The organism is Pseudomonas sp. RIT-To-2, assembly GCF_029623465.1.
Taxonomy (GTDB): Bacteria; Pseudomonadota; Gammaproteobacteria; order Pseudomonadales; family Pseudomonadaceae; genus Aquipseudomonas; species Aquipseudomonas silvicola.
This window is the reverse complement of the sequence record NZ_JAPYKM010000039.1, coordinates 1-55184: the sequence shown is the minus strand read 5'-3', so window position 1 is coordinate 55184 and position 55184 is coordinate 1. Positions and strand designations below refer to the sequence as shown.

At 66.0% G+C, this 55184-nt stretch carries 56 protein-coding genes and 1 pseudogene (1 of these 57 running past the window's edge); 10 read left to right on the top strand and 47 right to left on the bottom strand.

The genetic code is table 11. From position 1 onward, the window contains the following. Together QBK88_RS26030 and QBK88_RS26025 are read left to right on the top strand one after the other, a co-directional pair. Positions 1-244 carry the 3' portion of a carboxymuconolactone decarboxylase family protein gene (locus QBK88_RS26030; RefSeq protein ID WP_277964294.1) on the top strand. Its footprint begins 197 nt before the window's first position, so only the last 244 of its 441 coding nucleotides appear in the window; the start codon falls outside the window, past its left edge; it ends in the stop codon at positions 242-244. Between the two features lie 210 nt (positions 245-454). Continuing rightward, positions 455-2011 carry a sensor domain-containing diguanylate cyclase gene (locus tag QBK88_RS26025; RefSeq protein ID WP_277964293.1) on the top strand — a complete coding sequence of 519 codons (1557 nt, stop codon included), beginning with the start codon at positions 455-457 and terminating at the stop codon, positions 2009-2011. A 6-nt stretch (positions 2012-2017) separates the two neighbouring features. On the opposite strand, the gene QBK88_RS26020 is transcribed toward QBK88_RS26025, so the two are convergent. From QBK88_RS26020 to QBK88_RS25980, 9 genes are all read right to left on the bottom strand, one after another. Continuing rightward, the gene (locus QBK88_RS26020; protein ID WP_277964292.1) at positions 2018-2725 is read right to left on the bottom strand and encodes a metallophosphoesterase; all 708 of its coding nucleotides are present in this window, start codon (positions 2723-2725) and stop codon (positions 2018-2020) included. Positions 2726-2804: 79 nt separating this feature from the next. Next, positions 2805-3020 (bottom strand): TOBE domain-containing protein, encoded by a 216-nt coding sequence (locus tag QBK88_RS26015; protein ID WP_008370939.1) that lies wholly within the window; start codon positions 3018-3020, stop codon positions 2805-2807. Continuing rightward, positions 3010-3234: a hypothetical protein gene (locus QBK88_RS26010; RefSeq protein WP_277964291.1), complete on the bottom strand. Its 225-nt coding sequence runs from the start codon at positions 3232-3234 to the stop codon at positions 3010-3012. The genes QBK88_RS26015 and QBK88_RS26010 overlap by 11 nt, the downstream gene beginning before the upstream one ends. Continuing rightward, positions 3231-5042: an ABC transporter ATP-binding protein gene (locus tag QBK88_RS26005; protein ID WP_277964290.1), complete on the bottom strand. Its 1812-nt coding sequence runs from the start codon at positions 5040-5042 to the stop codon at positions 3231-3233. Before QBK88_RS26005 ends, QBK88_RS26010 begins: the two co-directional genes overlap by 4 nt. Before the next feature lie 242 nt (positions 5043-5284). Beyond that, entirely contained in the window at positions 5285-6457 is a 1173-nt protein-coding gene (locus QBK88_RS26000; RefSeq protein WP_277964289.1) for an acyl-CoA dehydrogenase family protein, read from the bottom strand. A 17-nt stretch (positions 6458-6474) separates the two neighbouring features. Next, positions 6475-8184 (bottom strand): ABC transporter ATP-binding protein, encoded by a 1710-nt coding sequence (locus QBK88_RS25995; RefSeq protein WP_277964288.1) that lies wholly within the window; start codon positions 8182-8184, stop codon positions 6475-6477. Beyond that, positions 8181-9038, bottom strand: a complete 858-nt coding sequence (locus tag QBK88_RS25990) for an ABC transporter permease (RefSeq protein ID WP_277964287.1) — start codon at positions 9036-9038, stop codon at positions 8181-8183. Before QBK88_RS25990 ends, QBK88_RS25995 begins: the two co-directional genes overlap by 4 nt. Then, positions 9035-10018, bottom strand: a complete 984-nt coding sequence (locus QBK88_RS25985) for an ABC transporter permease (protein ID WP_277964286.1) — start codon at positions 10016-10018, stop codon at positions 9035-9037. The genes QBK88_RS25990 and QBK88_RS25985 overlap by 4 nt, the downstream gene beginning before the upstream one ends. Continuing rightward, the gene (locus QBK88_RS25980; RefSeq protein WP_277964285.1) at positions 10015-11649 is read right to left on the bottom strand and encodes an ABC transporter substrate-binding protein; all 1635 of its coding nucleotides are present in this window, start codon (positions 11647-11649) and stop codon (positions 10015-10017) included. Before QBK88_RS25980 ends, QBK88_RS25985 begins: the two co-directional genes overlap by 4 nt. A 337-nt stretch (positions 11650-11986) precedes the next feature. Here QBK88_RS25980 and QBK88_RS25975 point away from each other — a divergent pair, with 337 nt between their 5' ends. From QBK88_RS25975 to QBK88_RS25965, 3 genes are all read left to right on the top strand, one after another. Beyond that, positions 11987-13081: a lysozyme inhibitor LprI family protein gene (locus QBK88_RS25975; protein WP_277964284.1), complete on the top strand. Its 1095-nt coding sequence runs from the start codon at positions 11987-11989 to the stop codon at positions 13079-13081. A 60-nt stretch (positions 13082-13141) separates the two neighbouring features. Further along, the gene (locus QBK88_RS25970; RefSeq protein ID WP_268142300.1) at positions 13142-13894 is read left to right on the top strand and encodes a hypothetical protein; all 753 of its coding nucleotides are present in this window, start codon (positions 13142-13144) and stop codon (positions 13892-13894) included. A gap of 66 nt (positions 13895-13960) precedes the next feature. Next, entirely contained in the window at positions 13961-15196 is a 1236-nt protein-coding gene (locus tag QBK88_RS25965) for a VWA domain-containing protein (protein ID WP_277964283.1), read from the top strand. Positions 15197-15310: 114 nt separating this feature from the next. Here QBK88_RS25965 and QBK88_RS25960 read toward each other — a convergent pair whose 3' ends face one another. The 13 genes from QBK88_RS25960 to QBK88_RS25900 form a co-directional block, all read right to left on the bottom strand. Beyond that, a complete protein-coding gene (locus QBK88_RS25960) occupies positions 15311-15889 on the bottom strand; it encodes a TerD family protein (protein ID WP_268142303.1) in 579 nt (192 codons plus the stop codon). A gap of 27 nt (positions 15890-15916) precedes the next feature. Beyond that, entirely contained in the window at positions 15917-16492 is a 576-nt protein-coding gene (locus QBK88_RS25955; RefSeq protein WP_268142305.1) for a TerD family protein, read from the bottom strand. Positions 16493-16523: 31 nt separating this feature from the next. Then, positions 16524-17522 (bottom strand): TerC/Alx family metal homeostasis membrane protein, encoded by a 999-nt coding sequence (locus tag QBK88_RS25950; RefSeq protein WP_277964300.1) that lies wholly within the window; start codon positions 17520-17522, stop codon positions 16524-16526. Positions 17523-17566: 44 nt separating this feature from the next. Continuing rightward, a complete protein-coding gene (locus tag QBK88_RS25945; RefSeq protein ID WP_277964282.1) occupies positions 17567-18016 on the bottom strand; it encodes a tellurite resistance TerB family protein in 450 nt (149 codons plus the stop codon). A gap of 47 nt (positions 18017-18063) precedes the next feature. Further along, entirely contained in the window at positions 18064-19230 is a 1167-nt protein-coding gene (locus QBK88_RS25940) for a TerD family protein (protein WP_277964281.1), read from the bottom strand. Beyond that, positions 19227-19814: a TerD family protein gene (locus QBK88_RS25935; RefSeq protein WP_268142310.1), complete on the bottom strand. Its 588-nt coding sequence runs from the start codon at positions 19812-19814 to the stop codon at positions 19227-19229. The genes QBK88_RS25940 and QBK88_RS25935 overlap by 4 nt, the downstream gene beginning before the upstream one ends. Before the next feature lie 2 nt (positions 19815-19816). After that, a complete protein-coding gene (locus QBK88_RS25930) occupies positions 19817-20572 on the bottom strand; it encodes an HAD family hydrolase (protein WP_277964280.1) in 756 nt (251 codons plus the stop codon). Further along, entirely contained in the window at positions 20569-21516 is a 948-nt protein-coding gene (locus QBK88_RS25925) for an HpcH/HpaI aldolase/citrate lyase family protein (RefSeq protein WP_277964279.1), read from the bottom strand. The genes QBK88_RS25930 and QBK88_RS25925 overlap by 4 nt, the downstream gene beginning before the upstream one ends. After that, entirely contained in the window at positions 21516-22607 is a 1092-nt protein-coding gene (locus QBK88_RS25920; RefSeq protein WP_268142315.1) for a cysteine protease StiP family protein, read from the bottom strand. The genes QBK88_RS25925 and QBK88_RS25920 overlap by 1 nt, the downstream gene beginning before the upstream one ends. Then, a complete protein-coding gene (locus QBK88_RS25915; protein WP_277964278.1) occupies positions 22600-23358 on the bottom strand; it encodes a trehalose phosphatase in 759 nt (252 codons plus the stop codon). Before QBK88_RS25915 ends, QBK88_RS25920 begins: the two co-directional genes overlap by 8 nt. Continuing rightward, positions 23348-24484, bottom strand: coding sequence for a phosphoribosyltransferase domain-containing protein (locus QBK88_RS25910; protein ID WP_277964277.1), 1137 nt, complete (start codon positions 24482-24484; stop codon positions 23348-23350). Before QBK88_RS25910 ends, QBK88_RS25915 begins: the two co-directional genes overlap by 11 nt. A 67-nt stretch (positions 24485-24551) precedes the next feature. Beyond that, on the bottom strand, positions 24552-25679 hold the full coding sequence (locus QBK88_RS25905) for a trypsin-like peptidase domain-containing protein (protein ID WP_277964276.1): 1128 nt from the start codon (positions 25677-25679) through the stop codon (positions 24552-24554). Positions 25680-25762: 83 nt separating this feature from the next. Continuing rightward, entirely contained in the window at positions 25763-26761 is a 999-nt protein-coding gene (locus tag QBK88_RS25900) for an ATP-grasp domain-containing protein (RefSeq protein WP_277964275.1), read from the bottom strand. 340 nt (positions 26762-27101) lie between these two features. Between QBK88_RS25900 and QBK88_RS25895 the strand changes: the two genes are divergently transcribed. The 3 genes from QBK88_RS25895 (at position 27102) to QBK88_RS25885 (ending at position 29686) form a co-directional block, all read left to right on the top strand. Continuing rightward, complete coding sequence (locus QBK88_RS25895; RefSeq protein WP_268142321.1) at positions 27102-27593, top strand: acyl-CoA thioesterase; 492 nt, start codon at positions 27102-27104, stop codon at positions 27591-27593. 32 nt (positions 27594-27625) lie between these two features. After that, entirely contained in the window at positions 27626-29278 is a 1653-nt protein-coding gene (locus QBK88_RS25890; RefSeq protein ID WP_277964274.1) for an FMN-binding glutamate synthase family protein, read from the top strand. A 138-nt stretch (positions 29279-29416) separates the two neighbouring features. After that, positions 29417-29686 (top strand): hypothetical protein, encoded by a 270-nt coding sequence (locus tag QBK88_RS25885; protein ID WP_277964273.1) that lies wholly within the window; start codon positions 29417-29419, stop codon positions 29684-29686. On the opposite strand, the gene QBK88_RS25880 is transcribed toward QBK88_RS25885, so the two are convergent. Continuing rightward, the gene (locus tag QBK88_RS25880; protein ID WP_268142326.1) at positions 29667-30083 is read right to left on the bottom strand and encodes a hypothetical protein; all 417 of its coding nucleotides are present in this window, start codon (positions 30081-30083) and stop codon (positions 29667-29669) included. The two genes, QBK88_RS25885 and QBK88_RS25880, sit on opposite strands and share 20 nt — an antisense overlap. A gap of 117 nt (positions 30084-30200) precedes the next feature. Between QBK88_RS25880 and QBK88_RS25875 the strand changes: the two genes are divergently transcribed. Next, positions 30201-31460, top strand: coding sequence for a hypothetical protein (locus tag QBK88_RS25875; protein ID WP_277964272.1), 1260 nt, complete (start codon positions 30201-30203; stop codon positions 31458-31460). 47 nt (positions 31461-31507) lie between these two features. On the opposite strand, the gene QBK88_RS25870 is transcribed toward QBK88_RS25875, so the two are convergent. The 16 genes and pseudogenes from QBK88_RS25870 to gspE form a co-directional block, all read right to left on the bottom strand. After that, complete coding sequence (locus tag QBK88_RS25870) at positions 31508-32761, bottom strand: Gfo/Idh/MocA family protein (protein ID WP_277964271.1); 1254 nt, start codon at positions 32759-32761, stop codon at positions 31508-31510. Positions 32762-32796: 35 nt separating this feature from the next. Next, positions 32797-33438: a YoaK family protein gene (locus QBK88_RS25865; RefSeq protein ID WP_277964270.1), complete on the bottom strand. Its 642-nt coding sequence runs from the start codon at positions 33436-33438 to the stop codon at positions 32797-32799. Between the two features lie 260 nt (positions 33439-33698). Beyond that, entirely contained in the window at positions 33699-34490 is a 792-nt protein-coding gene (gene aroD / locus QBK88_RS25860) for a type I 3-dehydroquinate dehydratase (RefSeq protein WP_277964269.1), read from the bottom strand. 97 nt (positions 34491-34587) lie between these two features. Further along, positions 34588-34722 (bottom strand): annotated as a pseudogene (locus QBK88_RS25855) (LysR substrate-binding domain-containing protein); the annotation flags it as partial. A 120-nt stretch (positions 34723-34842) separates the two neighbouring features. Then, entirely contained in the window at positions 34843-35322 is a 480-nt protein-coding gene (locus tag QBK88_RS25850) for a VOC family protein (RefSeq protein ID WP_268142342.1), read from the bottom strand. An 11-nt stretch (positions 35323-35333) separates the two neighbouring features. Beyond that, positions 35334-37586, bottom strand: coding sequence for a type II secretion system secretin GspD (gene gspD, locus QBK88_RS25845; RefSeq protein WP_445765001.1), 2253 nt, complete (start codon positions 37584-37586; stop codon positions 35334-35336). 2 nt (positions 37587-37588) lie between these two features. Continuing rightward, the gene (locus QBK88_RS25840) at positions 37589-38146 is read right to left on the bottom strand and encodes a general secretion pathway protein GspN (RefSeq protein ID WP_277964268.1); all 558 of its coding nucleotides are present in this window, start codon (positions 38144-38146) and stop codon (positions 37589-37591) included. Continuing rightward, a complete protein-coding gene (gspM, locus tag QBK88_RS25835; RefSeq protein WP_277964267.1) occupies positions 38143-38736 on the bottom strand; it encodes a type II secretion system protein GspM in 594 nt (197 codons plus the stop codon). The genes QBK88_RS25840 and gspM (QBK88_RS25835) overlap by 4 nt, the downstream gene beginning before the upstream one ends. Further along, the gene (locus tag QBK88_RS25830; RefSeq protein ID WP_277964266.1) at positions 38711-39739 is read right to left on the bottom strand and encodes a PilN domain-containing protein; all 1029 of its coding nucleotides are present in this window, start codon (positions 39737-39739) and stop codon (positions 38711-38713) included. The genes gspM (QBK88_RS25835) and QBK88_RS25830 overlap by 26 nt, the downstream gene beginning before the upstream one ends. Before the next feature lie 10 nt (positions 39740-39749). Continuing rightward, positions 39750-40469, bottom strand: coding sequence for a type II secretion system protein GspK (locus tag QBK88_RS25825; RefSeq protein ID WP_277964265.1), 720 nt, complete (start codon positions 40467-40469; stop codon positions 39750-39752). Then, the gene (locus tag QBK88_RS25820) at positions 40466-41083 is read right to left on the bottom strand and encodes a type II secretion system protein GspJ (protein WP_277964264.1); all 618 of its coding nucleotides are present in this window, start codon (positions 41081-41083) and stop codon (positions 40466-40468) included. Before QBK88_RS25820 ends, QBK88_RS25825 begins: the two co-directional genes overlap by 4 nt. Next, positions 41080-41454, bottom strand: coding sequence for a type II secretion system protein (locus QBK88_RS25815; protein WP_277964263.1), 375 nt, complete (start codon positions 41452-41454; stop codon positions 41080-41082). The genes QBK88_RS25820 and QBK88_RS25815 overlap by 4 nt, the downstream gene beginning before the upstream one ends. After that, positions 41451-41936, bottom strand: a complete 486-nt coding sequence (locus tag QBK88_RS25810; protein ID WP_277964262.1) for a GspH/FimT family pseudopilin — start codon at positions 41934-41936, stop codon at positions 41451-41453. Before QBK88_RS25810 ends, QBK88_RS25815 begins: the two co-directional genes overlap by 4 nt. After that, positions 41933-42343, bottom strand: coding sequence for a type II secretion system major pseudopilin GspG (gspG, locus tag QBK88_RS25805; RefSeq protein ID WP_277964261.1), 411 nt, complete (start codon positions 42341-42343; stop codon positions 41933-41935). Before gspG ends, QBK88_RS25810 begins: the two co-directional genes overlap by 4 nt. Before the next feature lie 10 nt (positions 42344-42353). Further along, positions 42354-43559 carry a type II secretion system inner membrane protein GspF gene (gene gspF, locus QBK88_RS25800; protein ID WP_277964260.1) on the bottom strand — a complete coding sequence of 402 codons (1206 nt, stop codon included), beginning with the start codon at positions 43557-43559 and terminating at the stop codon, positions 42354-42356. A gap of 10 nt (positions 43560-43569) precedes the next feature. Then, the gene (gspE, locus tag QBK88_RS25795) at positions 43570-45315 is read right to left on the bottom strand and encodes a type II secretion system ATPase GspE (protein ID WP_277964259.1); all 1746 of its coding nucleotides are present in this window, start codon (positions 45313-45315) and stop codon (positions 43570-43572) included. A gap of 603 nt (positions 45316-45918) precedes the next feature. Between gspE and QBK88_RS25790 the strand changes: the two genes are divergently transcribed. Next, a complete protein-coding gene (locus tag QBK88_RS25790; RefSeq protein WP_277964258.1) occupies positions 45919-48675 on the top strand; it encodes a glycoside hydrolase family 3 C-terminal domain-containing protein in 2757 nt (918 codons plus the stop codon). Positions 48676-48768: 93 nt separating this feature from the next. Here the strand turns inward: QBK88_RS25790 and gspD (QBK88_RS25785) are convergent, their stop codons facing one another. The 8 genes from gspD (QBK88_RS25785) to QBK88_RS25750 are packed head-to-tail and all read right to left on the bottom strand — an operon-like array spanning position 48769 to position 55183. After that, the gene (gene gspD / locus QBK88_RS25785; protein WP_277964257.1) at positions 48769-51003 is read right to left on the bottom strand and encodes a type II secretion system secretin GspD; all 2235 of its coding nucleotides are present in this window, start codon (positions 51001-51003) and stop codon (positions 48769-48771) included. After that, complete coding sequence (locus QBK88_RS25780; protein WP_277964256.1) at positions 51000-51518, bottom strand: general secretion pathway protein GspN; 519 nt, start codon at positions 51516-51518, stop codon at positions 51000-51002. Before QBK88_RS25780 ends, gspD (QBK88_RS25785) begins: the two co-directional genes overlap by 4 nt. Continuing rightward, positions 51515-52123, bottom strand: coding sequence for a type II secretion system protein GspM (gene gspM / locus QBK88_RS25775; protein ID WP_277964255.1), 609 nt, complete (start codon positions 52121-52123; stop codon positions 51515-51517). Before gspM (QBK88_RS25775) ends, QBK88_RS25780 begins: the two co-directional genes overlap by 4 nt. Then, entirely contained in the window at positions 52098-53147 is a 1050-nt protein-coding gene (locus tag QBK88_RS25770; protein WP_277964254.1) for a type II secretion system protein GspL, read from the bottom strand. The genes gspM (QBK88_RS25775) and QBK88_RS25770 overlap by 26 nt, the downstream gene beginning before the upstream one ends. Next, a complete protein-coding gene (locus QBK88_RS25765; protein WP_277964253.1) occupies positions 53144-53863 on the bottom strand; it encodes a general secretion pathway protein GspK in 720 nt (239 codons plus the stop codon). Before QBK88_RS25765 ends, QBK88_RS25770 begins: the two co-directional genes overlap by 4 nt. After that, positions 53860-54459, bottom strand: coding sequence for a prepilin-type N-terminal cleavage/methylation domain-containing protein (locus QBK88_RS25760; RefSeq protein ID WP_277964252.1), 600 nt, complete (start codon positions 54457-54459; stop codon positions 53860-53862). The genes QBK88_RS25765 and QBK88_RS25760 overlap by 4 nt, the downstream gene beginning before the upstream one ends. Continuing rightward, entirely contained in the window at positions 54456-54818 is a 363-nt protein-coding gene (locus tag QBK88_RS25755; RefSeq protein WP_268142374.1) for a prepilin-type N-terminal cleavage/methylation domain-containing protein, read from the bottom strand. The genes QBK88_RS25760 and QBK88_RS25755 overlap by 4 nt, the downstream gene beginning before the upstream one ends. Beyond that, positions 54815-55183, bottom strand: coding sequence for a GspH/FimT family pseudopilin (locus QBK88_RS25750; protein ID WP_277964251.1), 369 nt, complete (start codon positions 55181-55183; stop codon positions 54815-54817). The genes QBK88_RS25755 and QBK88_RS25750 overlap by 4 nt, the downstream gene beginning before the upstream one ends. Position 55184 lies beyond the last annotated feature (1 nt).

Here is a 55184-nt window from a genome sequence, read left to right as displayed (position 1 = left end):
AGCCCGCCTGCAGACCCTCTCGGTATGGCAGGAAACCCCGTTCTTCACCCCACGCGAACGCGCCGCCCTGGCCTGGGTGGAAAGCCTGACGTTGCTGTCCATCCACCATGCCCCCCAGGACCAGTACCAGGCGCTGCTGGAGCACTTCAGCGAAGTGGAAGTGGTCAACCTGACCCTGGCCATCGCCACCATCAACGCCTGGAACCGCTTTGGCGTAGGCTTCGCCATGGTGCCCCAGGCCTGAAGCGCCCAAGCAGCGGACCTGGCCGCGTCACGCCCCCTGCGTACAGCCAGACACAACGCAGGCACCGCCGACGCGGCCAGGTCCGCTGCGACAAGATTGCGGTACATTGGCGGTGACCAAGGGGCGCAAGCGTCCGTTGCTCCACCTGCATAAAGTGTCCCGTAAAGCAGCTACACTCATGAACACGCCCACTGACATCCCCGGTCGCCGATGCTGGATAACCTGCAGCAGCGCATCATCACCAAAGCTCGCCCTTCGGCTCAACGTCTTGCCGTTGGCTTCATGGCCCTGGTGCTCCTGTCATTGCTGGGCCTGGACGCCTGGCAGATCTGGACGGCTCGCGACCACGTCCTGCGCGAAGCCCACACCGACACCAACAACCTGGCGCGCTCCCTGGCCCAGCACGCCGAGAGCACCGTGCAGGAAGCCGACACGGTGCTCAGCGACCTGGTCGAGCGGGTGCAGGTCGACGGCACCGGCCCTGTGCAACTGGCCCGCCTGCACCGGCTGATGCAAATCCGCACCCACGAACTCAACCAACTGCATGGCCTGTTCCTGTACGACAAGAACGGCAACTGGCTCGCGACCGCCAACGACGTCGACCCGCAGGGCGTCAACAATGCCGACCGTGAATATTTTCAGTTCCACCGTTTCAACCGAAGCACGGCCGTGCACATCGGCCCGGTGATCCGCAGCCGCACCAACAACCAATTGGTCATTCCGGTATCACGGCGCATCGATGCCGCCGACGGGACGTTTGCCGGGGTGGTGCTGGCGACCCTCGACCTGGAGTTCTTCAACCGCTTCTACCAGTCCTTCGACCTGGACCACCAGGGCGTGATCCTGCTGGCCCTGAGCAACGGCACGGTGCTGGCCCGGCGGCCTTTCGACGAACACGTGATCGGCACCAGCCTGGCCCGTGGCCGGGTGTTCAGCGAGCTGCTGCCCAACCAGCCCGCGGGCAGCAGCATGATGCCCTCGCTGATCGATGGCGTGGCCCGCCTGTTCAGCTACAAGGCCTTGGACAAATACCCCCTGGTGGTGGAAGCCGCCCAGTCCAAGGACGCGATTTATGCTACCTGGTACGCCAACCTGGTGCGTTCTATCCTGTTCTTGCTATTGGTGGGCGGAGCCTTGTCGGTGTTCGGGGTCATCCTGCTGCGCGAGATCCGTCGCGGCCTGATGACCGAGGCCAAGCTGCGCAACGCCCACGCCGCGCTGGAGATCCTGGCCATGCAGGACGCCTTGACCGGCCTGGCCAACCGCCGTCAACTGGACGCCGCCCTGCCCCATGAAATCGGCCGCGCCCGGCGCAGCGGCAAGCCGTTGGGGCTGATCATGATCGACGTTGACCATTTCAAGCGCTTCAACGACTTGTATGGCCACCCCGCAGGTGACCAGTGCCTGAGCGACGTGGGCCGCACGGTGCTTGATTGCGTGGGCCGCAGCACCGACCTAGTGGTGCGCTACGGCGGCGAGGAAATGCTGGTGCTGTTGCCCGAAAGCGATTGGGCCGGCACCTGGCTGGTGGCCGAAAAGATTCTGCACAGCGTGCGTGCTCTGGCGATTCACCATGCCGGCAACGATGGTGGGCTGGTCACGGTGAGCGCCGGTGTGCATGTATGGATGCCGGAGGGCAACGAGACGCACCCCAATGCACTCGTGCAAGCGGCGGACGAGGCCCTGTACAAGGCCAAGAGCCAGGGGCGCAACCGTATGTTCCCGCCCCACCAGGTGCGCCACGCCCAGAGCGAGGCGGCCTTGTGACGGGGCCTACCCCACCGGCCGCTCCGGCACGTTGACCGCTTCCAGCGCCGCCAGCTCCATCAGGGTGAAATAACCCTCGCTCCAGCCTGCCGTGTCGATGTGCCAGACATTGCCCAGGCGACGCGGGCGACGCAGGGGCGTGTGGCCGACGATCACTGCGCGTACATCGCGAATGCCGGAACCGTCCCCACGCTTGATCCGTGCCCGTGACCACTGGCAGCCCTCGTCGGTGTAGGTATCGTCCGGCCAGCGATGCTGCACGAATTCACGCAACTGCCGCCACGTCGGGTAAGGGCAATCGGCGTGCACCAGCCCTACCAGGCCTCTGGAAGTCTCGACCTCCATGGCCACGGGCAACTGCGCGAAACGCTGGGCGTACAGGCGTTGTTTTTCCGGGCTGGCATCCAGAAACCAGGCGCCGCCGCTGGCCCGGTACATGCGCTCGTCGACGCTGATATTGGCGTGGTGCTGGATGGCCAGGGCTTCATGGTTGCCCTGCACGGCGAAGAACCAGGGGCGGTCGAGCCACTCCAGGCAGTGTTCGCTTTGCGGGCCGCGGTCCACCAGGTCACCGACACTGAACAGACGGTCGATGGCCGGGTTGAAGCCAGCACTGTCGAGCGCCCCCTGAAGACGCTCGAAGTGCCCATGAATATCGCCCACGGCAAAATCGCGCCCCAGGAGGTTACGCGAATGATGGGCAAACTTGTTCATGGCATCTCTCCTTTGCCGGCTGCACCACGATCTTCTGCCCGTGGCGCCGCGCGGTCAATGGATAGCGTGCCTGGCAGGCTCAGAGCTTGGCGATGGACACTTCGGTGGACTTGACGAAAGCGATCACTTCGCTGCCCACTTTCAGCTCCAGTTCGTGGATGGAGCGGGTGGTGATCACCGAGGTGACAATGCCGGAAGCGGTCTGCACGTCGATTTCAGACACCACCGGGCCTTCGATGATTTCCTTGATCACGCCTTTGAACTGGTTGCGAACGTTGATGGCTTTAATGGTCATGGCACGGTTCCCTTGTGATGAAAGCTGCGGCCAGTGCCGCGATGGGTTTAATGTGCCTCAGGTCATTTAAAATCAAAAGGAATTGATTGTGCTTTTGATATTCCTGATCAGCATAAGCCAAGTGGCAGCGGACCTGGCCGCGTCGGCGGTACATGCGGTATGGCGGATACTGCGCGGCGTTCGTGACGCGGCCAGGTCCGCTGCGGGCGATCATGCCGGCTCTTCCACACCCTGCGCCTGGCGGCTCCACAACCGGTAATAGTGCCCCCGCCGCCGCAGGAGTTCGTCATGGCTGCCGTCCTCCACCAACCGCCCGTGGTCCATCACCAGGATACGGTCCAGGTGTGCCACGGTGGACAAGCGGTGGGCCACCACCAGCACGGTCTTGTCTTCCATGATCTCATCCAGCTTGTCCTGGATGAACCGCTCGGTGATCGAGTCGAGGCTGGAGGTGGCTTCGTCCATCACCAGGATCGGCGCGCCCTTGAGAATCACCCGGGCAATGGCAATGCGTTGGCGCTGGCCGCCCGACAGTTTCACCCCACGCTCACCCACCAGCGAGTCGTAGCCGTGCTCCATCTGGCCGATGAAACCCTCGGCACCGGCCCGGTGGATGGCGGCGTCCAGTTCTTCGTGGCTGGCGTCCAGGCGGCCGTAGTGGATGTTTTCACGAATGGTGCGGTGGAACAGCCCCGGTTCCTGAGGGATCAGGCCTATCTGGGCATGCAACGAGTGCTGGGTGACCTGGCGCACATCCTGGCCATCGATCAGTACCGTGCCGCCCTGCACGTCGTACAGGCGCAGCAGCAAGCTCAACAGTGTCGACTTGCCGGAGCCGGAGGAACCCACCAGCCCTACCCGCTGGCCAGCCGGGATGGTCAGGTCGAACCCTTGGAAGATGGGCTGCCCAACGCCGTAGCCAAACGTCACCTGACGAAATTCGATCTGCCCGCGCTTGACCTCCAACGGTTGTGCCTGGGCACGGTCCGTGACTTCGTGGGGGCGGGTCAGCGTACGTACCCCGTTGCTGATGTTGCCAGCCGCTTCGAAGAAGTCCAGCAGCCGGCGGGCCAGGTTGGCCACGTCGTTGACGATCAGCAATGACAGGCTGGTGGCCATCACGAACCCCGCCACGTCCACGCGCTGTGCTTGCCACAGGTACAGGGCCAGCAGCACCATCCCCAGTTTGAGCACCACGCTCAGGCCGGTGAGCAGCCAACGGATCTTCTCCATGTAGATGAAAGCGCGGTAGGCGGCCTTCATCTCACGGTTGAGGAAGCTGTTGAGGTAGTCGTATTCGAAGGCGTGACGGGCGAACAGGCGAATGTTGGTCAGGTTGCTGACCGCGTCCACCACTTTGCCGTTGCACAGGCTGCGCGCTGCCGAAAACTGCTGCGCCAGCGGCTGGCTGCGGCGTGCCAGCCAGTAGCTGACGGCGATGAACAGTATCGCCCAGGCCAGCATGAACTCGCCGAGCACCGGTGCGGCCAGGTACAACAGCACCACGGAGACGCTGAGGGTGACCAGCACCGGGATCAGGTCGAACAGCACGATGGCGATCGCCATGTTGACCCCCAGCGAGACCTCCGATACCCGATGCGCCAGGGCGCCGGCGAACTCGCTGCTGACGAAGCGATGGGAATGCTGTTGCAGGTAGGCGAACAGCGTCTGGGTGACGGCACGGCGCTGAATGGGCACCACATGGATATGGCAGCCGTTGCCGATACGCATCATCAGCATTTCGACCACCAGCAACGCACCGAACAGCAACAAAGGGGTGCGCAGCGCATCGAAAGCCTGGTCAATGGCTGGCAGGCGGCTGACCAGCCCGGTCAACTGGCCCAGCCCCCAGGGAACCAGGATAGTGCACACGGCCGCGCCAATCTGTAGCAACAGGATGGCCAGGTACCAGCCCTTGAAGCGCCGAAGGAACACCATGACGAAGGCCAGGGGGGTATCCGGCAGGTGTTCTATTTTCCAGTGCGGGCGAGGGTTTTCGGGCGTTGTGGTGCTCTGGGGCATGGTTTAGCACTTCCTTGGCGGGACATCCGGAGGATACGACGGCCTCCATGACAATCATGAAATGTGCCAGACTTGGTACATATGTACCTGAAGAACCTGGGCCCGCAGATAGCCTGACGTTACGCGGTGCCCTTTTCCCGAGCTTCGCCCGGTCCCACAGACAAGCCCCGCCGGCGCGACCAATGCTGTGGGACCGGGCGCCAGGCGCGGTGCTTCGGGGCCAGCGCGGCGCCATGAGGGGCTTAGAACAGCCCGGAGGTGGGCGGTGGCGTGCCTTTCAGTGCCCAGGCGCCCACCGCCGCGGCCTTCCAGTCGCGCGGGTTGTGATTGGTCACGGTGCGGGCGTTGCGCCAGTGGCGGTCGAGGTTGTGCTGGCGGCTGGTGGTGGACGCGCCACCCACGTCGAACAGCCGCTCGGCCGCTTTCAATGCGCTGTCTGCCGCCATGAACTGGGCCTGGGCCACTTCCACCGCCGCCTGCTCCACCAACGCGGGAGCCTGCCCCGCCGCCCAGGCGCGGTCGATGGTGTCGGCCGCGCGCAGTACCACCGCTTCGGCGGCATAGGCGCGGGCCGCGATCTCGCCAACGCTCAATTCCACGTATGGGTCGTCCACCGAGCGGCTGGCGCTGCTGTGCTTGATCGGCCGTGCGTGGTCGCGAGCGAAACGCACGGCGTCATTCAGGGCGTTGCGGGCGATCCCCGCCTGCACCGTGGCCAGGAACAACTGCAGGAATGGGGTGACGATGGTGCGGGTACCCTCCTGCACCGTGCGGGCGCGAATTTCGTCCGGGTAGACGATGACCTCGTCCAGGCGCGTTGTGCCGCTGGCGGTCAGCCGCTGGCCCATGGCGTCGAAGTCATCGAGCAGCACCAGGCCCTGGCGGTCGCGTGGCAGCACGAACGACCGGGGCTGGTCGTCTTCGTCCAGCGCCACCACGCTGATCCAGTCGGCGTACAGGGCGCCGGTGCTGTAATACTTGCTGCCAGTAACCCGGTAGTGATCCCCCTGGCGCACGATGCGCGCACTGATGGCGCCGTTGGCGCCACCCACTTCCCAGCCGGCGTTACCCAGCACGGCGCCGTCCAGGTAACGGGCAAACCAGCGGTCACGCTCACTGTCGGCATCGTCTTCGGCACCGGTCAGCAGGCCTTCCAGGAAGGCCAGGCCAGGACGCAATGCCTGGGCGGTGTTGGAGTCGACGCTCGCTACCGCCAGCAGCACTTCGATCACGTCACGCACTGAAGCCCCCGGGCCACCGGCAGCCTCAGGCACGCGCAGGGTGAACAGCCCGGCCTGGGCCAGCGCACGCACCGCCTCATGGGGCAACTGACGGTCGCGCTCGCGGGCAGCAGCACCCGCTTCGATGTGTGGGAGCAGCGCGTAAATGCGGTCTTTCAAGGCCTGTACAGACATGGTGACTCCTGGGCGATTCAAATGGCGATTTTCCATAGGCGCGACTCATCGAAGAGCCACAACGGGTTTTCCGCTTCCACCGGCGGTGCCTGCCAGGCCACCCCGGCACCGGGCAAGCGCGGCACAGCGGCCAGCAGGCGGCGGGTGTAGTCATGGCGCGGGTGATCAAACACCTGGTCGACGCTGCCGCTCTCCACCACCTGGCCGTGGCGCATCACCAATACCTGGTCGCTGACATGGCGGATCACCCCCAGGTCGTGGGAAATGAACAGGTAGGCCAGGCCCAGTTCGGTCTGCAGGTCGGCCAGCAAGTCCAGCACCTGGGCCTGCACCGACACATCCAGCGCCGATACCGGTTCGTCGCAGACGATCACCTTGGGGTTACTGGCGATGGCACGGGCAATGGCAACGCGTTGCCGCTGGCCGCCGGACAGTTGCAAAGGGCGACGGCTGGCCAGGGCAGCCGGCAGGCGCACCTGGTCGAGCAGGCGGGCGACCCGTGCCGCGTGCTCGTGCGCCGCCACGCCGGCAACGTCCAGGGCATCGACGAGGATCTGGCCGACATTCCAGCGTGGGTCGAACGAGCTCAGCGGGTCTTGGTAGATGACGCTGATGTCGCGCCGAAGCAAGCGTCGCCGCGCCTCGCTGACCGCCCCCTCGCCCGTGCCGTTCCACGGCTGGCCGGCGAAGGTCACGGTACCGGCATCCGGGGTCAGCAAGCCGAGGGCAATGCGCGCGGCCGTGGTCTTGCCTGAACCGGACTCACCGACTATCCCCAGGGTCTGCCCGGGATGCAGGGCGAAGCTGATGTCATTGACCACCTGGCGCACCTGACGGTCAGGGCCCTCATAGCGCTTGCCCAGGCCCTTGGCCTGCAACAACGGCTCGCCCACCGCCAGCGTCCGCACCCGTGGGGCCGGGCCGCCGCCGGGTGACAGTCGCGTGCCACGCTGGTGTTCGCCAGGCACGGCGTCCAGCAGTGCCTGGGCGTACGGGTGGCTGGGGGTGCGCAATACCTGATCGATGGGCCCCTGCTCCACCACCTCGCCATGGCGCAGCACCAGCACGTCATCGGCCAATTGCGCGACCACCGCCAAGTCGTGGCTGATGATGACCAGTGACGCACCCCGGGCCTTGATGCCCTGCAGCACTTCCAGTATCTGCGCTTGCACCGTGGCGTCCAGCGCAGTGGTGGGTTCGTCGGCAATCACCAGGCTGGGGTCCAGGGCCAGGGCGCTGGCAATCAGCGCGCGCTGGCGCAGGCCACCGGACAGTTGGTCGGGGCGCTGACGGGCGCGCAACTGCGGCTCTGGTACACCCACCCGCGTCAGCAGCTCCTGCACCCGCGCCTGGCGGCTGGCCGCGGTGCCCCACTGATGGGTGCTCAGGACTTCGAGGATCTCCTTGCCCACCGGGCGCAACGGGTCCAGGGACACCAGGGCGTCCTGCAGCACGAAGCCAATGTCGCGCCCACGCAGGCGTCGCCAGTGGCGTTCGCTCAAGGCCAGCAAGTCATGATCCCCGTAGCGCAGGGTGCGTGCGCTGATCTGCGCGCCGGCACCGGCCAGGCCGATCAGGCTGCGCGCGGTCACGCTCTTGCCCGAGCCGGACTCGCCCACCAGCGCCAGGGTCTTGCCCGGTGCCAGGGTGAAACTCACATCGCGCACCACGCTGTGGTCACCGAAACGGATGGACAGCCCCTCGACAGTCAATGTCTTCTGGCTCATGACAGGCGGCCCTCCAGGCGTTGTTGCAGGTAACGGCCCACCACGGTGGTGGACAAGGTGGTCAAGACGATGAACAGCCCGGGCACGAAGGTCAGCCAGGGGGCGTTGACCACGAAGTCGCGGCCCATGGACAGCATGGTCCCCCACTCGGGTGCGGGCGGCTTGGCACCCAGGCCCAGGAAACTCAGGGCCGAAGCCCAGACGATGGCTTGGCCCACGCCCATGGTCATGGTCACCACCAGCGGGCGCAGGGCGTTGGGCAGCAACTGGCGCAGGATGATCCGCGCTGGGCGGTGGCCCAAGGCGCGGGCCGCCTCGATATAACCGGCATTGCGCACACTCAGTACCTGGCCGCGGACCATGCGTGCGTAGCCCGGCGCGCCGCCGATGCCGGTAGCGATGATCAACGGCCCGATACCGCTGCCAAATACCGCCACGAACAGCAGGGCCAGTACCAGGCTGGGAAAGGCGAACAGCACTTCCAGCAGCCAGCCGATGGCGCGGTCGGTCGCGCCGCCCAACAGCCCGCCGAGCAGCCCCAGGCTGATGGCCACGGCCATGGCCAGCGCTGTGGCGGCAATGCCGATCAGCAGCGACTGGCGGGCACCGAAGACGATGCGTGCATAGATGTCGCGGCCCGATTGGTCAGTACCGAACCAGTGCGCCCAGCCAGGCGCCTGAAACGCGTCCCGCGGCACGATGGCCAGCGGATCGCTGTGGCTGAACAGGCCCGGGGCCAGTGCCGCGGCCACCAGCCAGGCCAGGAACAGGCCTGCCAGCAAGGTGCCCCAGCGCGGGGTGAAACGGGGCCGGGCCAGGTCCAGCGCGGGGGCTTCGAGAATCAGTTGGCTCATGGGCGTTGCTCCGCCAGGCGTGGGTCGATCCACTCATACAGCAGGTCGATGAGAATGTTGGCCAGCACATAGCCGGCCGCCACCACCAGGCTGATGCCGATGGTCAGGGGCAGGTCCTGGGCCTGCACCGCCTGGTACAGCTGGCGCCCCAGGCCCTTGCGGGAAAAGATCACTTCCACCACGACGGCGCCGCTGATCAGCGCGCCGATGGCCCAGCCCGACAGTGACACCCCCGGTAGCACCGCATGGCGCAGGGCGTGCCGGAAACGCACCGCCAGGTCACTGAGGCCACGGGTACGGGCAGTCAGCACGAAGGGCTGCTCCAGGGTCAATTCCAGGGATTCGCGGGTCACCTGGCCGATGAAACCGGCCAATGGCAGGGCCAGCGCCAGCGCCGGCAACACCAGGGTGGCGATACCGTCACTGCCCGCCGGCGGAAACCAGCGCAGGCCAAAGGCGAACACCGCCAGCAACATGATCGCCAGCCAGAACTGCGGCAGTGCCGCCGACACCGTTTCCACCAGCGAGCCCAACTGGCTCAGCCAGCCCCGCCGGCCAGCGGTCACCAGGGTCCAGGCGAGCACCAGCGCCCAGGCCAGCAACAGGGCGACCACGACCAGCTCCAGGGTCGCCCCGCTCTGCTCGGCCAGCACCTGGGTCACCGGCTGGTGGCGCGAATAGGAGACACCCAGGTCACCCTGCACCAGCTTGGCCAGGTACAGGCCGTATTGCACGGCCAGCGGCTTGTCCAACCCGAACTCGCGGGTGGCTTCGGCGATGGTCTCCGGGGTCGGGTTGCCGCTGGGGCCGCCCAGGATGGCCAGCACCGGGTCACCTGGCATCAGCCGCAGGGCAAAGAACGTCAGGGTGGCCACGGCCCACAGCACCAGCACGGCACCGCCCAGCCGCAGCAGCGCACGCCGGCCCAGGTGGGCCAAGCGCTGACGGCGCGGGTTTTCCAGCGTCACGATGGCATTCATTTGTTCACCCATGCGTCATAGAGGTAGGTCACGGCCAGGGAGGGCTCGATGCGCACGCCCTGGGTGGTCTTGTAGATGCCCAGGCGCGTGCTTTGCGGGTAGGTGGTCAGTTGCAGGTAGTTGCGGCTGGCGATCGCCTGTGCCTGGTAATACAGGGCCTGGCGCTGTTGCGGGTCTTGGGTGGCCAGGGCGCCCTCCAGCGTCTGGTCGAACGTCTTGTCGTCAAAGCCTGCGGTGTTCTGGTGGTACCCGCCCACACCCGCCGGTTGCAGGAACTGCGAGCTGAAGATGATGCGCAGCACGTCGGCGGTGTTGGTGTTCCAGTACTCGGGAATGACGTCGTAGTCCCATTTGGCCTGGTGGTCGGTGGCCTGCACCGCGCTCATCTGGTCGATCAACACCTCGAAGCCCACGGCGCGGGTGGTGGCTTGCACTTGTTCCCACAGGGTCTGCTCCGAGGGCGGGGTCTCATTGCTCATGATCACATGCACCTGCAGGCGCTGGCCGTCCCTGGTGCGGTAACCCTGGGCGTCGCGCCGCGTCCAGCCGGCCTCATCCAACAGGTGGTTGGCCCGGGCCGGGTCATAGTCCTGCGCGTGCTCGAAGTCAGCGCTGTGAAACCGCGTGGCTGAACTCAACGGCGCCCCGGCCCGCGGAAACTCGCCGAAGTACACGCTCTTGAGCGCGCCCTCCACATCGGCGCTGCGCACAAAGGCCTCGCGCACCTTCACGTCGTTGAAGGGCACCCGGCGGGTGTTGAGGGTGCCGTTGGTGGGGTTGCCGGGCCGCAGGGCAATCATCAGGCTCAGGTCCGGGTTATGCCGGGCCGCTGCGTGGGACTCGGGCGGCAGTGCCTCGATCACGTCCACCTCACCGGCCTGCAGCGAAGCGAAGCGTACCGATGGTTCGGGGATGAACTTCCACACCACCCGGTCCAGATAGGCTGGCCCTTGATGATGGGCCGTGGGCGGCGCCCAGTTGTAATCGGGGTTGCGCACCAGCTCAACCTGGCTCTGGCGGTCCCACTTGACCACCTTGAACGGCCCCGAACCCACCGGCGACTGGCAATTTTCGTCCCGCGAGCGCAACAGCGCGGTGGGCGACTCGATACCCAGAAACCCTTGCGCCAGTACTTCAAGGAACGCGGCATAGGGTGAGGACAGGTGCACCACGGCGGTGTGCTCATCCACCACGTCCGTGCTGACGTACTGGCGGATATAGCCACCGGCCGTACTGGACTGGGTCTTGGGGTTGGCCATGTGGTCGAGGTTGGCCTTCACGGCGGCGGCGTTGAACGGCGTGCCATCGGTGAAATGCACGTCATCGCGCAAGTGAAAGGTATAGGTGGTTCCGTCGGCGGAGACCTCCCAGCTTTTGGCCAGCCAAGGGCCGATCTTGCCGTTTTCGTCCATGGACACCAACGAGTCCAGGTACTGCTGCCCCACGAATACCTGGGGCATGTCGCCGGACACGTGGGGGTCCAGGCAGGTGGGCTCGCGGTCGGTGGCATAGACCAGCGTGCCGCCGCTGACGGGCGTGGTGCTGCGCTGTGCCACTTGGGTACTGCGGTCGCACGCCGCCAGCGCCACACACAGCGCGGCCAGGGTGAAAGTCTTGAAGGTTGGATGCACGGGCGTCCCTCGGCGAATGGTTCTGGCCTAGGGGATTGCACAAGCCGTGCCGGGTTGAAAGGCCCGGTTCAAAGGGCTTTGGCGGGGGTTGGCGAGGGCGGAAAGCGGCAAACTGCCGATCAAGTGTTGGTGGGGCAACAGCGCCGCATGGCGCCAATGCCTGGCTATCGATCGCCGAGTGGAAATCGAGCTCACATTGCCGCAGCGCTGCCGAGGACACGCAGACTGGAACCTAGATCGGCCATAGCGAAAAGCCACTAAGGAATTCACGCGCACCGCCGATACAGGCTCTGCCTTTGCACAGGACTCGGCATTTACCAGGATAAGGGACTACAGGATGACGCTCCGCCACACCACCGCACTGCTGCTGGCGCTTCTGGCTGGCAATGGCATGGCTGCCAGCTTCGATTGTTCGAAGGCCAGTTCCTTCGCGGAAAAATCCATCTGCGCCGATGGTTATCTGTCCACAGTGGACAACGTGCTCGCCACGTCCTACAAGAAGGCCCTGACCGCTGCCGCCGATCCGCAGGCGCTACGCCAGTCCCAGCGTGAGTGGCTGGCCCAGCGTGACCAATGCACCACTCAGCAGTGCCTGGACAAGGCGCTGGGCGCGCGTATTCAGGTGCTTGACCACTACGCCGCGGATGAGCAGGCCAAGGCCTATGACGCTGAGCAGCGGGTTCAGGCCCAGCAGCGTGAAGCGCAACGCCAGGCGCAAGATGCCTTGGCAGCGCAGCGCGCCGAGCAGGCCCGGGCGGCGGCTGAGCAACAGCCTCAGCCGCACGCTGTGGCGCCCGCCGCCCCCCTTCAGCCGCGCTACCAGGCTCCTGCCCCGGCTGCTCAACCCGCTGCCGCGCAAACGCTGTGGCAATGGTTCTTCGGTGGTCCCGGCTGGAAGTACACGCTACTGATCGGGGCCGGCATCACGGCGGTCACCCTGCGGCGCCACCACGCCCAGGTGGCCACCCTCTACACCGACTACACGGACGCCGCCATCACCAACCTGCTGCCGGCTGCCGGCGTGATCATCGGTGCGCTGTGTCGATGGCTGGAGTTGCCCGCCGTACTGGTGTACAGCGCCGGCGTGACGGGTTTCGCCCTGGCAATCCTGTACGCGGTCTATGCCTCGATACGCAGCAACCGCGGCGCCTTGAACACCGTCATGGTCATCGTGACAAAACTGACGTTCATCTCGGTGTTCTACGTGCTGATCGGCTTGCTGATCGCCTCGTTGTTCGTCAACACCCGCCGCCAAGGCGAATCCCAGGCCCGGGCCGACGCACGCAACCGTCGCGAGAAACGGGCCACCCGCGCCCAGATCACCGGCCTGACACTGGCGTACACGGCCCTGACGGCCTGGTTGTGCCGGCGGCCGATGTTCACCTCGCTGGCCGACTGCCTCGAGTTCGACACCACTCCTCTACTGACCTGACAGGCAAGGGCGGCAATACCCCTGCCTGCTTCATTCGTTCCACCCCCACGGAAGATCTCCATGTCACACGCCGGTATTCCCTGCCTCGCCTTCATGATCCTGATTGGCTGCCTCAGCTTCTTCCTGCCCCCGGAAGCCGTTGCCATCTCGATAAGCATTGTCGTGCTGTTCGCAGGCCCGTACTTTCTGTATTACCTGTTCAAACACAACCTGCACCACGACATCATCCGCGGCTTTTTGCTGTCGCTGCTGGTCATGGCGCTGGGCATGATTCCGGTGCTGGGCTGGATCGCCATCATCGGGTTTCTGATCTACAACATCGCGCGCGCCGTGGACGGGCTGAAGAGCCTGGTACCCGATGCGCTGGTCAGCATCGTCATTTATGCCCTGCTGTGCGCCCGGGTAATGTTCGATATCCACACCCCGCTGGCCATTGCCGGCCTGGCGTTCGCCTACCTCGCGGTTGCCGTTCTGTATTGCCGCACCCTTGACCACCTGGAGCCGGAACTGGCCTGGTTCAAATTGTCGATCATGTTCCTGGCCATTCCCTTCTGCGTGCTAACCGTGGTGTCGATCGTTTCGGCGCTTGGCAACCTGTTCCGCACCGTCGGCTCGAGCCTGACCCGCACCCTGATCACCCCGCAGACCGTATCCGGCCACATGCGCAATGGCATGCGCATCGACGCCTATACCCGCAACATCACGACGACAGTAACCACCACCGTGACCCACACAGTGCCCAGCGTCGGCACCATCACCGCCACCGCTGCGGCCGACGTGGCGCAAAAAGTCAAGGATGAACAGGCTGACTGAAGGCCACACCAGCGGGCCGAGCCTGTATGATTGGCGATACTTTTCACGCCAACACAGGGAAGCGCCATGCAGCTTACGCAAGGGCAACGACTGCCACTGTCAAGTATCCTCCAGGGTGACCAGCTCACCCTGTCCCTCACCCTCAAGTCCCCCCATGTCATCGACTACGCGTGCTTTGGCATCGATGCCGCCGGCAAGCTGTCGGATGACCGCTACATGGTCTTCTTCAACCAGCCTGCCACGCCCTGCGCCAGTGTTCGGCTCGCTCACGAAGGTGCGTTCAGCCTGAACCTGGCGACCCTGCCGGCGACCATCGAGCGCCTGGTGTTCACGGCCGCCATCGACGGCAACGGCGCCATGCGCGACCTGGCGCCCAGCGCTTTTGCGGTTCAGGCAGCCAATGGCGCCATTGCGGCGACGTGCGAGTTTCAGGGCCGGGACTTTGCCAGCGAGAAGGCCATCATGGTTGCCGACCTGTACCGCAAGGACGGCGCCTGGCGCCTGCAGGCCAACCTGCAGGGCTTCAACGACGGCCTGGACGCACTGGTGCGCCATTTCGGCGGCGAAGTCCTGGAACAACCGGTGGCACCCGCCCGAATTTCCCTTGAGAAGAAAATCGCCGACGCCGCGCCGCACTTGCTCAGCCTGGCCAAGAAAGCCCAACTGAGCCTGGAAAAGAACAACCTGGCCAACGTCACGGCCCGGGTAGCGCTGGTGCTGGACGTCTCAGGCTCGATGAACGGCCAATACAACAAGGGCCGGGTCCAGGAAGTGGTGAACCGCCTGGTGCCGCTGGCCGTGCACTTCGATGATGACGGCGAACTGGACTGCTGGGGGTTCGCGGCCAAGCCGCAGCAACTGCCAGCGGTATCACTGGCCAACCACAAGGACTACGTGAACACCGTGGAAGGTGGCTGGAAACGCTGGAACCTGGGGGCCCGGGTGAACGACGAGCCCAAGGTCATTCGCCAGGTGATCGACTATTACAAACGCTCCGGGGATCTGACGCCGGTCTACGTGATGTTCATCAGTGACGGTGGCGTGCATGAAAACAAGGCCATCACCCAACTGATCGTCGAGGCGGCACGCTACCCGGTGTTCTGGCAGTTCGTGGGCCTGGGCGGCTCCAGTTACGGCATTCTGGAAAAGCTCGACACATTGCCCGGCCGGGTGGTCGACAACTGCGGGTTCTTCGCCCTGGACGACCTGCATGATGTGAGTGAAGAGGCGCTGTACGACAAGTTGATGAACGAGTTTCCCAGCTGGCTCAAGGAGGCCAGAGGGAAAGGCATTCTCGGCTGACTGTCTTGTGCCCTGCCTGGCGGCCGCGACAGGCTGTAGCCGCGTCGAGCTGCCACACGGGCAACACAAAAAACCCTGCGCGAAGGCAGGGTTTCTTGTCAGCGCTGGGGGGTATCAGCCGATGCTAACGCCATGGGCTTCAGCCAATGGCTTGAGGCCGCCGGCGAAACCCTGGCCGATGGCCTTGAACTTGAACTCGTCGCCGTTGCGGTACACCTCACCGAAAATCATCGCGGTTTCGGTGGAGGCGTCTTCGGACAAGTCATAACGGGCCAGTTCCTTGCCGTCCGCCTTGTTGACCACACGAATGTAAGCGTTGCCAACCTGGCCAAAGCTTTGCTTGCGCGCTTCCGCATCGTGGATGGTCACCGCGAACACCAACTTCTTCACCGCGGCGGCCAGGCCGGTGAGCTTGACCACCACTTGTTCGTCATCACCCTCACCGGCGCCCGAACGGTTGTCGCCCAGGTGTTCGATGGAGCCATCAACGGACTTCTTGTTGTTGTAGAAGATGAAACTGGCATCGTCCAGGACCTTGCCGTTTTCACCTACCACGAACACCGAGGCGTCCAGGTCGAATTCCTGGCCATCGGTGACGCGAGCATCCCAGCCCAGGCCCACGGTCACTTCGCTGAGGCCCGGGGCCTCCTTGGACAGCGAGACGTTGGAGCCTTTGGACAAACTTACAGCCATGGTCTGATTCCTTGTGGTTGCGGGTAATTAGAAGTTCAAGCCGAAGGAGTTGGCCACGGCCTTCAGGCCGCCAGCATAACCCTGGCCGATGGCGCGGAACTTCCACTCGCCGTTGTTGCGATACAGCTCGGCGAAGATCATCGCGGTTTCAGTGGACGCATCTTCCGCCAGGTCGTAGCGGACCACTTCGGCGTTGGTGACTTCGTTGACGACGCGAATGAACGCACCGCCCACCTGGCCAAAGTTCTGCTTGCGCGCTTCGGCGTCGTGGATGGTCACGGTGAACACCACTTTGTCGATGTCGGCCGGTACGCGGCTGAGGTCGATCTTCAGCACTTCGTCGTCGCCATCACCGGCGCCGGTGCGGTTGTCACCGGTGTGTTCGATGGAACCGTCCTGGCTTTTGAGCTGGTTGTAGAAAATGAAATCGGCTTCACCGCGAACCTTGCCGGTGCTGCTCAGCAGGAACGCACTGGCGTCCAGGTCGAATTCGGTGCCATCGGTGGCGCGTGGGTCCCAGCCCAGGCCGACCAGCAATTTGGTCAGCGACGGGTCGGTTTTGGACAGGGAAAGGTTACCGCCCTTCTGAAGAGACAATGCCATGTTACAACTCCTTGTTTTGCCGATGAGGGAATCAATTGGGCTCGGTTTGACCGTCGTCCTTGCCCGGGAAAATGACGCTGGCCAGGATGCCGATCACCAGTACTACCATCACGATGAGCAGGCTGGTATTGGCACTGATGCTGTAGCCGTGCTGGAACAGGTGGTCGGTGGCGTTGAGCGCCAGCTTGGCCGCGATGAAGAACAACAGCGCGATCACCGCCTTTTCCAGGTGCACCAGGTAACGCTTCAAGGCTTCGAGCACGAAATACATGGTGCGCAGGCCCAGGATGGCGAAGAGCATGGCCGAGTACACGATCAGCGGTTCGCGGCTGACGGCGATCACCGCCGGCACCGAGTCGAACGCGAACAGCACGTCGGACACCTCGGCTACCACCAGGCACAGGAACAGCGGCGTGGCAAAGATCGCGCCCTTGGCCGCCAGGCTCAGGCCCGCGTGCTCGGGCTTGCCGATTTCGCGCTCCAGGGTCTTGCGACTGACGAAGAACTGGTTGCCGTACAGCTTGGGCCACACGGGAAAAAGTTTGGAGGCAAAGCGGTAGGCCAGGTGGCTGGAGTAGTCCTCTTCCTCCTCGTCATCGCCGCCGCCCTTGAGCATCATGATGGCAGTCCAGGCCACGATGACGGCGAACACAACCTCGACCCACGGGCCGAAGGCCAGCAGCCCGGTGCCGATGGCCACGAAGATGCCCCGGAACACGATGGCGCCGATGATGCCCCAGTACAGCACCCGGTGACGCAGGCCGTCCGGCACCTTGAACCAGGCGAAGATCGCCATGAAGACAAACAGGTTGTCCACGCTCAGGACTTTTTCCAAGGCATAGCCAGTGACGAACAGGCTGGCCACTTCCGGGCCGTGCTGCACGTACAGGAAACCGGCGAAGGCCAGCGACAGGGCGATCCAGAACAGCGACCAGACCGAGGCCTTGGCCAGCGAAACCGGCTTGTCGCCACGGTGGGTGAGCATGTCCAGCAGCATGGCGCCGATGGCCATCCCGGCGAAAACCGCCATGGTCAGCGGGGGAAAACCGATGTGAGTGTCCACGTTCAAATACCTTACAGTTCGAAATCAGCGGGGTTCAGGCCCAGCTCCAGGCAGATCAGGCGGCAGGCTGCCTTTTCCTTGTCGTCGAAGTTGCCGTCCGAAGCGCCGATCGCACAGGCCACCCGCACCAGCAGGCGTGAGGCGCCGTCGTTGCCCTTGATCTTGTTGATCACTTTCAGCGCCTCGGCCTGGCCGATCTGGTAGTCGAACTCGAACTTGCCCACCGCGTCGTTGAACGACTTGATCACGTCCGTCAGGTCGAACACCTTGAGCTCCGGCGAGTTCTTGATGAACCCGGCCATCTTCATCTTCTCGGCAGAGGAAACCTCGCCGTCCGCCGCCGCGATCATGGCGCAGGCCGATGCCGTGGCATCCATGAAGCTGCGGTTCTTGAACTTCGCCACCTCGGTGGTCAGTGTTTCACGGGCTTTCGCCGCGTTCGTTTTCAGCCATTCCAGCATGGTGCAGTCCTCGCAGGCGGGGCAAACTGCCCCGCGAATTCAGGGTGTTATTTGGAGCCCGCGCTCCAGCGCATGCCCCAGCCGTATGCCTTGTCCATGGGTTCGTGGCCCTTGTGGAAATCCACCCGGCGGGTCACCTTGACCGCACCGTTGTCGTTCTCCAGCAGGGCGATGGCACACATGCCCAGCCGCCCGCCCTCCTCGTTCAGGCGCACTTCGATCTCCGGTTGGCCCGGTACGTGGATGGTTACCACGCCGTCGGTTTCCTTCCAGTTCGGCGCGCCGTCGTAGATGAACGCGTACACCAGAATGCGGCGGATCTCGCTCCACTTCTTGCCGTTGATGTGCAGCCATTCGCCACCGGCCACGGAGCCGGTGCGGTCATCGCCCATCAGCTGGATGTAGGGCTCGTCCTGCAGGTCGCCGAAGGCATTGCCCAAGGCCTGGACGGCACCCTTGTAGCCGTCCTGCAGTTCGAACAGGCAGCCCACGTCCAGGTCGATGGCCTGGCTGCGCGAAAACAGGCCGCCGGACTTGCCCTTGTTCCAGTTGAGGTTGACGCGGATCTCGCCGAAGCCGGCCGCTGTCTTCTCCAGGCTGATGGATGAGCGCGTCTTGTCCAGGGTGACCTTGCTCAGGCTGATCTTCGGCGCCGGCGCCGGGGCTGGCGCCGCCGGGGGTGCCGCCGGGGCAGCGGCAGGCGTGGGAGCAGCCGCGATCTCGACCCCGAAATGGGTGGCCAGCGGCGCCAGGCCGCCAGCAAAGCCTTGACCCACGCAGCGAAATTTCCAGGCGCCCTGGCGCAGGTAGAACTCGCCGAGGATCAGCGCGGTTTCCTTCATCCCGGCAGTCGGGATCTGCGCTTCGATACCGCCCGCCACGTGCAGCGACAAGGTCGAGACACGCTCGAAGCTGGCCTTGTTCTCGTGGATGGTAGCAGTCAGCGCCACTTTCTCGACGCCCGCGTCCAGGCGCCCCAGGTCCAGGGTGAACGCCGCGCGCCCAGGCGAGGCATCCGTGAGCTGAAGCGCACCGCCCAGCACGTTGGGCTGGCCGTAGAAGCACATGTCCTGATCGCCGCGCACCTTGCCCTGGGCGGTCAGGGCGAAGGCGGATACATCGATATCGGCGCCGGCGATGGTGCCGTAATGGATGTCCACGCGAAGCGAGCCGGTGGCGACCGGCGCATTGCCACCCGGTACCAGCACGGTCATGCGCGCACCGCCTCGACCGCCAGGTTCACCAGGTCATCGGCAGTACGGCCATTGGTGGTCTTGCCGATGGCCTTGAAGTCCCAGCCGGCCGGGCCACGGGTGAGGCTGGCCATGACGATACCGGTATGGCCGCCCTTCTCGGACAGGTTGAAACGCGCCAGCTCCTTGTTGGCGCCGCTGTCGACGATACGGCAGTAGGCGTTCTCGACTTTCTGGAAGGTCTGCCCGGTGAACGAATTGACGGTGAACACCAGGTGTTTCACGGTTGCCGGCAGGCGGCCCAGGTCGACGGCGATGGACTCGTCGTCGCCGTCGCCTTCACCGGTGCGGTTGTCACCCGAGTGCTGAATCGAGCCATCCCGCGACTTCAACTGGCGAAACCAGACCAGGTCCACGGGCTTGAACCCCTCATCGAACAGGATGCAGGAAGCATCCAGGTCGATATCACCGCTGTTGCCCATCAGCTTGCCGAAAAAGCCGGTCTTCTCGGGGTCCCAACCCAGCCCGAGGGTGATCTTGCTCAACCCGCCTCCAGCGGTTTTCTCCAGTGAAATCGACTGATTCTTGGCTAACGTCAGTGCCATGGTTACGCTCCTTGTTGGTCATCAGGGCCTTGGCCGGAGCCAGGCCCGTTTTTTCGTGAAGAGTCTTCGGGGGTGGCCCGCTTGACCTGGCTGCCGATGGTCTCGATACGAAACCGACCCCGTTGCCAGGCAGGGTGAAAATGGCGCCAATGGGCGTCCTGGGCGGCGGCCAGCAACTCGTGGTCGCCACGGGTGTCACCCCAGGCGCGCAGGCGGTACTGCGACAGTGGGCCGTACACCGCTTCCAGGCGCAGCACCTTGGTTTCGCACCGGCAGTTGCTGCCACTGATACGGCCGGTCAGCCGGCCGTTGGCAACTTCCAGCTCCGTGGCGATCAGGCGGATGCCCAGGTGCTCGGCAAAGGGCTTGAGCACCAGGCTCGGCGAAGCCGAGCACAACGTCACCTGCGCACCGGACGCCCGCTCGGCCGCCACCGCGGCGACGCCGGCCGGGCGCATCAGGCGCCCCCAGAAGTGGGCGCGGAACTGCCCGGCCTTCTGTTCCAGCCAACTGACCTCTACATCGGTGAGAAACGACGCAATCAACGTGGCCTTCAGTTCATCGCGGCTCAGGCCTTTGCCCAGGTAACGCACCGCCGAGGGCAGCATGCGCACCATGCGCCAGGTAAAGGCGCGGTTGCCAAAAGCGAATTTCAGAAAAGGCACGAAGCTGTCGTGCCGGGTCAGCGTGCCGTCAAAGTCAAACACTGACAGCACCTTGGCCCCCGCGGGGCCGGCTTCCAGCATGTCCTGTGTCATCGACTTACCTCTGCCAGGCGTACTGGCTCAATGGATGTGGCGTCACCCTGTTTGACGCCATGCCACTGGGCGCGTTCGACAATCCGCGTGGCCCAGTTGAAATGAGTGGCGGGTTCGCACATGGCATCGTTATGCCGAAACACGGCGGGCGCCGCCTCGCTCAGGATCAACCGGGCACCATTGAGGTCTTCGAGACTGACCCGCAACGCGTCCTGGATAACGCTGACCTGCGCGGGGTGGATGGCGGTCTTGCCGACCAGGCCGTGCGCGATGTCCAGGGCCAGTTCCTCGGCCAGCAACCGCGGCGCGGACATCAGCTCGAACACCGGTGCGGTCAGGGCAAACCCCTGGGCCCCGAGAATGCCGGCCAGCATCGGAATGACGTAGCCCATGGGCGTCTGGTAGAGGGTACGCTCGGGGTCGCGGCGCAAGCCCAGGCAACCCATCAGGTCATTGCCGCCGATACGCACGACGATTACCTGCTCCCCCAGTGTCTGGCGCATGGCCTCGCCCAGTTCGACCATGGCGTTGGGGCTGAACACCTCGCGGGTTTCCAGGGTAGGCATCAGTGCCAGCGCCGGGTTGGAAACGGCACGGGCCCAGGCCGGCAACGTGCCCAGCGTCAGCTTGGGTACCACGAAGCCGTCGATCAGGGCCATGCGGGGCCATTCGTTGAGCCGCGCCGCCATGGTCACGTCCCGCGGGCGCACGAACACCAGCGGCCCGTTGGCCGGCCGGCCGCCGTGGGCCTCGATGCGCAGCAGCAATTGCCGCAGGTTGGCCAGGGCAGTCTCGACGTCCAGGCACGCGACGGCGTCCTCCAGGCAGATGACCACCGAGCGCAATTCAGGCAGCTTGCGGCCCAGCACCACGTCGAGGATGTCGTCGCGGGTGGCGGGCATGTAGAGCGTGGCGCCCAGCGCATGAGGGGAGATACGACTCATCAGCTTACGCTCCGAATGATGGTCACCGCCCGGTAAGGCCCCAGTTCAGCGCCCGCCTCTTCCACTTCGATGCCGGCGCGTTCCGTCAGGTGCAGCAACAGTTGAATGTCGGCATCGTCGCGCTCGCGCACCAGCACCCGGTACGGCACCCGCCGCAGCACCGCGCGCGTGGCCTCGGCGATGCCGGGTTTTATCCGGTTCAGGTTGCTGATCTGGAACCGCGTGGCCAGGCGGGTGACCACGTCGACGGCCTCGGCCTGCAGTGCAAGGGCCTGAGCCGCTGTCCACGGCGAGGCGGCCGGGGTGTCCAGGCGCGGGCGCGCGGCCTGGATGCGCTCGATGAAGCCCTGGGTGACATCGTGCCCGGCCAGGTGGTCGTACACCACGCAACCATGCAAGCCACCCGAGGCGGGCCAGATCGAGCGCGACACCAGGCCAGACACGGTGGCGCCCAGGATACCGGACGGAATCAACCAGTCCTGCGCCGAGGCCGCCAGCCAGGCACGGCCGCACGGGTCGGCCAGCACCACCAGGCGTGGCCCGAGGGGAAAGCGGGGGTCGTCGCCCAGGCTGCGCGCGATTTCACCGGCGATGGCGCCCTTGCCGGTCCAGCCGTCGACAAAGACGATGTTGGCGGCCCCATGGCGAGCGATGATGGCCTCCAGTGCCACCGTGTCGATACCCCGGTCGCGCACGATGCTGATGCCGTAGTGGTGGGCATCGCGTCCCCGTTCCACCAGGGCATGGCGCAGCAGTACCCCCAGCGGCACGCCGGCACGCACGAACGAGACCAGGGCGATGCTCGGCCCGCGATATTGCTCGGCCAGTGTGTGGGCCAGCGCCTGGACATCATCGGCCATGCGCGCGCCGTTCTGGGCCATGGCCTGCTCATAGAGCGCCATGTGCAGCGCCGACGGTGCCGACTCTTCGCTGATCATCTCCGAATAATGCTTCTGCCGGCTCTGGATCAGGCGCTCCTTCTCCAGAACATCGGTCATGTCCATGGCCACTGGCTGCAGCAAAAAATGCACGTCGGTGGGCCGGTAGCTGCCGCTGCCCACGGTGGTGTAACCCGGCAATGGGCTATCCATGCACGGCGCCCTCCACCAGGTTGGCCAGTTGGCTGCGCGCAGGCGTGGCCCAATAGCTGCACAGGTCCATGAAGCCGAGGTCGGTGATGCTGTCGCCAAAGCCCAGCACAGGACGCTCGCCATGCAACGCCCGGTCGCGTGCCAGCAGGTGCTCGACCGCCACACGCTTGCCCAGGCCGTCGGGCAGCAGCGCCAGGTTGTTGCCGTTGAGGTGCACATGCATGCCGTCGATCAGCCCCCGCTGGCGCAGGTGCTCGGCGACGCGCGGCAGGTCGGCATCGGTGCCGCTGTTGTGCTTGATGACCACGTAATGCTGTTGCCCTGCCTCTTCCACCACCCACCCGCGCAACGAAATGCTCAGCGCATCGCCCACTTGCAACGCGCTGGCACACAAGGTTGGCAGGCGCTGCTGGAAGGCGCTCAAGCGCTCGCCCATGAGGGCCTGCCAGTCGGCATTCACGGCGCCGTCCGGGTCGAGAATGACGGCGCCATGGGAGCACACCGCGCCCTGGCTGAACCCCAGCCGCACCCGGCGAAACGCTTCGGCGCTGCGCGCGGTGACCGGGACCACGTCGGTGGTCGCCAGCAGCCACTGGACGAAGCTGTTCTGCACGTTGCTCATGTAGCCGCTGACAGCCCCGTGGGTGTCATAGGAAGCCGGGTATCGCACGCTACCTTCGGGCATCTTGCGCGCGGTCTGGAACAGCGTGTCGTCCAGGTCGACCAACGCCAGTGGACGCTTATTGACCATCGACGATCACCTCGGCGTTCAAGGCTTCGACCAGCGCGGCCGGTACCGCGAGCGCGGGCGTTTCGCTGCAGATGAGCACCCGGTCGAACTGGCCAGGCGCAACGTTGTAGAGGAAATTGACGATGCCCAGCCCGTAGTTGTCCGAGAACGACAAGGCGTGGTCGATGGCGTGCCCGATGGCGATGGGCGACCGCGTGGTCGAGCTGAAATGCACCTGCGCCCCGGCGCGCTCCAGGCGCTCGGCGAGCAGGAACGGTTTCCACACGAATTCGCCCGTGCCAATGACGATGATGCGCTCACCGGGCTGCACCTGCAGGTTGGGCGCCAGGGTGTCGGCCACGGCGCGAACGCCGAGCCGCCCCCAGTCGTTCCGCGGGTCGATGGGCCACTCGCCGACTTCCACGGTGCCGGTCTCGGGCATCTCGGGCAGCAAGGCCGCCGGGTCTTCGGTAAAGCGGTAGGCCCCCTGCAACAGCGACACCTGGTGGGCATGCTGGCCAATGCTGGTGGACACGGCCCCGGCGGACCAGTCGGTCAGCACGCAGGTCACCACCCGCTCCACCTGGTGGAGGCCGGCGTCGATGAGGGCTCGGTGCAGGTTGATGAAGGTCTTGCCCGTGGACGCTTCGTCGTCGACCATCACCAGCGAACGGGCCCCGAGCATCATGGCGCGCAGGGCCGGGTCCACTGGCAGGTGAATCAGGTGGGCATTGGCGTGGCTATGTTCCTCTTCGAAGCGGGCAAACATCGACGTGCCGACCGGGTGCCGGGTGCTGACGATGTACAAGGCATCGTCCCGGGTGCGGCTGTAGGCCCGGTGCACGCCGGCACCCAGGCCGACGGCGGTCTCGGCCATGCCCACCACCAGCACGGGCCCTGGCAGGTAGGCCGGCAGTTGCGCCGCCAGGCTGTCATAGCTGGCCTGCATCACCGAGGGTTTCACCGGAATATGCTTGCCCAGCACCCGGGACACGAACAGGAAGGCGCGCTTGGGGTTGCGCCGTTCGGCAAAGCCGAACAGGCTCTCAGGGGCGATGGATGAGGCGGCCACATCAACCTGAAGGCACCCGCGCACCAGTGTCGCGCTGAGTGTGGTCGACGCTGAGGTCGCTCCGTGAAATTCCATGACTGTTTCCCTGTGTGCAATGGTAGTGGTTCGGTACTGCGTACTGCGCGACAAGCCCCGTGGCCGGTCAGTTGCGCGCTTCAATCTTCCATAGCGCGGGTTGTGCCCGTCGGGCGATGTCGCTGGCACTCAACGTGGTGCGTTCCCCGCCCTGGTCCGCCTCCAGGTGGCAGGCCTGCAGAAACGCCAGCAGCAGGCCGCCCTTGACGGCGAAGTTCATGTTCTGGGCATCAGGCAGCGAAGAAGTGACCATGCCGACCACCTCGCCGGCCGCATCGAACAGCGGGCTACCGCTGGAGCCGGGCTGGATGGCGGCGGTGAATTGCAGCAGGCTCGAATCGTTGTGCAGGCCGAACAGGCCCGATACACCACCCTGGGTGACGTGGGCACCAGCGCCCGCGAGCCCGGCCATGGGGTAACCGACCGCCACCACCGAGTCGCCCAGCGAGCAACCCTGCCCGCCGGCGAAGCGCACCGGGTTCAGGACGACGTCCTGCACGCGCAGCAGGGCCAGGTCGTTCCGGCTGTCGACCATGACCGGTTCGGCGCGGTGGCGGCCTTCGAAGGAACTGATATGGATTTCGTGCATGCCCTCGATGACATGCGCGCAGGTCAGCAAGGCTCGCTGCGACACTGCGAAACCGGTGCCGGTGGCGCCACTGGAGGCGCGCTCGCGGCCGGGCCCTCGCCGCTCGGGGTTGCTTTCATCGAGGGCCACGCCCAGCCGGCGCCCGAGGGCGGCCAGGCCATACGCCGAGCCTTCGGCCAGGGCGCGGAATTTCCACTGCCCGGCGCGCAGGTAGCACTCGCCCAGGATGATGGCGGCTTCGCCATGGCCGCGCAGGTCGACACGGTGTTCAAGAGCGCCATCCAGGCGCAGCGTGCAGCCGAGCAGGTCGCTGACCGGCCCCGTGGCCGCATAGGTGTACAACACGATGAGCACGCGGTCGGCGCCCGCGGGCAGGTTGGCAAGCGTGAGCTGGCAACCGACATGCCCCGGGTCGCCGCGCCACTCCATCCAGGCCGGCTGGGGCGCATGGAACAGGGCCGGCTCACCCTTGGGCTGGCGCTTTTCGTCCACCGCCAGCAACGCGACCGCGGCCGTGGCACCCATGGCGTCGGCACGCTCGGTTTCCAGCACCCAGGCAGTCGTGGCTGAAGCTAGAACGGCATTGGCGCCGGTGGCCAGAAGCATGAGGTAACTCTCCCTGAGTGCGTTTGTCCGTGCATGTACAAGCTACGCGTCGAAAGTGTAACAAATAAGAAGGCTTAGCAATATCAATCGGACACTATTGCCGCCACCGTGATGGCCCTCACCCGCACGCCAGGCACCCACTGCCGAGGCGGCTCGGGGTAACCCAGCCGACGAGTGGCGAAAATACCGGCCAGGTTCACGCCGGTGGCACGGGTGTAGCCAATGCCACCCGAATACCGCGGGTTGATCTCCAGCAAGTGGGGCACGCCCTGGGCGTCGTCGCGCGTCTGCACATTGACCAGGCCATCGCAGCCGAAATGCTCGGCGGCCCGCACCGCCAGCTCCACCGCGGCGCCATCGCGTTCGAAGGTCTGGTAGCCGCCCTGCTTGCGGCGGCCCACGCAGGCCACCACCCGCCCCGCTTCACAGACCATGTCCATGGAACATTCGCTGCCGGCCAGGTAGGGCATCACCAGCATCGCGGGGCGCGTGGCCTGCGCTGTGTAAGCCTGCAGGTAATCACTGAAGCTGACCTCGCGGGCGTCGGGGTTGGCGAAGCAGCGGAAACGGTCGACGCCCGGCCTGAACCGCCAGAAGCCCTGGCCGTAGATGCCCACGGCCGGCTTGATGCAGGCCTCGCCCTGGGCGGAAACGACGGCATGGGCCTGCACCAGTTCGTCGGCGTTGGTCACCGTGATGGCGGGCACACAGGCCAGGCCGGCACGCTGCGCCTGCGCGGTGAACTGGCTCTTGTCATCGACCCGTTCGAACGTCTCCAGGGAAGTGCCACCGGTCACCAGCACCAGGCCGGCGCGCTGGAAGACCTCGCGGTGCACTTCATACCCGGCGCCGGCGCGGCCGGCCACGATTACCCGGATGCCGTGGGCCAGGGCCGTGTCGAGAATGAAAGCCAGACGCTCGGCCGGATCGGCGGGCTCCTGGTAGCTGATATCCGCCAGGCCAGTGATTTCGGCCCGGTCCCCGCGGTGGGAAGCGTGGATGGCGGTGCCGGGTGGCAAGGCATCGCGGGCCCCCAGGATGATGTCGCGCTGGGAAGCCTGTCCTTCTAGAAACCAGATCATTGACTGTGTACCTTGTGGCGCGCTCGCGACTGGACTGCCCACGCTAGGCAGTGGCGCGCCATTATGCCTTCCCGGGTGGCGGGTAGTGATGGGTTTCATGCCCAAAAACCCAGGCAGAGTATTTCAAGAAATGACGGCGCAGCCGCCACCGTCACAAAGCGAATCAATCGCCCCTGCGCCGCGCATTATTACCCGATGGGAAACGCACCCTTTCACAATATTAGCTAGCTAACTATCTTGTCCCACTGATACCGTCCTAGGGCTCCAACACTGCACCCCCAGGCCTGAATCGCCGGGCCACACGGCGGCGGGCCACAACGCCTGACGTGATGAGGTTTTCATGGAACCTGGTAGCTACCAATTGAGCATGAGTGTGCTCATGACCCCCGACAAAGCCAACTTTTCCGGCAACGTGCACGGCGGCGCGCTGCTCAAGATGCTCGACGAAGTCGCCTTCGCCTGCGCCAAGCGTTACGCCGGCCGTTATGTGGTCACCCTCTCGGTCGACCAGGTGATCTTCAAGGAGCCCATCCATGTGGGCGAACTGGTGACCTTTCTCGCTTCGGTCAATTACACCGGCCGGACCTCCCTTGAAGTGGGGGTGAAGGTGATGACCGAGAATATTCACGAGCGCACCGTGCGCCATACCAACAGTTGCTATTTCACCATGGTAGCCATCGACACCGACGGCCGCCCCTGCCCCGTGCGACCGCTGGTACCCGATACCGCCGTCGAGTTGCGCCGCTATGCCCAGGGCCAGTTGCGCAAGCAGCAACGCCAGCAACTGCAAGCCCGCTATGACGAAATCCGTGAAATCGGCGCTGCCGATTGAAGATGCCGCGACCGTACCGTGAGAAAACCACAATGAAAATATCGCTCCTGAGCCGCTACGCCGTGTTCACCGGCTGTGTCCTGTTCACCCTGTTCGGCCTCTTTTTCCTGACGCTGTCACCCGGGCTCGATGTGCTGGTGGCAATCACCGGAGTACTGAGCCTGATCGGCGTATATGACCTGCTGCAAACCCAGCATTCGGTGCGCCGCAATTATCCTATCCTGGGCCATGCCCGCTACCTGATCGAAACCATCCGCCCGGAAATCCGCCAGTACATGCTGGAGGGTGATGACGAGAAGCTGCCCTTCTCCCGCGCCCAGCGCTCGATCGTGTACCAGCGAGCGAAGAACCAGCCGGCAGAAAAGGCCTTCGGCACGCTGACCGATGTTTACCAACCAGGGTTCGAGTTCATCAGCCACTCCATGCTGCCCAGCGATGCCTGCGACCCACGGCACTTTCATGTGACCATTGGCGGGCCGGCCTGCCAACAGGCCTACCGCGCTTCGGTGTTCAACATCTCGGCCATGAGTTTCGGTGCCCTCAGCGCCAACGCCATTCGCGCCTTGAACCGCGGGGCCAAGCTCGGCGGCTTCGCCCATGACACTGGCGAGGGCAGCATCAGCCCTTACCATCAGGAGTTCGGCGGCGATCTGATCTGGGAAATCGGCAGTGGCTATTTTGGCTGCCGCACGCTCAGCGGGCAGTTCGACCCGGTGCGCTTTGCTGAAACCGCACGCCAGCCCCAGGTGAAAATGATCGAGATCAAGATGAGCCAGGGCGCCAAGCCGGGCCATGGCGGCATCCTGCCCAAACACAAGGTCACCGAGGAAATCGCCAGCACCCGCGGGGTGAAAATGGGCGAGGACTGCATCTCGCCCGCCCGTCATTCACAGTTCAGCACCCCGTTGCAGTTGCTGGAGTTCATCACCCAATTGCGCACCCTGTCCGGCGGCAAGCCGGTAGGCTTCAAGCTGTGCCTGGGCCACCCCTGGGAATTCATGGCGATCGTCAAGGCCATGCTGCAGACGGGGGTACAGCCGGACTTCATCGTGGTCGACGGCAAGGAAGGCGGCACGGGGGCGGCGCCTCGCGAGTTTACCGACAACATGGGCATGCCGATGCGCGAAGGCCTGCTGTTCGTGCATAACGTGCTGGTGGGCGCTGGCCTGCGCAGCCAGATCAAGCTGGGTGCCAGCGGCAAGATCGTCAGCGCGTTCGACATCGCCAGTGTGCTGGCCATTGGCGCCGATTGGGTCAATTCGGCGCGCGGCTTCATGTTTGCCATCGGCTGCATTCAGTCCCAGAGCTGCCACACCAACAAGTGCCCTACCGGCGTGGCCACCCAGGACCCCTTGCGCCAGCGGGCGCTGGAAGTGACGGACAAGGCACAGCGGGTCGCCAATTTCCACCGCAATACCCTGGTGGCGTTGGGCGAAATGCTCAGCGCCGCAGGCCTCAGCCATCCGAGTGAACTGGAACCCAAGCACCTGGTGCGGCGCATGACCACCACCGAGGTTCGGCTGTTTTCGCAGATCCATGTGTTCCTGGAGCCCGGGGAATTGCTGGGCAAACCGGTCACCGCCGAGTTCTACGCGCGCATGTGGCGCATGGCCCAGGCCGAGAGCTTCGCGCCCCTGGCGGTGCAGCCCCCGACCAAGGCTGACCGGGTGCCCGAGCCTGCTTGACCCACCTCTGCGTCAGGCCTGGATACCGCCTCCAGCCTGACGCGGCCTGGCGGCCACTACAGCTCAACAGCCCCTTGAACCCACGGCAACGTCGCGTGCAGACTAGGCTTTTCCAATTACAACTAAAAAGGAAGCCTGATGCGGACCTTTGATCTGATTCGCGACGCCGTGCTACCCGATTTCCGTGAGCGGGTGGCCGACTACCTGATCGAATACGAAACCGTGCTGGGTGCCGGTACGGCCGACAGCACCCTGCTGCGCGATACCGCGAACCAACTGCGCGGTTACCTGCGAGGCCTGAACACGACCCGGGTGCTGGGCATGGCCGACTGGGAAGAACTGGATCGTCGCGTGCTGACGACCTGGCTGAGCGAACCCGGTGAAGCCATCACGTCTCCAGCCACGTAGCGCTGGGCATGCGCATCCGGTCGATGCCCACTACGTCGCAGTATTCCAGCAGCGGCAATACGTAAGTGATCACCCTGGCACCCAAGGTGCCGTTGGCGCGCAGCCGGGCGGCGCGGCACAGCGGGCCGGCGGAACGGGGGTCACTGCTCGACTGCACCGCCACCGCGTTTTCATCCCCTACATGCCCGCCAGTCGCCAGGAAGTCCAGGGCCTGTTCGAACGCCAACCGTGGCACCCGTACGCGGGTCTCGCGCTCACGGCCGGTGAATACGTCAATGGCGTGGTGGTCGCCCGAACCCACCAGAAAGTTTCGGGCCCCCGCCGGCGTCAGCAATGCAGCGCCTTCGGCGTTCAGAATCATTGTCCACAGGGCGGGGGTAACGCGGTTGCCGGGCATGCTCTCGAATCCATGATCAAAACGCCCATTTTGCCACGCCACAGAAACCCGCGCGCACACAAATCGCGCACGCCACAGTAAGATAAGCGGCCCCTACCCCAGCAGATGGACCTGAGCATGAACTGGAAAGCCCTTGAACACGCCCTGTTCGAGTCGGCCAAGGACACCCTTCAGGCTGTGCTTGCAGAGGGCCACGGCCCGCTGCACGCCGCGGTGTTCCACGCCAGCTACCGGGAAGAAGAAGCCACCCTTACCCTGCCCAGCCTCGCCCTGCATGACAGGGCTGCCAGCGATCTCAGCTTTCAGGGTGACGATTGGAACCCGGTGGACTGGCGCTGGGACTGGGATCTGCATGACTACGCCAACGCGGCGCTGCTGGCGTTGGATGCCCCCCTTCAGGCCCACGCCAACCAGCGGTTTCGCCGGCACTGGCAAGCAACGGAAAAACGCTTTCTGGTCACCGTGGCGCGTGCCGCCAAAAGGTTGTCCGCCCACGCCCACACCTTGCCGGGGGTCGCACCCGGCTTCGTCGCGTTCTTCCATGACGAGTCGGGCGACATCGCCCTGGCCAGACGCAGCCTCACGCCCGCGCAGTTCGAGGCCCACTTCCCGGTGGAACGGGCGCTTGAGCAGCAACTCAGCGAGTTGGCGCGCCAGCCGCGGGCGCAGCAGGCACGGTTCTACCTGTCCAGGCTGGGCTGCTACGACGGTATCAGCACCGAGGACGCCCAGCGCTGGCTGATTGCCCATGGCGACGCCGCCTGGGAGGGCCTGATCGACACGCTGTACGCGCCTGCACACTCTGCCTGCGCTGCCCGGATTCTGGGGCTGGCCGGCTGCAACCGCGTCGAAGTGCTCGACGCACTGCGCGGTCAGGCCAGTCGGGCACCCGACGAACCCACACGCAACTGGTGCATAAAGGCACTGGGCTACCTCAACGATGAAGCCTGGCTCAGCGGCCAGGCACCCGAAGTGGCGGCCCAGGGGCTGTGCGCGAACTTCGACAGCTTCCGGCCCCGCGGCGCACACCCTGCTCTTCTGCACTACGCGGCCGTGGAGCGGGCACTGGCAGCCCGTCCCGAGCTTGAAACGGCTATCGAAGCAGCCTTCGATGACTGCCCCGCCTGGGCAGACATCGGCGCCGCCGACGTGGTCCCTGCGGTCCAGGGGCTGCAGTCGCCCTACCCTTGCGTCCGTCGGCATGCCGCGGGTTTTCTCGGCAACTGGGGTGAGGGGCTGGACCAGCTGGCGCTGGCCCTGCAAGCGCTGCGGCGCGCTACTGACGATGCCGACGAACAGGTACGCCAGCGAGCGACTGCCAGCGTGGCGCACCTGGAGGCATTCGCAGCCAAAGCAGATCACCTGTCGCGGTCGTGAGGCCGCGTTTTTGATGCGCTACAGGGCAACCGGGCAGCGGGGCAAGGTCACTCAGGCTCAACGGCTTGATGCACGCTTTCCCAGTCGATCTTCACCGGTCTGTTTTCCTGTGCCGACCGGTAGATGGCCTCCATCAGCAAGTGATCCTGCAACCCTTCCTCGCCAGGGGTGCGCGGTATCTTGCCGTTGAGCAGGCTCTGGGCGAAATGATCGATCTCCAGGCTGAATTGATTACCCGCGCCTGGACGCAACTCCTCCACTGATTCCAGGGTGCCCTTGCGCCTGGCGACGCGCAGACGCTGGCCCCGGTAGGCAAAGGCGTTCTCGATTTCAATCCAGCCTTTCTCCAGCCGCAGGCGCATGTCCTTGGTTTCATGCGCCCCATAGCTGGTGGCGCAATTGGCAATGGCCCCGGAAGGAAAGCGCAGCATGAAGCTGGTGGTTTCCTCGACCTGGGCGTAACGCTCGTCACCCTGCGGGTTGACGATCTGGGCATAGACTTCCACCGGGTCCTCGCCCAGCATCGCCCGCACGCCATTGAGGCAGTACAGGCCGATGTCCGGCAATGCGCCGCCACCGGCCAGCTCGGCATTCATGCGCCACTGGCCGCCAGGGCCCTGAACTTGAGTGTTGGTGGCTTCGATGACCCGCACGCGGCCCAACTCGCCGGAACGCACCAGCCGGGCGGCGGCGCTGTTGAATGGCTCATACTGGCAACGGTAGGCGATCATCAGGCGCACACCGGCCTCGCTGCAGGCGTGGATCATCTGCCGCGCCTGCTCGGAATTGGCCGCCATGGGCTTTTCGCACAACACGTGCTTGCCCGCTCGGGCTGCCGCACGCACGTGGTCCAGGTGCAGCCCATTGGGCGTGACCACGTAGACCGCCTGCACCTCGGGGTTGTCGGCCAGGCGTTCGATGTGTTCGTAGCCATACACGGCATCGGCCCGGATACCGTATTGGGCAGCCACCGCCCGGGCTTTTTCAGGGCTGCCGGAGACCAGCGCCACCGGCTTGGCATACAGGCAATCGGCGAAGGCCGGCAGGATCTGCCCCAGCGTCAGGCGGCCCAGGCCGATGATGGCCACACCGATGCGCTGATCCGGCGCCAAGGGTACGGGCGGCGGCGGTTCGGGACGGTCGGCGTCGCCACGCCAGTTGATGAATTCAACCTTGCCGTCGCTGACAGTACCTCGGTCGATTTCGCTGGCCGGCCGGCCAGCGCCGGCCCTGGGCAATGCAGGCCCCTCGGCGGTGCCCGGCCCCTGGGGGCCGAATGGATAAGGCGTTGCGTCTGACATGGTGATGCCCTCCAGCGTCAAGAAAACAGGCAAGCTCAAGCGTTCAGCGGTTGCAGGCGCGCCTGCACGGCCCAGGTGGCGACAGCGCCCGCAGTGGCCAGCGCCCCGAGCAATAGCAGGGTCCGGGTACCCAGATGACTGTCGATCAGCGCACCGGCTAACGCACCCGCCAGGAAGCACAGCCAGCGCAGCAAGGCGTCGGTAGCGGGTAGCCATCGCCCGCCGGCGAGGCAGCGCCCCAGCTTCACCAGGGAGCCTGTGACAAAGGTCACCCCGGGCTCATCGACCCGCACCTGGTTGAGCGCGCCCATGGCCGCGGCTACCACCAGCACGGTAGCCAGCGCATAGGGTTGGGGCGCCTGGGCCGCCAACGGGCCGGCCAGCATCAGCAGCACGCCCACCAGCATCAGCACCAGGCTGGCGCGCCAACGCCCACCGCGGTCTCCCAGCCAGGTGGCGAAGGTGGCAGCGAACACGAACATGGCGATGACACTGGCGATCTCGGCGACGCGCGCCCACTCGGCCAGTGCCAGAAAGTCCCCGAGCTTGGTGCTGTTGCCGGTCATGTACACGGCGAGCAGATCCTTGCTGTGCACGATCATCAGGGCATCGGTGGCGCCCGCCAGCGCCAACAGCGGCAAGAGTGACCAGGCAATGGTGCGGCTGGGCTGTGACATCGTATCCCCTGGGCTGATGATGGCCTGCATACAGAAAGTCGACCGGCGCAGCGCCGTGGGGTTCGATCGGGTTGCCAGTCATGCAGATGACCTGCAGTGACCCAGCGATCACAAACGTGGAGGGCGGCGTGCTGGCGAACCAGGCAACACGGTCTGCCAGGCCCACCGCGTCGCCCCTTTCGCTGGCAAGCCATGCTCCAACCGGTGTGCGCGGCAGTCATGCGGGGCTCGCGAAGGTCATTGCGGGTCCAGCAATGTGGTCAGCCGTTGGTGCCCCTGTCGATGATGCCCAGCACCTGCCGAACAGCCTCGGCATCCAACTGCCCAGGGGCTGAAGGGGCGCCTGCGCTGGCATAGGTCAGCGCCACACCGGTGAGTTGCCCTGCCAGGCGCGACACCACCCCCAGGGGGCCCATGGACATGGTCATCAGCGGCCGCTCTGCATACAGCGCGTGCATTTCCTGGGTCGCGGCCATCAGCGTCACGACGTCCTTGGCGGTCGCCGGCATGGCCGCCAGTTTGAGGATGTCAGCGCCCATGGCCTGCTGGCGGCGCAGGCGCTGAATGATCACCTCATGGGCCGGCGTGGCCTCGAAATCATGGTTGGACAGCACCACCGCCACGCCTTGGGCATGGGCCTGGGCGATAAGGTCCATGACCTGCGCCTGGGGCTTCATCATTTCCACGTCCAGCGCATCCACCAGGCGTTCTTGCAGCAGGGCCGAATACAGCGCGAAATAGTCCGCGTCCGACAACGTGCATTCGCCCCCCTCGCTTTTGCTGCGCAGCGTCACGATCAAGGGCTTGCCCACCAGGCTGGCGGTAACGCGCCGAACCAGGTCGCTCACCACCGCGGGGCTGAGCGGTTCACCCAGGCAGTCAAGCCGAAGCTCGGCGATATCCACCGCGTGGGCCTCTGCGATGCCCTTGGCCTGCGCCACGGCGTCGGTCCCGTCCTTGCCGGTAATGGAGGCAATGATCCTGGGCGTACCGGTGCCGATCTCCAGGCCTCTGAGGGTTAGCACTTCGCGGCCATGGCTGTCAGCGTGCATGAAGGGTCTCCTGTGGGTGAAGGTGCTCTGTTTCGCCTGTTATAGCGCTGTCGAACCATTCGAGAAGGAGAGCGACCCGAGGTTCAAGAAATTCTGCTCAGTACGCCAGCCCCTGCCCCAACTCCCCCTCCATCCACGCCAGGAACCTGCGCACCCGCGCAAACCCGGCATGTGCCTTGGGAAACACCAGGTGATGCGCCGCCACGGGGGTGCTCAAGGCCTCGGGGGCGATGGGATGTCCGGGTGGCTGTGGCGGAACGCCTCCAGGTTCGCCAACCGATGCAGCGGTGCTGCATGTGCCTGGCTCTGAACCCCTCCCTGCCCCGTTGCAGCCTGGTCCCACAGGGCCGGGTCAGCCCTTTAAAGCGGCCTCGATGGCGGCGATGTCGATCTTGCTCATCTGCATCATGGCTTCGAAAGCGCGCCTGGCCGCTGCCTTGTCGGGGTGGCTGATCGCGTCCAGCAACGCCTTGGGGGTGATCTGCCACGACAGGCCCCAGCGGTCCTTGCACCAGCCGCATTGGCTGGCCTGGCCGCCGTTGGCGATGATCGCGTTCCACAACCGATCGGTTTCAGCCTGGTCCGCTGTGCTGACCTGGAACGAGAACGCTTCGGTGTGCGTGAACCCGGGTCCGCCGTTGAGGCCCAGGCAAGGGACGCCCATGACGGTGAATTCCACGGTCAGTACGTCGCCTTCCTGGCCTGCGGGGTAATCGCCGGGGGCACGGTGCACCGCCACCACCTGGCTGTCGTCGAAAATGCTGGCGTAAAACTGCGCCGCCTCCACGGCGGTACCGTCATACCACAGGCATACGGTGTTCTTGCTGCTCATTGGCTAGGTCCTCAGGGTTTCATCAACTGCATCTGTTGCCGGTATTCGTCGGTGACCTCCCGCGCTTCGCTGTTACTGGTCACGACCCGTGGGGTAATCAGCACGATCAGTTCGGTGCGTGCCTTGGTGCGGCTGGTCGAGCCGAACAGCCAGCCCAGTCCGGGAATGGAGCCCAGGTACGGCACCTTGGCCACGGTCTGGGCATCGTCCTGCTTGATCAAGCCGCCCAGGAGCACGGTCTGGCCGCTCTGCACCGCGACCTGGGTAGCGATGGAGCGGGTGGAAATGCGCGGGTTGACGTCGGCGCTGGTGGTGGTACCGGCGTCGCTGACCTGTTGCTTGATGTCCATGTACACCAGCCCACCGGGGTTGATGCGCGGGGTCACGTCGAGGATCACGCCCGTCTGCACATACTCGACGCTGCTCAATGTAGTGTCGGAAGCGATGGTGTTGACCGTGGTCTGGCTGATGGGGATGTCATCACCCACCTGGATCTGCGCCTGCTGGTTGTTCATCACCACCAGCGACGGTGCCGACAGCACCTGGGTCTTGCCGCTGGACTCGAGGGCGTGGATGGCGATCTGCAGGTTGTTGCTGACGAACGAATAGAACAGCGAATCGGTGGCACCCAGCCCTGCCCCGCCACTGCCCAGGGCGCCCTGGCTACCGGACACGTTGCCAATGCCGGTGGTGGTGGAGTTGCCGGCCAGGCGGCCCAGGTACCACTGCACGCCCAGGTCCAGTTCGCCGGTCAGGGCCACTTCCAGGATACGGGTCTCGATCTGTACCTGCATGGGCGGGTTGTCCAGGCGGCGGATGGCGTTTTCGATCTCGGCCCATTGGCTGGGCCGGGTACGAATCAACAGCTGGTTGCTGCTCTGCTGGGCCGTGATGCGCGTGCTGTCGTCCAGGCTCTTGCGGCCGGTGGTGTCGGTGGCATTGTTATCCTGTTCATCCGTGCTGTCGGCATTCTGCGCCTGGGTGTTCTGGCCATTATTGCCAGCGGTCTGGGTCAGGCTGTTGCTGCCCTGCCCCAGGCCACCGCTGCGCGACAGGCTGGTCAAGGTACCGTTGCCCATGCCAGACCCATTGCTGCCGCCGCTGCCGATAGGCGTGCCCAGGGTGGTGGTGGTCAAGCCGGGCGCCACCTCGGCGGCGGGCTCCTCCTTGATCGCGCCACTGCCGTAGATCTGCCGCAGGTAGCGGGCCAGGTCCTGGGCTTTCATGTTGCGCACGTCGTATACGTAGAGTTGCGGCTCGTTGCCGCCGCCATTGTCGATGGTGCGTATCCACTCGCCCACCTCTTGCAGGTACTGGGGTTGCGACGAGATCGCCACCACCGAGTTGGTGCGCTCGATGGGCATGAAGCGCAACATGCCCGCCAAGGGCGTGCCGCTGTCCGGCCCGAAGACTTTCTGCAGTTCCGGCAGCAACTCGGCCACGGTCGCGCGCTGCAGGCCGAACACGCCGATGGACATGCCGCGCAGCCAGTCGACGTCGAAGGTGTCGATGCTGGCCTGGTAGTTGGCCAGCTCATCGGCGGTGCCGGCCATGCCCAGTACGTTGCGCGCCGGGTCCACCAGCAGGAACGCGTTCTCGCGGGCGAAGGGCTTGAGCAGTTTCTGCATTTCGCCAGCGGAAATGAAACGCAGCGAGAATAGCCGCACCGACAGCCCGGCGGCCGGTTGACGCATGCCCATGGACGGCACCAGTTGCCCGGCCACCGCCTGGTTGGCCGGCAGGATCAGGTAGCGGTCGCCCTGGCGGATCATGGCGTTGTTGGTCCAGGACAGCAGCGATTCGAGAATGGCCATGGACTGGGCCTTGTCCACCGGTTTGGAGGTGGAAAACGACACGTCGCCCGTGACGCCCTGGGCGATGCTGTAGTTCTCCTGCAACAGGTCGCCCATGATGGTGTTGATGACCGCGACGATGGACTGGTTGTTGAAGTTGAACATGACCCCGGCGCTGCCGTCGCCCTGGCGCGGGCCTGCGGCCACCGGCCTGCCGACACTGTTGGCGGGGCCTTGAATGAAGCGCTGGTTGCCCTGGATGATCTGCCGCTGGCCGCCGCTGGGCGCACCCGGCGGGTTGGCCGCCGCGGCCGGCATGGGCGTGGCGGGAACCGGGCCACGCTGGTCACCGGTGCCGCGCAGGGCCTCGCGTTCCAGGCTGTTGTCGGTGTCCAGGCTATGGGGCGGTACCGTGCAGCCCACCAGGGCAACCACGACAAACAGCGGCATCAGGGCGAAGGACGACGGCATGCTCAGTGACCCCCGGGGGCAGGCGACGAAGGCGCGGACCTGTTCAGCAGTATGGACGACGCCGGCGCAGGCACCGGCATATTTGGCAAGCGTGGCGCAGGCAATTGCAGGCGCCGGACCTGGCCATTGAGTTCCAGCACCACGGCCTGGGCCTCGATGCGTTGCAAGCGCCAGCCGCTGGCCAGTTGGCCGCCCTCGCGCAGGCTCAGGTCGTGGCCGTCGGCCTGCTTGAACAGTGCCCGGCGCACCGTGCCGTCGATGACCACGCCCGTGAGGCGCAGGCCACTCAAGTCAGGCGTGGCCTTGGCCATTTGGACCGATCGGTCTGGCTCCCGCGTAGGGCTGAACAGCGGGGCCTGCCAGGCGTTGGCCACCTCGCCCAGGGCGACCCCGGCCGGTATCTCCACGGCAGGCGCAATGGCGCCGTGAACAGGCAGGGGCTCGGCCACCGGCCACTGGGGCTGGGTGCCGACCCCAGTGGCCAGCCAGGCGAGCAACCCGGCCAGCATCAGCGCCAGCCCGGCCAGCAGTTGCACCAGCGGCCGGCGCCAGGCCCTCATCGTGCCGCCTGCGCGGGGGCCAGGTAGCCACTGAGCAACAGGTGCACTCCCAGCCGCCCGGCGCCACCACTCGCGGGTGCGTTGGCGGCACGACGGATGTTCAGTTCGTCGACAAACAGCAGCGGTTGCTCACCTTCCAGTTGCTGCAACAACGTGACCAGGGGCTGGATGGCGCAGTCCAGGTCCAGGCTCAGGCGCACCTGGCGAAACGGGGTGGCCGCCTGGTCCTGGGTGACGATGGGCATGCGCTGGGTCACCTGGCAGCCCCCGTTCAACGCCTCGTTGTCCTTGACCCGCTGGGCCACCTGCTGCATCAGGTCGGCGGCCACGGCGCTGGGGTCTTCGCCGGGCAGCAGGCCCACGTCGTCAGCCTGGGCAGCCTGCACGCCCTGCTCCAGAGCCTCGCGCTGGGCCAACAGGCGCTGGTAACGCAAGCGCTGCTCGGCCAGGGTATGCATCTGGCTGTCGATGTCTTGCAGGGGGGCTATCCACAGCGGCACCACCAGCAGGCTGTAGAAAGCCGCCACCAGCAGGGCCACCAGCAACCAGGCGCCGACGCGGCGCTCACGGGGTGTCAGTGCGCGGCGCATCGCCAGCCTCCCCACGCGCCCGGGCACGCATGTAGAACCGTTCGCGGCCGCTGGCCTCATCGGGCTGGATCACGCCCTGATACTGGGCATCGGCCAGGTGATCACAGCCCTTTACCTGGGCGATCAGGCCGCTGGCGTGGCTGCTGAAGCCAGCGATGTCCACTTGGCCTTCGCCATTGATTTCCAGGGTCTGCAACCAGGTGTCGGTGGGCAGGCAACGGCTCAGTTCACTGAGCAACAAGGCCCGCCCGGGCTGCGCGAGCCGGCGCCGGGCGAGAAATTGCGCGGCGCCCTGAGCCTCGTCCAGGCGCTTGCGCAATGCGGCCACGGCCTCGGCCTGGGTGCGCAGCCCCTGTACCTCCTGGGTCATGGCCGCCAGCGCTGTTTCGCGGTTGTGCCGCCACTGCCAGGGCACGGCCGCCAGCAGGGTCAGGCACAGCAGCGCCAACCCCCAGGCCAGCCGTTGCCCCCCGCCGCTGGCGGCAGGCGCGTGGGGCAACAGGTCCAGGCCCATGGGCTGGCCACGGGCGTCCAGCACGTCGATACCCGCCAGCAGCACGCCCCGGGCGTGACACTCGTCCAGGCACTGCTGCAACCACTCCCGGCGCAGCACGGCCAGCGTCACCCCTACCTGGTCGCTGTCGATGCCCTCGCGGCGCACCACGTAATGTACCTGGCCGGCACTGAACGGCGTGAAGCGGTCCAGTTCGAAGTCCATCACCCGGTGCAGGTCGCGGGCCGCCGCCAGCGGCAGGCCCAGGCGCTGCACCAATACCCGGTCGGCCGGCAGTTCCAGTACCAGCCGCTCGCCCGGCAACGCCTCGGCGGGCAAAGGCCACGGGCAGCGCCGGGGTGCGCGGCCCGGCTGCAGGCCGCGGCGCAGGGCGGCTGGCAGGCTGGCCAGCAGTTCCTGGCCCCAGGCACGGCAGAAGCCCTGCACGGCACTGCCCTGCCATAAGCCTTTGAGCCGCTGTTGCCAGAGCCACAGGGACACTGCACGCATGGGCCACGCCTCACTCGTTGTAGCGCACCACCCTGAAGGGGCGCGCGCCGTTCTCCATGGGTGACAGTAGCACCGTGCTGTCGATCACGGCGGTGAACCCGTCGGGCAATTGCGCCTGGCTGCGAATACTCAGCACCTGACCGGCCTCACCGGCCAGGGCCGCCACGCGTGGCAGGCCCAGCGCACGCTGCAGCACGGGGCTTGCGAAAGCCGGGTCGGGGCTTTCCTGGCCGCTCCATACCGTGACGTCCGGCACCAGCGCCTGGTACAGGGCCGTGCTCATCCCGGGCAGGTCGCGCAACTCTTCCAGGGCGCGCAACGGCGGCTGGTTGCCATCGCGGCGCTGCTCCAGGGCCGCCGCCAGTGCCCGGCCCTGCCCCGAGCCCAACGCCTCGACCAGGCGGGCGAAATCCGCGGCCGCGGCGGCATTGAGGTCCAGTTTGCCGCGCTCGCTGCGCACGCTGACCTGCAAGGTGGCGTCGTCGAAACGCAAGGCCTGCACGCGGCCATCGGCGACCCAGCGCCGTGGCGGGTCGGCGTCAGTGAGGGCACGCACCGCCAGGTTCAACCCGGCTTCGGCCGCCAGGCTGGCGCGGGTATGCTCGGTTTGCCACAGGCCCAGGCGCGCCTGCTGGCGCACCTCCACCACCAGGGTGCCGAGCAACATGGCCAGCAGGGCCATGGCCCATAGCACCAGCAACAACGCCATGCCTTGCTGCGCCCGGTTCATGGCGCCCCCTGGGTTTCACTGAGGTCCAGGCGCAGGGCCACCACCTGGGCCACCCACGGCACCGGGCCAGCGCTGTCCAGTTCGATCCGCACCGCCTGGGGCAGGCGCGCCGGCCAGGGCCAGCGGGGCAACCAGGCGGTAGGCTGGCCTCGGTCGTCCCGGCCGCGGTAACTCAAGCGCAGGTCGCGTACATCCTCCAGCAACACCTGCGGCTGGCCCCAGGGCCGGGCGACACCGCGCAGCAGTTGCTCGAAGCGCACTTGCAGGGACTGGTGGCCGCCCAGGCCCACGAGTTCCAGGGTATGCACCTGCAGGCCGCCGCCCAGGGCACTGTTGAGGCCGGCGGCGAACACCAGGCGCTGGCGCTGGCCGTCGAATACCCGGGGCTGCTCGCCCTCCGCCGGCAGCTCCACCGGCAAGGCCCCTTCCAGAGCGTGGTGCAGGAAATTCTGGCTGGCCCGCACCGCTTCCAGGCGCTGACCATAGTGCTCGCCCTTGAGCGCCGCGCGGTTGGCGCCCAGCAGCGCGGTGCCCAGCAGGGCCATCAGCACCGCCAGCAGCACCAGGGCAAAAAGCATTTCAAGCAGGGTGAAACCGCTGGCTGGGCGCTTCATCGGCTGGCGTCCAAGGCGGGTTGCGCCTGCACCGCCAAGGTACTGACCCGCAGGCTGCGGCGGCCCTCGCTGACATCCAGGTCCAGGCGCCACAACGGCAGCAGCGTGGCCGGCCCGGGCTCGCGGCTGATCTGCAGGCGCCAGCGCAGCGCCCCTTCGCTGCCGCGTCGTTCACCGGCTTGCAGGCGCTGGCCGCGCTGATCGTCCATCAGGCTACGGGCCACCAGGCTCAGGCGATCACTGGCGCGCACCTGCTCCAAGGTGCGCGCGGCCTGCCCGAACGCCACCAGCAGTACGGTGCAGCCCAGGGCGAACACCGCCAGGGCCGCGAGCATTTCCACCAGGCCGAAGCCAGCGCCGCGCGGCTTCATGGCAGGGCCCGCAGCCGCACGCTGCCGGTCAGCCAGCCCACGTCGATGCGCCACTGCCGGGTACCGCGTTGCATCAGCAGGTGGCCGCCGGTAGAACTGCCATCGGGAAAGAATGCCACGGCAGCCCCCAGGTCGGCGGCAGTCGTCAACTGCAGCCCCAGGTCGGCGGGCCAGTGGCCGGGCGCCTGGCCGGGTGCCTGGTAGCGGTGGCCCGCCAGGTCGAAACGGACCTGCCGGGGCTGGCCGCTGAGCACCGACTGGGTACGAGCCTGGCGCAGGGCGCCGACGATATCGCCCAGGGCCTGGCGCTCCCGTGCCGCGGCCATACCCTGCCCCAGGCCAACGCCCAGTACGCCCAAGGCCACGGCCATGAGGGCGATCACCACCAACAGTTCCAGCAGCGTGAAACCTGCCGGTGGTAGCAAAGCCTGCGGGCGAGAACACCGATGCGCTACCCCACCCCGGCCACGCTCACCTTTCATTCCCAGTTCCCCAGGTCGGCGTTGTAGCCCTCGCCGCCCGGCTGGCCGTCCTGGCCAAAAAAAATCAGGTCGAAGCTGCCGTGCTGGCCCGGGAAGCGATAACCAAACGGGTGGCCGAACGGGTCCTTGAGGTCCGAAGGCTTGGCGTAGGGGCCCGCCCAGCGGCTGTCACCCGCGGGGCGCTCCACCAGTTGCCCCAGGTCCCGGGGCGGCGCGCCCATGTCCAGGGCATAACTCTCGACCTTCATCGACAGGCTGGCCAACTGCGCCTTGCCCGCGCCGTACTTGCCCTTGTCGACGTTGCCGCCGACCTGGCGTACGACAATGGTAGCGACGATGCCCAGCAGGACAATGACCGCGAGCATTTCCAGCAGGGTGAAACCGCGAGTTCGATGCAGCGGCAGCATGGTCAGGCCCTCAGATATTACTGGTCAGGCTCATCAGCGGCAGCATGATGGCCAACATGATGAACGCCACCAGCACGGCCATGACGATGGTCAGGGTCGGCACCAGCGCGGCCAGCAACCGGGCGATGCTGCGCCGAGCCTCGGCGTCGAACACCTCGGCTACCTTGAGCAGCATGGTGTCCAGCTCACCGGCTTCCTCGCCCACCTGGATCATTTGCAACGCCAGGTCAGGCAGTTGATTGTCATGGCTCAGGGCGCGGGCCAGCGACCCTCCGCCCTTGACCTGTTCGGTGGCGCCCTGCAACTGGGCGCGCACGGCACGGTTGGCGGCCACCTCGCAGGTAATTTTCAACGCCGCGAGCAAGGCCACGCCGTTTTCCAGCAGTGTGCCCAAGGTGCGCGCCACCCTTGCGGCTTCCAGGCGCCGCACCAGGTGGCCCAGCACCGGCCAGCCCAATAGCCGGCGGTCCCAGCGCAGGCGCCTGTCGGGGTCGCGCAGGGCACGCCGGGTCAGCAACCCCACGACGATCAAGGCGGCCAGCACCATCAGGCCGAATTGATTGAAGAACTGCCCCAGCCCCAGGATCACCTCGGTCACCAACGGAATGGGCACGCCCAGGTCCTGGAAGATCGGTACGAACTGCGGCACCACATAGGCCAGCAACAGCACCAGTGAACCCAGCACGCCCACCACCAGGAACGCCGGGTAGATCAGCGCATTGATCACTTCGCCACGCAATGCCTGGCTGCGCTCCAGGTAGTCGGCCAGCTGCCGCAGGCTGTCCTGCAGCGCCCCACCCGCCTCTCCCGCCCGCACCAGGCTCAGGTACAGGGGGGCAAACTGCTCGGGTTCCAGCGCAAGCGCCGCCGACAACGGCTGGCCTGCCTGGACCCGTTCGCGCACTCGGCCGATCAGCGCTCGTACCGGTGCCTGGGCCTTGCCCGGCGCGTTGTTGAGAATGCCCAGGGCGCGGTCCAGCGCCAGCCCGGCATGCAGCAAAATGGCCAACTGCTGAGTGAACGCCACCAGCGCCTGGGCGCTCAGGCCGCGGCGTGGCGACCAGGCCAGCCAGCGCCCGCCTGCGGGTTCGATGTGCAGCACCAGGGCCCCCTGGCGTTGCAGTTGCAGGGCCAGGGCCTGGCGATCGACGGCCTCCAGCACCCCTTGGCGGGCGCTACCATCACTGTCCAGCACCCGGTAATGAAAACGAGCCATGGCGGTTCACTCACTCGCTGCGGGTGACGCGCAGCACTTCTTCCAGCGACGTGACGCCCGCCAGCGCCTGGCGCAGGCCGTCTTCATACAGCGTGCGCAGGCCACCCCGGCGGGCGGCTTGCTCCAGCGTGGCGGCATCGGCGTGGTTCATCAGCAGCCCGCGCAGTTCCTCGTTCATGACCAGCAACTCAGTGATCGCGCAGCGGCCGCGGTAACCACCGCCCTGCGCATCGGCCCGGGGCCGGTACAGCCGTATCGGGCGCTGATCGGTGAAACGGTCCAGGCCGTGCTCGGCCACCAGCGCCGGCGGTGCCTCGAACGCTTCACTGCAGGCGGGGTCCAGGCGCCGCACCAGGCGTTGGGCGAGAATGCCGATCACCGTGGAGGCGATCATGTAACTCTCCACGCCCATGTCCAGCAACCGGGTGATGCTGGCCGCGGCGCTGTTGGTGTGCAGCGTGGACAGTACCAGGTGGCCGGTGAGCGAGGACTGGATAGCGATGCGGCAGGTTTCAAGGTCGCGCATTTCGCCGATCATGATCACGTCCGGGTCTTGGCGCACGATGGAACGCAAGGTGGCGGCGAAGTCCAGGCCGATGGCGGGTTTCACCTGAATCTGGTTGATGCCTTCGATCTGGTATTCCACCGGGTCTTCGACGGTGATGATCTTGCGCTCGCTGGTGTTGAGCCGGGTCAGCGCGGTGTACAGCGTGGTGGTCTTGCCCGAGCCGGTGGGCCCGGTGACCAGCAGGATGCCGTGCGGCCTGTCGAGCAAGGCCAGGAACCCCTGCAAACGCGCTCCGTCGAAGCCGAGGCTGGGCAGGTCGAAGCTGACGGTCTGGCGGTCCAGCAGGCGCATCACCACCGACTCGCCGAAGCTGGTGGGCACGGTGGACACGCGCAGGTCCAGTTCCTTGCCCTGCAAGCGCAGCATGATGCGCCCGTCCTGGGGCAGGCGGCGTTCGGCGATGTCCAGGCGGGCCATGATCTTGACCCGTGAAATCACCGCCGGCGCGGAGGCCGCGGGCGGCGCCTCACCGTCCAGCAGCACGCCGTCCACCCGGTAGCGCACTTTGAACTGGCTTTCGAAGGGCTCGATATGAATGTCCGAGGCCCGCTGCTCCACCGCGCGCTGCAGGATCAGGTTGACCATGCGGATCACCGGCGCCTCGCTGGCCAGGTCCTTGAGGTGCTCGATGTCGTCGGCCTGGTCGCCGTGGCCGCCGTCCAGGTGCTCCACCAGGCTGCCCATGGCCGAGCGCCCTTGGCCGTAGTAACGTTCGATCAGGCTGTCGATATCAGTGCGGGTGCCCACGCAGCGCTGCACCGGGCAGCCACAGGCATAGGCCGTGGCCCGCAGCGGGTAGGCCTCCTGGGGCGCAGCCATGAGCACTTGCAGGGTGCCTTGCTGCCAGCCCACGGGCACCACCTGGTGGTGGCGCAGAAACCGCTCGCTTAGCGGGGGCAAAGGGTCAAGGGTGTCGGGGGCGCTGTCACTGCTGCGCAGCGGTAGCTCAAGGACCGCTGCCCACCCGCGGGCCATTTCATGCTCCGACACCAGGCCGAGCCGGGTCAACAACCCCGGCAAGGCGCTGGGTGTACCCACGGGTACCAGGCGCACCGCGCGGTCCAGGTCCGCGGCCTTGAGGCCAGCATGGCTGCTCAGCCAGGCGCACAGCGCCGGCACCGCGTCGGGGTCAGGGTCGAGGGGTGGTAGCCTGGGGGGCGGGCCTTCCGCCCTTGGTTGCGTCACCATGCTTGTTGCCTGCCGCCTTGCTGTCGTGGGTCTGGGTCATGACGGTAGCGTCCGGCGCACCGGATGTATTATCGCTGTCGGCCCCCAGGGCCGCGTTCGACACTACCCACAACGAAAGGACCGCGACGGTCGCGATGATTGCTTTCATTCTCTACCTCCAACTTAGTTAGCTAGACAACTTTTTCGTCACGTTCTCCCTGCTGCCAGTTGATATGAAACAGCACTCACCTTAGTCCCCGGCAGGAAACTTGGCAACGTCACATGCTTAAAAACTCAAATACTTTAATCTTTCCAAGCAGCGGCTCCCTCAGATGAAATGATGATAACCGTTGCGCCATTAAAGTTTGACAGACGCGGCCAACGGGAGTCCCATTCATTGCGTATTCGTGCAGCACCCGCGCCATCTGCGAATGGCACCGAAAAAAACGAGGCTGGGAGTAACGGATCCAATAGCAACATCAACGTGCGGATTAACCTGGTTTAACCGCTGCCTTTTTCAAGGCCTATAAAAAGGGATTCTGTTTCACCCGCTTTACAAGTTCGCCCTCGTTGTCATTATTACGCCCGGTCCTCCCTGGAGGGTCGCCGGTGGGAGTAATTAAAATGAGAAGAACACGCTCACCCGCACTTGCAACTTCATTGACCCTGTTGGCCCTGGGTATTGCCCAACTCGGCAGTAACGCCGCCTGGGCGCGCACCGCGCAACAAGCCGACGCGCTGGCGCAACAGACCCTCAGCCAGATGACCCTGGCGGAAAAACTGGACTACATCGGCGGCACCGGTGGTTGGGACATAAAACCCCTGCCGCGCTTCAACCTGCCGCAAATCTACGGCGCCGACGGTGGCCTGGGCGTACGCTACACCAGCCAGGGCAACGACCAGGGCGTGGTCTACCCCAGCGGCCCGAACCTGGCGGCTACCTTCAACCTGCGCCGGGCCGTGGATTTCGGCCGTGCCCTGGGCTATGACACGGCCACCGGGGGCTACCACTACATCACCGGTCCCGGCATGAACATGTACCGCATGCCCTACGGCGGCCGCAACTTCGAATACCTGACCGGCGAAGACCCCTTCCTGGGGGCCAGCATGGCCCCGGCGGTGATCAACGGCATTCAGTCCCGGGGCATCTGGGCGGACGCCAAGCACTATGCCGCCAATGACCAGGAAACCAACCGCTTCACCCTCGACGAAAGCATCCCGGAACGGGTATTGCGGGAAATGACCCTGCCGCCGTTCGAGTCCGCGGCAAAGAATGGCAAAGTGTCACTGATGATGTGTTCGTTCCAATTGGTCAATGGCGACCACGCGTGTGAAAGCCGCCACTTGCTGCGCGAAATATTGAAAGACCAGTGGGGGTTCCCCGGGTTCGTGCAAACGGACTATGCCGCCATTGTCGATGGACTGAAAGCAGCCCAGGCCGGTGCCGATATCGACATGTTGTTCGGCACGCAGATGAACGCCACGGTATTGACCCCGTACATCAATAGTGGCGTATTGAGTGTGGCCACTATTGACGACAAAGTCCGGCGCATCCTGCGCCAGATCTACTTGTTCGACTTTGATACCTATGTGCCTTCCACGGCCCATGACATGGACAACCCGGCGAGTAACCAGGCGGCCTTGAATACGGCCCGTGAAGGCATCGTATTGTTGAAGAACAGCAATAACCTGCTGCCACTGGACCGTAACACCGTGAAGAAAATCGCGGTGGTCGGGGTACTGGGCAAATACGCGCCGCCTACCGGTTTCGGCAGTGCGTATGTGTCGGCGCGCAACTACATCAGTGAAGTCAGCGGCCTGGCGCAGACCGCGCCCCAGGCCCAGGTCACGTTCCTCGACGGCCTGTCCCTGGACCCCGCCGCCGCTACCTGGACTCACCTGGACACCGACGGCACCACCGCCGTCGCCGGGCTGACCGCCGAGTACTTCACCAACACCGACTGGAGCGGGACCGCGGCCACGACCCGCACCGACACCTACGTCAACCTCAACTGGGACAGTGACACCAACCTGCCCACCGACGGCAACACGGCCAGTACCTCCATTCGCTGGACCGGGCGCATCACCCCCACCGTCAGCGGCGACCATGTGTTCAAGGTGCGCGCCGACGGAGTGATTCACCTCACCGTCAACGGCCAGCAGATCATCAACAACGGCGACGGTACGCCCTTGCCCGATAACGCCATCCCCCCCACCATCCCGCAATACGCCAAGATCACCCTGCAAGCCGGCCAGGCCTATGACGTGGTGCTGGAATACTCGCGCCGGCCCAACTACATCGCCAGCCTCGGCGGCTATACCGGCGTGCAGATGAGCTGGGCCTCGCTGGTAGCCCCGAGTGATATCGCCGGCTACGACGCCGTGCTGGTGGCCGTTGGCAACAGCAATGAGTACGAGGGAGAAGGCTTTGACCACATGTGGGAACTGCCGGAATTCCAGGGCCAGTTGATCCAGAGCATCGCCAGCCAGAACGCCCATACCATCGTCGCCCTCCATGGCGGCACAGGGCTGAAGGTGAACGACTGGGTGGACCAGGTACCTGGGCTCCTGCATGCCTTCTACCCTGGCCAGAACGGCGGCCAGGCCTTGGCGGAGATTCTGTTCGGGCGGGTCAACCCATCGGCCAAGCTGCCGATGAGCCTGGAACGCAACCTGCAGGACAACCCTGTCTACAACTACTTCCCGCAGTTTGACAACAACGGCACCATCACCGAGATCAGCTACGCCGGCGACCTGCTGCTGGGCTACCGTGGCTACGAAAAAATGGGCACCAAACCGCTCTACCCGTTCGGGTACGGGCTTTCCTACACGCAATTCCGTTACTCGAACATCAGCGTCAACCCGGCGGTGGCGTTCGGCAACTCGCCCATCCGGGTGTCGTTCAACATCACCAACACCGGCCAGCGTGCCGGGGCCGAAGTGGCCGAGCTGTACGTCGGCCAGCGCAACCCGCGCCTGACACGGCCACTCAAAGAGCTCAAGGGCTTCCAGAAAGTGCTGTTGCAACCTGGCCAGACAAGGCGCGTGACCATCGAGCTGAATGGTCGCTCACTGGCCTATTACAACCCCACGCGCAATGCCTGGGTAGTGGACGCCGATGTGTTCAACATCGCCGTCGGCGCGGCTTCGGATGACATACGCTTGCGCACCCGCGTGCTGAGCCCGTTCCGGCAGCAGTTGTCGGTGACCAGCAGCAACCCATTGCCGCCGTCGGTGCAGCGTGCCGTGCAGGTCAGTGCCCGCGAGTTGGCCCGCAGCGCCACAGCTGACCAGGCCAGTGGCGATGACCTGGATACCCAGACGGTGTCGGACGCACCGCCGGTGGCGCCGGGCAGCAGTTCGGGAGGCAGTGCGCCTTAGGGTTGAAATGGATGTCCAGGCGCCAGGTAACCGAGCGCTGCGCCTGGGTTTCTTCGGCTGGAAGGGGGGCCGCCCATGGCCTCCCTTCCCCCTTCACCGCCCAATCAACTGCATCTGCTGGCGATAATCATCCGTTGCCCGCCGCGCCTCGTCGCCACTGGCCACCACCCGCGGGGTAATCAACACAATCAGCTCGGTACGGTCTTTGGACTTGCTGGTGCTGCCGAACAACCACCGCAACCCCGGAATGCGCCCCAGGCCCGGGACGCTGGAGGTGGACTCGGCGTTGTCCTGCTTGATCAACCCACCCAGCAGCACCGTCTGCCCACTTTGAACCGCCACCTGGGTAGATACCGAGCGCGTCGAGATGCTCGGGTTTGGCTGCGTGGTGGTGACGCTGCTGGTGTCGGCGTCGCTGACCTGTTGCTGCACGTCCAGGTACACCAGGCCGCCCGGGTTGATGCGCGGGGTCACGTCGAGGATGACGCCGGTCTGCACGTACTCCACGCTGCTCAGCGTGGTGGCCGAGGTGCTGGTATTGACGGTCGTCTGGGTGATGGGGATGTTGTCGCCCACCTGAATCTGCGCCTGCTGATTGTTCATCACCACCAGCGACGGCGCCGACAGCACCTGGGTGCGGCCAGTGGTTTCCAGCGCATGCAGGGCCACTTGCAGGTTGCTGCTGACGAACGAGTAGAACAACGAATCGGTCGACCCCAACCCTGCCCCGCCACTGCCCAGCGCGCCCTGGCTGCCGCTGGTGTTTGCCACGGTAGTGCTGGAAGAGTTGCCGGCCAGTTTGCCCAGGTACCACTGCACACCCAGGTCCAGTTCGCCGGTAAGCTTGACCTCCAGGATCCGCGTCTCGATCTGCACCTGCAACGGACGGTTGTCCAAGCGCCTGATGGCCGACTCGATCTCTTTCCACTGGGCCGGGCGGGTGCGCACCAGCAACTGGTTAGTGCCCTTCTGCGCGGTGATGCGCACGCTTTCTTCCAGGGTTTTGCCAGCAGTGCCGGTGGCAGAGGCGTCGGCGCTGCTGTCTTCGCTGTCGTCGCTGCCCTCATCGTCCTGGGAGGCGCTCTCCTGGGTGGCGTTGGCCTGGGTACCGAGGCTACCGCCCAACTGGCTGGTGCTGGTGCTGGTCCCGGTACCAGTGCCATTGAGGGACGACAACGTGGTAGTCCGCACGCCGGGGGCCACCTTGGCGGCACTGTCGTCCTTGATCTGGCCGTTGCCGTAGATCTGGCGCAGGTACTTGGCCAGGTCCGTGGCTTTCATGTTGCGCACGTCATACACGTACATCTGCGGCTCGTTGCCGCCGCCTTCGTCGATGGTCTTGATCCAGTCCGCCACCTCCTGCAAATAGGCCGGCTGCGAGGAAATGGCGACGATGGAATTGGTCCGCTCGTTGGGCATGAACTTGACCATGCTCGACAGCGGCATGCCGCTGTCGGGGCCGAAGAGTTTCTGCAACTGTGGCATCAGTTCGGCCACCGAGGCGTGTTGCAGGCCGTAGACGCCGATGGACATGCCCTTGAGCCAGTCCACGTCGAAGGTGTCGATGGTGTCCTGGTAGTTGGCCAGTTCCTGCGGCGTGCCAGCCAGGCTGAGTACATTGCGCGCCGGGTCCACCAGCAGGAAAGCATTGTCGCGCACGAACGGCTTGAGCAGTTTCTGCATCTCGGTAGCGGCGATGTAGCGCAGCGGGTAAAGGCGTGCCGACATGCCCGCCGTGGGCGCGGCCACTGGCATCTCGGGCACCAGCTTGCCGGCCACGGCCTGGGCGGCGGGCAGAATCACGTAGCGGTCGCCCTGGCGGATCATGGCGTTGTTGGTCCAGGACAACAGGGTTTCCAGAATCGACAGGGCCTGCTGCTTGTTCACCGGTTTTGAGGTGGAGAAGCTGACGTTGCCCTTCACGTCCTGGGCGATGCTGTAGTTGGCGTGCAACAGGTCGCCCATCACGGTGTTGATGACCGCCTCGATGGGCTGGTCGGTGAAGTTGAACATGATGTCGCCCTGCTCGCCCGCGCCCGCGGCCGGCGCCTGGGCCGGGGCGGGGGGGCGAATGAAGCGCTGGTTGCCGACGATGACCTTGCGGGACACCGGGGCCAGCGCGGGCGCGGCGGGTGCGGCCACGGGTTCCACGGGCATCGGCGTGCGCTGGTCGCCGGTGCCGTTCAGGGCTTCATGCATCAGCGCCGGGTCATTGGCCAGGTCGTGGGCCTGGCCGCTGCAGCCGGCCAGCACCAGGGCGGCCGTCAGGCCGAGGGTCGGGGCGCGCAGGCGCGCGGCAATCGGGGTGAGGCGCAAGGTATCAGTCATGGTGCCGCTACGTGAGGAAGGGTGAGCAAAGGCGCCGCGGCCGTCGCGGGAAGGCGCGGCACCGGCAGATTCAAGGTATGCGCCTGGCCCTGGCGCTGGAACGTGGCAGTGGTGGCGCTGACCTGGGCCAGGGTCCAGCCGCTGTCCAGGGCATCGCCCAGGCGCAGCTTCAGGGAGCGCTGGTTGGCCAGGCGCACCAGTGCCCAGCGCTGGTCGCCGTCGACCACCACACCGCTCAGGCGCACACCGTCCAACGTCGGCGCGCCGGCCCCGCCCCTGGCCGCGTCCGCCTGGCGGTCGGGGCTGAACAGCGGGTGCTGCCAGGCCACCTGGCGCTCGCTATCGGGCAGTTGCAGCAACGCGGGCACGGGTACGGCCTTGACGGGTGGCGGCGAATGCTGCGCCACGGGTGCCCACCGGGGTGCGGGTTCGCCCCCCAGGCACTGCCACGCGACGGCCGCCAACAGCAGGCCATTGAGGCAAGCCAGGCCCAAGGTGCTGCGCATGAACGTCATGGCTGCGCTCCCCTGGCCGCGGCGGTCAGGTAACCGCGCAGCAGCACCTGCACCTTCAACCGCCCCGCCGGGCCTTTTTCCGGCGCGTCAGTGGCGCGGCTGATGTTCAGGGCCTCGACAAACAGGTTCGGCTGGCCGTATTCGAGCTGGTGCAGCCACTGCATCAGGGGTTCGGTGCCGCAGGCCAGGGTCAGGCTGACCTTCACGTGCCGATAGGCCTGGGCGCTGTCCTGCTCGGGCACGACCGGCATACGCTGGCTGACCTCGCAGCCCGGGCCCAGGGCCGACACGGCCTTGACCTTGTCCACCAGCGCCTGCATCAGGTCGGCAGCGGCCGCGCTGGGATCATCGCCCGGCAACAGGCTGCGACGGCTGGCGGGGTCCTGACGCGCGTGTTCAAGTTCAGCCTGCAGCGCCGGCCCCTGTGCCAGCAGCCGGGCGTAGCGCTGGTGCTGGGCATCGAGTACCTGGGCCTGATCGGCCAGCGCGGCCATGGGCGCGGCGAACCAGCTGTCGATCAACACGTACCAGGCGCCATAAAGCACCACGGCCAACAGCGCCAGGGCGCCCAGGCGACGTTCATTGCGGGTCGGGGGGCGGCGCATGGGCGGCCTCCTGGGAAAGGTGCGCCGCCAGGGCGAAACGGTCATTGCCGGTGTGCGAATCGGGCTGAATCACGCCCTGGAAATGCGCGCCTTGCAGGCTGTGGCAGTCCCGGGCGCGGCTGATCAGGGCGCTGGCATGACGGCTCTGGCCGCTGAGGCTGACTTCGCCGTTGTCGCGCACCTCCAGTTGCTCCAGCCAGGTGTCATCGCCCAGGCAACCGCTGAGCTCGGTCAGCAGCGCGGTGGCCGTCGGGCGCGCGGTCTTCAGCCGGGCGAGGTAACTGGCGGCGCCCTGGGTGTCCGTCAGCTCGTGGCGCACGGCCTCCAGGGCCGTCACCTGTTGACGCTGTTGGGCCACCGCTTGCGCCATGCGGTCGACCTGGGCCTGCCGCTGGCCGAGGGTCGCCAGCATGAGCGCCGCCAGCAGCACCACGGCGCCCACGGCGAGCCCGCAGTTGAGCCGGGCCGTGCGCGACGGTGCCGGGCGCAGGTGCGCGGGCAACAGGTCGATACCCAGTGGCTCGCCGTTGCCCGCCCTGGCATCTATGCCACGCAGCGTCATGCCCGCTGCCTGGCACTGCTCGAGTATCGCGGCCAGGCGCTCGCGGCTCACCGCCACCAGCAGTACCCGTGCCTGGTCGCCGGTACGCCGCAGGACCCGGGCCGTGAAGTGCACCTGGTCGGCGGCGAACGGCGTGTAGCGGTCCAGCTCGAAGGCCAGCACCCGTTGCAGGTCAGCAGTGGCCGCCGCGGGCAGGCTGATGGTTTGCGCCATGACTTCACGGGCGGGCAGTTCCAGTACCGCTGGGCACGTGGTATCGAGCCTGGCCGGCAACGGCCACGCCAGCCGCTGCACGGCCGGGCCGCTGGCCAGGCGTGCGCGCAGCGGGGTTGGCAGCAGCCCGTGCAATTCCTGCAACCAGGCGTGCAGCCAGCGCCGGGCGCGGCTGGCCTGCCACTGCCGAACCAGGGGATAAAGCCCGTGCCGCAGGCGCTCCAGCCCATTTGGTAAGCGTATTTTCATTCTTGCCAGCGCAGGACCCGATATGGCCTGGCGCCCTCCTTTGTCTGGGTCAACATCAGGGTTACCTGCAACGTGGTGTGGTAGCCGTTGGGCAAGCGCGCCTCACTCTGCACGGTGAGGATCGGCCCAGGGTCGGCGTCGGGCTCACGCACCGCAGGCAACGCCAGTGCCCGGGCCAGCGCTACCGGGGCCAACGCCGGGTCGGGCTGGGCCTGGCCGGACCACACGGTGATCCACGGCACGGCACAGTGGTACAGCGCGAAGCCCATGCCCGGCAGCTCGCGGAATTCGTCCAGCGTGCGCAGCGGCACAGGGCCCTGGCGCAGATGTTCAAGCGCTTGCAGCAACGGCTCGATGGCCTGGGGCGCGGCACCGCACGCCTTGAGCAGGCGGCTCAGGTCCGGCGCCGAAGCGGCGTTGAGGTCCAGCTTGCCGCGCTCGCTGTACAGGCTGACGCGCAGGTCCGCATCACCCAGGCGCAATTGGTGGGGCTGGCCGTCAGCGGGCCAGCGCGCCCGGGGATCGCGGGCCTGGCGCGCCATCACGGCCTGGGCCACACCGGCCTCGGCGGCGAACAGTGCCTGGGTATGGCTGGCTTGCCACTGGGCCTGGCGATGCTGCACCTGCACGGTGGCGGCCAGCGCGCCGAGCAAGGTTGCCAGCACCGCGAGCACCCACAGCACCACCAGCAGCGCGACGCCGCGCTGGGCCGTCATGGCGTGGCCTCGCTGGCCAGGTCCAGGCGCAGGCTGACCTGCTCGGTCACCCAGGGTACCGGCCCACGCAATCGGGCCTCGATGCGCACGGCCCGGGGCAACCGCTCCGGCCAGGGCCAGGTGGCCAGCCAGCCGCTGTCCTTGCCCAGGGGCGCCAGGCCGCGATAACTGAACGTCACCTGCTCCACGTCGGGCAGCAGCACCTGGGGTTCGCCAAACGGCTGCAGGGTGGTGCCTTGCAGGCGCGCCAGGCGAACCCGCAGCCGGTGGTGCTCCAGGCTTACCTGCTGCTGGAACAGCCCACCACCCACCGACTCGGGCAGCGGCGCGTAGAAACTCATGCCATGGGCCTGGCCGTTGAACACCGCGGGCTTGGCCGCGGCGTCCCCCGCCGCCACCGGCAACGCCTGGCTGATGGCGCGGCGCAGATAACCCTGGGCCGCGCGCAGATCGTCCAGGCGCTGGCTGAACCGTTCGGCCTTGGCCGAAGCGCGGTTGGCGCTGACCAGCGCAGTGCCGACAAGGCCCAGCAAGATGCCAAGCAGGCTCAGCACCACGAGGATTTCCAGCAGGGTAAAGCCGCGTTCAGCCCTCATGGCGCCAGCCCGGCGCTACGCACTTGCAGCGTACTGAAGCGAGCTTCGCGCCCCTCGGCCTTCAGGCGCAGGTCCAATTGCCACAAACGGTCGGGGCCGGGTACCGAAGGCACCGCGGCCACGTCCAGGGTCCACTGCACGTCATCCCACTGCCCTTGGCTGCGCCCTGGCGCCAAGGGCCCATCGCCCAGGGCGTCCATCAATGAACGGGCCGCCAGGTTCAGCCGGTCGCTGCGCTGGGTTTGCTGCAAGGCGCGGGCACTCTGGCCAAATGCGCCCAGCAGCACGGTGGCGCACAGCGCCAGCACCGCTAGCGCCGCGAGCATTTCCAGCAGCGTGAAGCCCCGTTGGTGCGTCATGGCAGGTCGCGCAGACGCACGGCGCCGGTCAGCCAGGCCACGTCCACGCGCCAACGGCGCGGCCCCTGGGTGATCAGCACGTTGCCACCGCTGGCGCCGCCGTCGGGGTAGAACTCGAACCCGGCGCCCAGGCCTTCGGCCGTCTGCACGCGCACCTGCCACTCCTTGGGCCACTGCACCGGTGGTTTGCCCGGGGCCTGCACGGTGCGCTGCTGCAAGTCGAAACGGGCGCGGGCGGGCTGCCCGGTGACGATGGCCTGTACCCGCGCCGCACGCAGCGTGTTGACTACCTGGGCCAAGGCCTTGCGCTCACTGGCGCTGTGCAGCCCGCGCTGCAGGCCATAGCCCACCAACCCCGCGGCCACG

What these genes read in the sequence shown, in the direction of transcription:
- QBK88_RS25885 (WP_277964273.1), top strand. Translation starts at nt 29,417, where the DNA reads ATGCGGACCTTTGATCTGATTCGCGACGCCGTGCTACCCGATTTCCGT.
- QBK88_RS25850 (WP_268142342.1), bottom strand. Translation starts at nt 35,322, where the DNA reads ATGAGCAGCAAGAACACCGTATGCCTGTGGTATGACGGTACCGCCGTG.
- QBK88_RS25915 (WP_277964278.1), bottom strand. Translation starts at nt 23,358, where the DNA reads ATGGTCAATAAGCGTCCACTGGCGTTGGTCGACCTGGACGACACGCTG.
- QBK88_RS25825 (WP_277964265.1), bottom strand. Translation starts at nt 40,469, where the DNA reads ATGAACCGGGCGCAGCAAGGCATGGCGTTGTTGCTGGTGCTATGGGCC.
- QBK88_RS26020 (WP_277964292.1), bottom strand. Translation starts at nt 2,725, where the DNA reads ATGAACAAGTTTGCCCATCATTCGCGTAACCTCCTGGGGCGCGATTTT.
- QBK88_RS25865 (WP_277964270.1), bottom strand. Translation starts at nt 33,438, where the DNA reads ATGTCACAGCCCAGCCGCACCATTGCCTGGTCACTCTTGCCGCTGTTG.
- QBK88_RS26000 (WP_277964289.1), bottom strand. Translation starts at nt 6,457, where the DNA reads ATGTCTGTACAGGCCTTGAAAGACCGCATTTACGCGCTGCTCCCACAC.
- QBK88_RS25905 (WP_277964276.1), bottom strand. Translation starts at nt 25,679, where the DNA reads ATGCTTCTGGCCACCGGCGCCAATGCCGTTCTAGCTTCAGCCACGACT.
- QBK88_RS25970 (WP_268142300.1), top strand. Translation starts at nt 13,142, where the DNA reads ATGTCACACGCCGGTATTCCCTGCCTCGCCTTCATGATCCTGATTGGC.
- QBK88_RS25755 (WP_268142374.1), bottom strand. Translation starts at nt 54,818, where the DNA reads ATGACGCACCAACGGGGCTTCACGCTGCTGGAAATGCTCGCGGCGCTA.
- QBK88_RS26015 (WP_008370939.1), bottom strand. Translation starts at nt 3,020, where the DNA reads ATGACCATTAAAGCCATCAACGTTCGCAACCAGTTCAAAGGCGTGATC.
- aroD (WP_277964269.1), bottom strand. Translation starts at nt 34,490, where the DNA reads ATGCACGCTGACAGCCATGGCCGCGAAGTGCTAACCCTCAGAGGCCTG.
- QBK88_RS25935 (WP_268142310.1), bottom strand. Translation starts at nt 19,814, where the DNA reads ATGGCACTGACGTTAGCCAAGAATCAGTCGATTTCACTGGAGAAAACC.
- QBK88_RS26005 (WP_277964290.1), bottom strand. Translation starts at nt 5,042, where the DNA reads ATGCCCCAGAGCACCACAACGCCCGAAAACCCTCGCCCGCACTGGAAA.
- QBK88_RS25870 (WP_277964271.1), bottom strand. Translation starts at nt 32,761, where the DNA reads ATGTCAGACGCAACGCCTTATCCATTCGGCCCCCAGGGGCCGGGCACC.
- gspD (WP_277964257.1), bottom strand. Translation starts at nt 51,003, where the DNA reads ATGACTGATACCTTGCGCCTCACCCCGATTGCCGCGCGCCTGCGCGCC.
- QBK88_RS25985 (WP_277964286.1), bottom strand. Translation starts at nt 10,018, where the DNA reads ATGAATGCCATCGTGACGCTGGAAAACCCGCGCCGTCAGCGCTTGGCC.
- QBK88_RS25765 (WP_277964253.1), bottom strand. Translation starts at nt 53,863, where the DNA reads ATGACGGCCCAGCGCGGCGTCGCGCTGCTGGTGGTGCTGTGGGTGCTC.
- QBK88_RS25955 (WP_268142305.1), bottom strand. Translation starts at nt 16,492, where the DNA reads ATGGCATTGTCTCTTCAGAAGGGCGGTAACCTTTCCCTGTCCAAAACC.
- QBK88_RS25760 (WP_277964252.1), bottom strand. Translation starts at nt 54,459, where the DNA reads ATGAGGGCTGAACGCGGCTTTACCCTGCTGGAAATCCTCGTGGTGCTG.
- gspE (WP_277964259.1), bottom strand. Translation starts at nt 45,315, where the DNA reads ATGGTGACGCAACCAAGGGCGGAAGGCCCGCCCCCCAGGCTACCACCC.
- gspM (WP_277964267.1), bottom strand. Translation starts at nt 38,736, where the DNA reads ATGCGCCGCGCACTGACACCCCGTGAGCGCCGCGTCGGCGCCTGGTTG.
- QBK88_RS25995 (WP_277964288.1), bottom strand. Translation starts at nt 8,184, where the DNA reads ATGAGCCAGAAGACATTGACTGTCGAGGGGCTGTCCATCCGTTTCGGT.
- QBK88_RS25895 (WP_268142321.1), top strand. Translation starts at nt 27,102, where the DNA reads ATGGAACCTGGTAGCTACCAATTGAGCATGAGTGTGCTCATGACCCCC.
- QBK88_RS25950 (WP_277964300.1), bottom strand. Translation starts at nt 17,522, where the DNA reads ATGGCGGTTTTCGCCGGGATGGCCATCGGCGCCATGCTGCTGGACATG.
- QBK88_RS25925 (WP_277964279.1), bottom strand. Translation starts at nt 21,516, where the DNA reads ATGAGTCGTATCTCCCCTCATGCGCTGGGCGCCACGCTCTACATGCCC.
- QBK88_RS26025 (WP_277964293.1), top strand. Translation starts at nt 455, where the DNA reads ATGCTGGATAACCTGCAGCAGCGCATCATCACCAAAGCTCGCCCTTCG.
- QBK88_RS25780 (WP_277964256.1), bottom strand. Translation starts at nt 51,518, where the DNA reads ATGACGTTCATGCGCAGCACCTTGGGCCTGGCTTGCCTCAATGGCCTG.
- QBK88_RS25875 (WP_277964272.1), top strand. Translation starts at nt 30,201, where the DNA reads ATGAACTGGAAAGCCCTTGAACACGCCCTGTTCGAGTCGGCCAAGGAC.
- QBK88_RS25975 (WP_277964284.1), top strand. Translation starts at nt 11,987, where the DNA reads ATGACGCTCCGCCACACCACCGCACTGCTGCTGGCGCTTCTGGCTGGC.
- QBK88_RS25900 (WP_277964275.1), bottom strand. Translation starts at nt 26,761, where the DNA reads ATGATCTGGTTTCTAGAAGGACAGGCTTCCCAGCGCGACATCATCCTG.
- QBK88_RS25940 (WP_277964281.1), bottom strand. Translation starts at nt 19,230, where the DNA reads ATGACCGTGCTGGTACCGGGTGGCAATGCGCCGGTCGCCACCGGCTCG.
- QBK88_RS25910 (WP_277964277.1), bottom strand. Translation starts at nt 24,484, where the DNA reads ATGGAATTTCACGGAGCGACCTCAGCGTCGACCACACTCAGCGCGACA.
- QBK88_RS25770 (WP_277964254.1), bottom strand. Translation starts at nt 53,147, where the DNA reads ATGAAAATACGCTTACCAAATGGGCTGGAGCGCCTGCGGCACGGGCTT.
- QBK88_RS25965 (WP_277964283.1), top strand. Translation starts at nt 13,961, where the DNA reads ATGCAGCTTACGCAAGGGCAACGACTGCCACTGTCAAGTATCCTCCAG.
- QBK88_RS25840 (WP_277964268.1), bottom strand. Translation starts at nt 38,146, where the DNA reads ATGAGGGCCTGGCGCCGGCCGCTGGTGCAACTGCTGGCCGGGCTGGCG.
- QBK88_RS25990 (WP_277964287.1), bottom strand. Translation starts at nt 9,038, where the DNA reads ATGAGCCAACTGATTCTCGAAGCCCCCGCGCTGGACCTGGCCCGGCCC.
- gspD (WP_445765001.1), bottom strand. Translation starts at nt 37,586, where the DNA reads ATGCCGTCGTCCTTCGCCCTGATGCCGCTGTTTGTCGTGGTTGCCCTG.
- QBK88_RS25815 (WP_277964263.1), bottom strand. Translation starts at nt 41,454, where the DNA reads ATGAAGCCGCGCGGCGCTGGCTTCGGCCTGGTGGAAATGCTCGCGGCC.
- QBK88_RS25880 (WP_268142326.1), bottom strand. Translation starts at nt 30,083, where the DNA reads ATGCCCGGCAACCGCGTTACCCCCGCCCTGTGGACAATGATTCTGAAC.
- QBK88_RS26010 (WP_277964291.1), bottom strand. Translation starts at nt 3,234, where the DNA reads ATGATCGCCCGCAGCGGACCTGGCCGCGTCACGAACGCCGCGCAGTAT.
- QBK88_RS25790 (WP_277964258.1), top strand. Translation starts at nt 45,919, where the DNA reads ATGAGAAGAACACGCTCACCCGCACTTGCAACTTCATTGACCCTGTTG.
- QBK88_RS25820 (WP_277964264.1), bottom strand. Translation starts at nt 41,083, where the DNA reads ATGAAGCGCCCAGCCAGCGGTTTCACCCTGCTTGAAATGCTTTTTGCC.
- QBK88_RS25930 (WP_277964280.1), bottom strand. Translation starts at nt 20,572, where the DNA reads ATGACACAGGACATGCTGGAAGCCGGCCCCGCGGGGGCCAAGGTGCTG.
- QBK88_RS25890 (WP_277964274.1), top strand. Translation starts at nt 27,626, where the DNA reads ATGAAAATATCGCTCCTGAGCCGCTACGCCGTGTTCACCGGCTGTGTC.
- gspM (WP_277964255.1), bottom strand. Translation starts at nt 52,123, where the DNA reads ATGCGCCGCCCCCCGACCCGCAATGAACGTCGCCTGGGCGCCCTGGCG.
- QBK88_RS25960 (WP_268142303.1), bottom strand. Translation starts at nt 15,889, where the DNA reads ATGGCTGTAAGTTTGTCCAAAGGCTCCAACGTCTCGCTGTCCAAGGAG.
- QBK88_RS25810 (WP_277964262.1), bottom strand. Translation starts at nt 41,936, where the DNA reads ATGAAAGGTGAGCGTGGCCGGGGTGGGGTAGCGCATCGGTGTTCTCGC.
- gspG (WP_277964261.1), bottom strand. Translation starts at nt 42,343, where the DNA reads ATGCTGCCGCTGCATCGAACTCGCGGTTTCACCCTGCTGGAAATGCTC.
- QBK88_RS25830 (WP_277964266.1), bottom strand. Translation starts at nt 39,739, where the DNA reads ATGCGTGCAGTGTCCCTGTGGCTCTGGCAACAGCGGCTCAAAGGCTTA.
- gspF (WP_277964260.1), bottom strand. Translation starts at nt 43,559, where the DNA reads ATGGCTCGTTTTCATTACCGGGTGCTGGACAGTGATGGTAGCGCCCGC.
- QBK88_RS25920 (WP_268142315.1), bottom strand. Translation starts at nt 22,607, where the DNA reads ATGGATAGCCCATTGCCGGGTTACACCACCGTGGGCAGCGGCAGCTAC.
- QBK88_RS25945 (WP_277964282.1), bottom strand. Translation starts at nt 18,016, where the DNA reads ATGCTGGAATGGCTGAAAACGAACGCGGCGAAAGCCCGTGAAACACTG.